Source organism: Streptomyces sp. 351MFTsu5.1 (assembly GCF_000383655.1).
Classification (GTDB): Bacteria; Actinomycetota; Actinomycetes; order Streptomycetales; family Streptomycetaceae; genus Streptomyces; species Streptomyces griseorubiginosus.
Genome location: NZ_KB911800.1, coordinates 1 through 56,638, shown reverse-complemented (window position 1 = coordinate 56,638; position 56,638 = coordinate 1). Strand labels below are relative to the sequence as shown.

Here is a 56,638-nt window from a genome sequence, read left to right as displayed (position 1 = left end):
GTGCGGAGCCGCGCCTCGCGGGCACGCCGTTCTTCTACTGGTACCAGCTCGCCTGGGTGCCGGGGTGCGGCCTGTGCCTGCTCGCCGCCTACGCGCTGACGGAACGACGTCGCCGCTGAGCCGTTCTGATCCTGCACGTCTGATCCTGCACGTCTGATCTTGCACCGTTCCTGGTGAGGAGCCGCCATGCCCGAAACCGTCCTTCAGCCTGCCATCGAGGCGCCTGAAAAATCACGAATGTCACTTCGATCGATCCTCCTGTGGGCCGTCGTCGCGCTGCTCGGCGCGGTCGCCTGGGGCGTGCTCGCGCTGGCCAGGGGCGAGGAGATCTCCGCGGTCTGGCTGGTGGTCGCAGCGCTCGGCTCGTACGCGATCGCCTACCGCTTCTACTCGCGCTTCCTCGCCCGCCGCGTCCTGAGGCCGGACGACCGCCGCGCGACTCCGGCCGAACGCCTGGAGGACGGCGTCGACTTCCACCCCACCGACAAGCGGGTCCTGCTCGGCCACCACTTCGCGGCGATCGCGGGCGCCGGACCGCTGGTGGGCCCGGTACTGGCGGCCCAGATGGGCTACCTGCCCGGCACCCTGTGGATCGTCGCCGGAGTGATCTTCGCGGGCGCGGTCCAGGACATGGTGGTCCTCTTCCTGTCCATGCGGCGGGACGGCAAGTCGCTCGGCCAGATGGCCCGCGACGAGATCGGCCGGGCCGGTGGCGCGGCGGCCCTGATCGCGGTGTTCGCCATCATGATCATCCTGCTGGGGGTGCTCGCCCTGGTCGTGGTCAACGCCCTCGCGCACTCCCCGTGGGGCACCTTCTCCGTCGCGATGACCATCCCGATCGCCCTGTTCATGGGCTTCTGGCTGCACCGCATCCGTCCCGGCCGGGTCGTGGAGACCAGCTTCATCGGCGTCGCGCTGCTGCTCCTCGCGATCATGGGCGGCAGTTGGGTCCAGAACTCCTCGCTGGCCTCGGCCTTCACCCTCAGCCCCACGACCCTGGTCTTCTGCCTCGTCGGCTACGGCTTCGTCGCCTCCGTTCTCCCGGTCTGGATGCTCCTCGCCCCGCGCGACTACCTCTCCACCTTCATGAAGATCGGCACGATCGCGCTGCTCGCGGTGGGGGTCGTGGTCGCGGCTCCGGTGCTGCGCGCGGAGGCGGTGACGGACTTCGCCTCGTCGGGCGCGGGCCCGGTCTTCGCGGGCTCCCTCTTCCCCTTCCTCTTCATCACGATCGCCTGCGGTGCGCTGTCCGGCTTCCACGCGCTGGTCTCGTCCGGTACGACACCGAAGCTGATCCAGAAGGAGTCGCAGGTCCGGCTCATCGGTTACGGGGCGATGCTGATGGAGTCCTTCGTCGCGACCATGGCGCTGATCGCGGCGGCGACCCTGGAGCCCGGCCTGTACTACGCGATGAACGCCCCGGCCGGACTGCTGGGCGCCACGGCGGAATCGGCGTCCCACGCGGTGGCCGGCCTCGGCTTCACCATCACCCCCGACCAGCTGAACCACGCCGCCAGGGCGGTCGAGGAACAGACCCTGATCGCCCGCTCCGGCGGCGCCCCGACCCTCGCGGTCGGGATGTCGGAGATCTTCTCCGGGGTTTTCGGCGGGACCGCGATGAAGGCCTTCTGGTACCACTTCGCGATCATGTTCGAGGCGCTGTTCATCCTGACCACGGTGGACGCGGGCACCCGGGTCGGCCGCTTCATGCTCCAGGAAATGCTCGGCAACGTCTGGAAGCCGGTCGGCCGGGTCAACTGGAAGCCCGGCATCTGGCTGTGCAGCGGCCTGGTCGTGGCGGCCTGGGGCTACTTCCTCCACTCCGGCGCCACCGACCCGCTCGGCGGGATCAACCAGCTCTTCCCGCTCTTCGGCATCGCGAACCAACTGCTGGCGGCGATCGCGCTGGCCGTGTGCACGACGGTCCTCGTCAAGTCCGGCAGGCTGCGGTGGGCCTGGGTGACCGGGGTCCCGCTCGCCTGGGTGGTCGCGATCACCTTCACCGCGGGCTGGCAGAAGATCTTCTCCGACGACCCCCGGGTCGGGTTCTTCGCCCAGCGGACCAAGTACGCGGACGGCATCGACGCGGGCCAGGTGCTCGCACCGGCCAAGTCGCTCGACGACATGCACACAGTGGTCACCAACTCGACCGTGGACGGCGTACTGATCGCTCTGTTCCTGCTCCTGGTCGCGGTGGTGATCGTCAACGCGGCCGTGGTCTGCGTACGGGCCGTCCGGGTGCCGGAAACCCTGCCGACTTCTGAGGCGCCGTACGTCGAGTCGCGGATCGGCGTCCCCGGGCAGAGCGCCGAGGGGTTCGTGGAGGTGTCGGGGGCCCGCTCGTGACAGGGAGCGGGCGGCCGAGGAGTGCGACCGGGCTTCTGGGGACAGCGTCGGGGCGGCTGGGAGCGGCGGTCGTGCTGCTCGGGGGAGCATCCGCGCGGCTGGGGTCAGCGACCGTCCGGCCGGGGGCGGCGTCCCTGCGGCTCGGGGCGGCGTCCGTGCGGCTTGTGGCAGCGTGCGCGCGACGGTGGGTGAGGGCCGTGCGGTGGTATCTGCGGGAGCTGACCGGGGAGGCGGAGTACGACCGCTACCGCGAGCGGCACCTGCGCCACCACCCGCTCGCGCCGGAACCTACGCGACGGGAGTACCAGGTGCTGCGCGCGCGGCACCGGGACGCCCACCCGCAGGGGCGCTGCTGCTGACACTCCGCCGCCGTCCTTGCCGTGGACCGCGGGGCGGGCGTACGGCCCGCCCCCGCGCCCCTTTCACGACTCACCCCGGAACCGAGATGCTCAGACGCCGCCAAGCCCTGCTGGTCCGCCCCGCCCTCGACGACGACGCGCTGCACGCCACGCTGACCGAGCTGCGCCCCACGCTCCAGTCGCACGGCCTCGGCGCGGGGTCCGGCCGACCGCCCTGGCAACCGGTCGCCGAACTGCTGAGGGAGACGGGGAGGGACTGGGACCGTCGGTGGCACCGGATGTCCGTCCTCGCGGGAGGGACCCCGGCCTCGGTGAGCGAGCGGTGGCTCGGCGAACGCCCGGGGGACGGGGACGCGTTGGTGTTGAGGGCGTGCGTCCGAGCTGTTCGAGGAGGCCAGGGCGGCGGTGGTGTGGGGCGGGCACTGACTTCACCGGAGGGGCGGGACGCCGAGCGGGCCTGTCTTCGTGCCGCCGAGGCGTGTCCCGAGGACCCCACTCCCTGGCTGGCCCTCCTCGACCTCATGTACTCCGTCGCCGTACCGCCCAGGGAGGCCGTGCCCGTGTGGACCGAGGCCGTCACCCGCGCCCCGTGGCACCGGGGCGCCTACCACCGGCTGCTGAGCCATCTGTCCCCGCGCGGACACGGCTCGGCCGAGATGACGGACTTCGCCCGGCAAGGTGCCGCCCGCGCCCCGCACGGCTCACCGCTCGCCCTGCTCCCGCTGGCGGCCCGCGTCGAACTGGTCGCCCACCGGCGGCGGCAGATGCCGTTCGGGGCGGACGGCCACTGGAACGAACCCGGGGCCGACGCCGAGATCGAGGCGGCCCTGAGCGGCTGGTTCCGCACCGCCGCCGTACCGCACGCCGAGGCCGTCGCCGACCTCAACCTCCTGGCCTTCGCCCTGGTCCGCACCCACCGCCCGGAGGACGCGGCACCGGTGTTCCGGCGGATCGGCCGCCATATGACCCCGTACCCGTGGGAACTGCTGCCGGAGCCGGAGCGCACGTTCCGGTACTGGCGAGACCGCGCGGGACGGTGAGGGCTGCGGGCCGAGTCCGCTGACGGATCAACGGGCGGCGTGCCGAGCCCGACGATGGATCGCACGGGCCGACGGATCACATGGGCTGCGCGTCGAATCCCCCGGCGGATCACACCGCGGCCGGCTCGGCCTCCTCGGCGTTCTCCCGCTCCGCCTTCTCCCGGCGGTCGCGCAGCTCGCGCCGGACCAGGATCACCCAGCCGATCGGCACGCCGACCGAGAACAGCCACCACTGGATCGCGTAGGCGTAGTTCAGCGCGGCGTCCTCACTGCCGGGGTTGCCGCCGATCAGCTCGGGGGTGTCGCCCTTCGGCTCCGGCGAGATCTGCGCGATGTAGCCGCCGAGGACCTGCTTGCCGAGCCGCCGGGCCTCCTGCTCGCTGTTGATCAGCATGACCTGCCGGTCCGGGAGCCCCTTGAGGTTCTTGATGCCGCTCGCCGCGGTCGTCTCGTCAGGCATCAGCCGCCCGGTGACGGTGATCTCTCCGGCGGGGGGCGCGGGGATCTCCGGGAACGCGGTCTGGCTCGGGCCGTTGGAAGGGATCCAGCCCCGGTTGACCAGGAGCACCTTGCCGTCGTCGAGGACGAAGGGGGTCAGGACGTGGTAGCCGACCTCGTCGTCGGAGTTGGTGCGGCGCCGGACGACCTCCTCGGCGGCGGTGTCGAAGCGCCCCTTGGCGGTGACCTTGCGGTACCGGTCGTGCGTGGTGACCGTGTGCCCCGGGGAGGTCATCTTCTCCACCGGCACCGGGTCGGCGTTCAGCGCCTCGGTCACCAGGTTGTTGCGGGCGGTGCGCTCCTCGTAGCGGTGCATCTGCCAGATGCCCAGCCGGATCATCGTGGGGATGAGGAGCAGGGCGACCAGCGTGAGGATCACCCACTGCCGGGACAACAGGAAGCGGTACACCCCACGACGGTACCTCCCGGGTCGTGGGGTGCCTTGGGCAGGGGGTGCCCTCCTGCCGGGCAGGGGTGGGTCAGACCCGGTCCACGATGCCGGCCTTCCCTTCCGCGCGGGCGCAGTGCGCACCGCAGAACCAGTGGCCCTCGACCTCCACACCCTGCCCGATGATCTGCACACGACAGTGCTCGCAGATCGGTGCCATCCGGTGGATCGCACAGGAGAAGCAGTCGAAGACATGCACCGCGCCCTGGGCGTGCACCTCGAAGGTCATTCCGTAGTTGTTGCCGCAAACTTCGCAAGTCGCCATGCGCCACAGGGTGAGCGGTGACCGCCGCGGGGGCGAGCCGATGCCGGGCGAGTCGTACGACAATCACCCGTCCGTCGGCAGCCGCGCGGCCCGGCGGACGCCGGTCACCCTTTACCTGCGGTCACCCCTCCGACGCCGGTTCCACGTCCCGGAGGAGTTGCCCGAAGGCCGCCTCGTCGACGACGGGTGTGCCGAACTGCCGGGCCTTGACCACCTTCGAGGTGCCCGAGTCCGGGTCGTTGGTGACGAGGAGACTGGTCAGCCGGGAGATGCTGGTGGCCACATGCAGTCCCGCCTCGACCGCCCGGTCCTCCAGGAGGTCCCGCTCGGTCGAGGTGTCCCCGGAGAACGCGATCCGCATGCCCTGCTTGAGCGGTCTGCCGTCCACATACCGCCCCGGGTTGGGGTAGGGGCACGCGGGCCGCTTGCGCGCGGGCCGCCAACTGGTCGGGCGATAGCTGCCGTAGCCCGACGACTGCCGGGGCACGGCCCGGTCCGTCCACTCGGTCAGCGGCCGGCACTCGTGCAGCGGCAGCCGCACACTGCGCGCGGCCGCGGCCCGCAGACTCGGCCGGAACGCCTCCGCGAGCACGCGGGCGTCGTCGAGGGCATGGTGCGCCCGCCGCTGCACGACGCCGAAGTGGGCCGCCAGCGTCTCCAGTTTGTGGTTGGGCAGCGGCAGCCCGAGCTCCTTGGACAGGACGATGGTGCACAGCCGCTGACTCACCGGAGCGACCCGCCCCGCGCGCGCGTACTCGCGGGCGATCATCTGCCAGTCGAAGACGGCGTTGTGCGCGACGAGGACACGCCCGTCGAGACGGGCCGAGAACTCCTCGGCGATGTCCTGGAAGAGGGGCGCGCCTTCGAGGGTGTCGCTCGTCAGCCCGTGGATCCACACCGGGCCGGGATCGCGCTCCGGATTGACCAGCGTGTACCAGTGGTCCTCGACCTCACCGCGGGCGTCCAGCCGGTAGACGGCCGCCGAGATGATCCGGTCGTCCCGGGCCAGGCCGGTGGTCTCCACGTCGACGACCGCGTATCCCTGCGGATACGCGGCCGGCCACGCTGTGGGGGAGGACGCTGCGGTCGTCTGGTCTTCGAGCATGGTCCCTGAGGATACGGGCCGCGACTGACAGTCCCTCACGGCGGCGTCGGTACCGGGCTCCTGGGGACAGGAGTGCGATCCTCCGGGAATGACCGAACCGACGCATGGCGAGGCCCACGGCGCCCTCGGGGCCCGCCTCAACTGGCTGCGCGCGGCCGTCCTCGGCGCGAACGACGGCATCGTCTCCACCGCGGGACTGGTCGTCGGCGTGGCGGGGGCGACGAGCGACCGTTCCGCGTTGCTGACGGCGGGTCTGGCCGGGTTGCTGGCCGGCTCGCTGTCCATGGCGGCCGGGGAGTACGTGTCCGTGTCGACCCAGCGGGACTCCGAGAAGGCGGCGCTGGCCCAGGAGAAGCGGGAACTCCGCGAGCAACCGGAGGCGGAGCTGGAGGAGTTGACGGAACTCCTGGAGCAGCGCGGCCTCTCGCGGGACGTGGCCATGGAGGCGGCTCAGCAGCTGACGGAACGTGACGCCCTGCGGGCCCACGCGCGCGTGGAACTCGGGATCGACCCGGACGAACTGACCAACCCCTGGCACGCGGCCTGGGCGAGCTTCCTGGCGTTCACGGCGGGCGCGTTGCTTCCCCTGCTGGCCATCGTCCTGCCCCCGTCGGGATGGCGGGTGCCGGTGACGGTGGTGTCGGTGGTGGGCGCGCTGGTGCTCACCGGCTGGAGCAGCGCGAGGCTGGGGTCGGCGGCACCGGGGCGGGCGGTGCTGCGGAACGTGGGGGGCGGGCTGCTGGCGATGGGGGTCACCTATGGCGTGGGGGTGTTGTTGGGGGCGGCGGGGGTCTAGCCGGCATCCCTTGGCGGAGATCACCAAGAAGCAAGCGCGTACCGCCGCGAATACTTGTCGGTAACAACGTCTAGCCGGGCCCGAGCTGCGGTTCTACGGTGCACGCATGCCGAACCTCCCCGATGTCGTGGCCTGGTCCATACCCGCCTTCGTGCTGCTCACCGTCGTCGAGGTGATCAGCGTCCGCATCCATCCCGACGAGGACGCGGAGGGCTACGAGGCGAAGGACGCCGCCACCAGCATCGGCATGGGACTCGGCAGCCTCCTCTTCGACTTCCTCTGGAAGATCCCGATCGTCGCCGTCTACACGGCCCTGTACGAACTCACCCCGCTGCGCGTCCCCGTCCTGTGGTGGACGATCCCCCTGATGCTGCTCGCGCAGGACTTCTTCTACTACTGGTCCCACCGCGGCCACCACGTCGTCCGCATCCTGTGGGCCTGTCACGTCGTCCACCACTCCAGCCGGAAGTTCAACCTCACCACGGCGCTGCGCCAGCCCTGGACGAGCCTGACCGTCTGGCCGTTCTACGTCCCCCTCGTCGCCGCCGGTGTCCACCCGGCCGCGCTCGCCTTCTGCTCCTCCGCGAACCTCGTCTACCAGTTCTGGATCCACACCGAACGCATCGACAAGATGCCCCGCTGGTTCGAGTTCGTGTTCAACACCCCGTCCCACCACCGGGTCCACCACGCCTCCCAGGGCGGCTACCTGGACCGCAACTTCGGCGGGATCCTCATCGTCTGGGACCGGCTCTTCGGCTCGTTCGTCGCCGAGACCGAACGGCCTGTCTACGGGTTGACGAAGAACATCAACACGTTCAACCCGATCAAGGTGGCCACCCATGAATACGTGGCGATCGTCAAGGACATCAAGAACGCGCGGAGTTGGCGCGAGCGGGCCGGCCGGGTCTTCCGAGGACCGGGCTGGGGGCCGGCCCCCGCTGCGGAGACCGCCGAGGAAACCGTGCCCGCGTGAGAACTCCGCGCATCTCCGAGAACAGCTGCCGCGTCCTCCTCGCCGCCTTCGCCCTCGTCGCCGCCCTCGACCTCGCCTCCCTGGCCTTCGGCTTCCACGGCGGTCACGTCGTCGCCAAGCCCCTCCTCATGCCGCTCCTCGCCGCGTGGGCGGCCGCCCGGGGCGCACCGCGCCTGCTCGTCGCCGCGCTCCTGTGCGGCTGGGGCGGCGACGTCCTCCTGTTGTCCGACGCCGACCCCGCCTTCCTCGCGGGCATGACCTGCTTCGCCGCGGGACACGTCTGCTACCTCGCCCTGTTCACACGCGACGGCACGCCCCGCGCGCGTACCGCCCTTCTCGCCCCCGGCTACCTCGTGGCCCTCGTCATCACGGTCACCCTGCTGTGGCCCGACCTGCCGGCCGGCCTCCGCGTCCCCGTCGCCGGCTACAGCACCCTGCTCGTGGCCATGGCCTGCGTCGCCGCCGTCCGGCTCGGCCCCCTCGCCGGACTCGGCGGCGCGCTCTTCCTGCTCTCCGACACCCTCATCGCGACCGGCGTCGCCGACTGGCCCCAGCCGCCCCGCCCCGACCTGTGGATCATGCTCACGTACCTCGCCGCCCAGTTCCTGCTGGCCGCGGGCACCCTGCGAGCCCTCGAAGCGCGCCCGGGACCGATGGCGACGTACGGTGAGGTGCGCTCGACCACCCCCTGAACGCCGCCACACCCTCGCACGAGAAGGATCCTCGACATGCGCGCCACCACCATCCACGCCCCCTACGACATGCGCGTGGAGGACGTCCCCGAGCCGGTGGTGCAACTGCCCACCGACGCCGTGCTGCGGGTGCTGCGCGCCTGCATCTGCGGCAGCGACCTGTGGGCCTACCGCGGTGAGGCGGCCCGGCAGCCGGGGCAGCGCATCGGGCACGAGTTCCTCGGCGTGGTCGAGGAGACCGGCTCCGAGGTCGGCACGGTCAGGCGCGGTGACCTCGTCGTCGCGCCCTTCATGTGGTCCGACGGCGTCTGCGACTACTGCCGCGAGGGCCTGACCACCTCCTGCGAACACGGCGGCTTCTGGGGCTCCGTCGGCTACGACGGCGGCCAGGGCGAGGCCGTACGCGTCCCCTTCGCCGACGGCACGCTCGTACGGCTGCCGAAGGAGGCGGCCTCCGACAGCCGTCTGCTGTCCTCCCTGCTGACGCTCTCCGACGTCCTGGGCACCGGTCATCACGCGGCCCTCGGGGCGGGCGTCCGCCCCGGCGCCACGGTCGCCGTCGTCGGTGACGGAGCGGTCGGCCTGTGCGCGGTGCTCGCCGCCAAACGGCTCGGCGCGGAACGGATCATCGCCCTGGGACGCCACCAGGTCCGTACCGACATCGCACGCCGCTTCGGCGCCACCGACGTCGTCGCCGAGCGCGGGCCCGCCGCCGTCGAGGCAGTACGCGAACTCACCCGCGGCCAGGGCGCCCACGCCGTCGTCGAGGCCGTCGGCACCGAGCAGTCCATGCGTACGGCGGTCGACATCACCCGCGACGGCGGCGCCATCGGCTTCGTCGGCGTGCCGCACGGCAGCGGCACCGGCCTCGACCTCGGTGTCCTGTTCGACCGGAACATCGCCCTGCGCGGTGGCGTGGCGCCGGTCCGCGCCTACATCCCCGAGCTGCTGCCCGACGTCCTGGACGGCACCGTCGACGCCTCACCCGTCTTCGACATGACCGTCGGCATCGAGGGGATCCCCGACGGCTACAAGGCCATGGACGAGCGCACTGCCCTCAAGGTCCTCGTGACCAACTAGAGGTCCTTGGGACCAACTGGTCGCGGGGCCACGCCGAACAGGGCCGGCGCTCACCAGCGGATCGGCAGCGGCAGCGCCGTCAGCAGCCCCGACACCACGACCACCAGACCCAGCGCGACGACCTCCGCGCGCGCCGGGACACAGGCGGCCAATGGGTCGGGGGCGCGGCGCAGCCGCAGCCGGGCGCACAGCGCGAGCACGGCGACCACCGCGACGAGGAGCACCTTGGCCAGCAGGGTGCGCCCGTAGGAGGTGTCCGTCAGCTGCGTCAGGATCGTGCCGGACGGCATCCGGCGCAGCGAACTCCACACCCCGGTCGCGGTCACAGTGGCGAGCAGCAGAGCCGCCACGCGCGCGTAGCGGCCGAGCAGCGCGGCGCCCTGCTCGGCCGGCCCCCAACGGCGCAGGGTTCGCAGCACATGCAGCAGTCCGCCCGCCCACAGCGCCGCGCACGTCAGATGCACCGCCGTCAGCCCGGATCCCACCATGGGCGTGTGCTCGGCCGGAGGATGCGCGCGCAGGGCCTCCGCCACGACCACGGCGCCCAGGGGCCACACCTGGACGGAGGACCGGTAGGTGCGTGCGCACAGTCCGGCCACCAGGAACGCGTTGATCTCCAGCAGGGCCAGCTTGCCGTCGCGTGACGCGTACAGGCCGCCGAAGTCGATCTGGGAGAGGCGGTGCGGCACGTGGTTCCCGGTCGCGACGACCGCGGCGAGCCCCAGTGCGGCGACGGCACCGACGGCAGCCGCCCAAGGTGCCCAGGAACGCGGGCCGGCCGGGGGAGCGCCGGGTACCGAGCGGGCCAGGCGGTGTACGGACAGCTCGCCCAGCGGCACGCACAGCGCGGCGAACAGCATCGCCCGCAGGAGGGCCACCCCGCCCGCACCGGGCGCGGCGGCCTCCCCGGTGCCGTGCAAGGCGGCGGACGGCCCGAGCAGCGGTGTCGCCGCGGCCAGTGTCACCAGCACGAGGACGGTGGCTGCCCGGCTGATGCCGGGGTGCCGCACGGGTCCGCTCGCGTCAGCCGTCTCGGCGGTGGGTCTGGTCGAGGCCACCCGACGATACTTGCCGTACCGGACAGAACGGGCAACCTTCGGCAACCAACTGGGAGTACGGCATTTCGTCCACCGGCGGGTCCCAGGTCCCGCCATGGGGCAACGCGGGCTCAGCCCCAGCGGGCCGCGTCCGTGCCCCACGGCACCGGCGGCCGGTCCCAGTCCACCGGCCCGCCCTCGAAGGAGACCGGCGACCGTGCGTACCGCAGCCGTCCCAGCGCGCTGTCCGTCTCGGAGAGCCAGCGCTGGGGACCGTCGTGGGGTGCGCTCCCGGCGTCGTCCGCCGCCGTCTCGCTCGGCCCCGCCGTCCAGCTGTTCTCCTCCGTCAGCCAGAGGGCCGTCCGTGCCAGCGCCAGCCGCACGGACCGGCTCCCGCCCTCCCACGCCTGCTCGCTCAGCGCCCGCAGGACGGCCGCCGCCAGCAGATAGCCCGTCCCGTGGTCGAGGGCCTGCGCGGGCAGCGCACCCGGGCCTTCCGCCGAACCCTCCAGGACGGCGATCCCCGTGGCCGCCTGCACCAGGCTGTCGAAGCCCCGGCGCCCGGCCCACGGCCCGTACGCGCCCCACGCCGACAACTGCGCCACGACGACACCGGGCCGCCGCTCCGCCAGTGCCTCGGAGGACAGCCCGAACCGGTCCAGGGCGCCCGGCCGGTACCCGGCGACGACCACGTCCGCCTCCGCCAGCAGCTCCTCGAAGGTCCGCCGGTCGGTGGTCAGGTCCAGGGTCGCCGACCACTTCCCGAAGCCCGTGTCGGCGTGCTGGTCCGGCAGTTCGGGAAGGTGCGGCGCGTCCAGGCGCAGGACGTCCGCGCCGAGCAGGGCGAGCGTGCGGGTGGCGACCGGCCCCGCGAGGACCCGCGTCAGGTCGAGGACCCGCAGACCTGCGGCCGGCAGCAGAGGGGAGACGCCGATCGGGGCGAACACGCGCGCGGGTGCCCCGTCCAGCCGTCCCCGCTCGACCAGCGGTCGCTTCGCCACCTCGGCCGCCTGGGGGTGGGCCGTCCACTCCTCGGGGGACCGCAGGGCGACGGCGAGCCCTCCGGCCGCGTACACGGTTTCCTCGATGTCCAGGGCGGACCGCTCGGCGAGCGCCGCCTCAACGGCCGCCGGGTCGTCCGGCACCCCGAGCGCGGCCAGGAGCCGTGCGCGGTGATGCGGGTAGTTGGCGTGCGTGCGCACCCAGCCGTCCGCCGTCCGCCAGAACCGTGACAGCGGTGCGAAGGTGACCGGCGCGCGACCGTCGATCAACAGATGGCGCTCGCTCAGGAAGGCGGCGGCGACCGCCCCGTCGTCCACCCGCGCGGTCGGCACCTGGGGCAACCCGGCTCGCAGTGCCCCCAGTTCGGCGGCGGCCTGTGCGCACTCGCCGACGCAGGCGCGTGCCAATTGCCGGACGGGAAGGCGCCCCTGAAGGACGCCTTCCCGCACCACAAACTTGATTCCAGTCATGACTGCACTATGCAGTGTTGACTGAATCAATATATGACGTCTACTTCGTCACCGCGTCCAGCGCGTCCACCGTGCCCCAGCCGTAGAAGCCGTTGCGGTTCTTCGACCCCTCGCACACCGCGTCGACCTTGCCGTCACCGTTGATGTCGTACGGCTTCGTGCACGGCGTGGCGTCGGCCTCGGCGTACAGCAGCGCCTTCACCAGGGACGGCGGGGCGTACGGGTGCGTCGACTTGATGAGGGCGGCCACGGCGGCGACGTGCGGCGACGCCATCGACGTACCGGCCATGTAGCCCCACTTGCCGCCGGGCAGCGTGCCCAGGATCAGACCGCTGGTCGCGGGCGGCGCGGGCGTCTGGTAGGCCGTCGAGTCACCGCCGGGCGCGGCCACGTCGATGACCCCCAGGCCGTAGTTGGAGAACGACGACTTGATGCCCTTCGCTCCGGTCGCCGCGACCGTCACGACACCCGGCAGCTGCGTCGGTATGTCGAAGCACTCCGAGGGGTCGATCACCCGGTCCGAAGGCGTGCCGTCGTTCGGCGAGACCGGGTCGGTGATCTCGTCGGCCGCCAGGTCGTAGTTCTCGTTGCCGGCCGCGGCCACGTTCACCACGCCCCGCTTCTCCGCGTACCGCGAGGCCCGGGTGACCGCGTCCACGAGCGCCTTCTGGTCCGGGTCGTCGGTGCAGTTGAAGTACCACGGGTCGGTGTAATAGCTGTTGTTGGTGACGTCGACACCATGGGTGGCCGCCCACATGAAGCCGCACACCACGGCCTCGGTGTAGAAGTAGCCGTCGGTGGTCGACACCTTGATGCCCGCCACCTTCACCCCGGGCGCGACACCGGTCATGCCGACGCCGTTCTTGGCGGCCGCGATCTCACCGGCCACGTGCGTGCCGTGCGGGCTCTCCGCCGCGCTAGGCCGCCACGCCCCGTCGGTCGTGTCGGGCTTGCCCGTCACGCAGTTGACCGACGCGGCCCGGTCGAAGTTCGGCGCGAGGTCCGGGTGGGTGTCGTCCACGCCGGTGTCGATCACGGCGACGGTCACCTTGCTGCTGCCGAGCGACTTCTCGTGCGCCTTGTCCGCCTTGATGGCCGGCAGGTCCCACTGCAACGACTCCAGCGGGTCCTGGCCGGCGTCGGCGGCGGCCTGCGCGGCGGCCATCTGGGCCGAGCTGAGCGCCTTCGGCGTGCCCTCGTCGGTCGTCGACTGCGCGGGCAGCGGCGCGTTGCGGGTGTTGCCCGCCGACTCGACCCCGCGGACCTTGCGGACCGTCTTCGCGAAGTCGGGGTTCGACGAGTGGACGACGATCACGCCGATCTGGTCGTACGACGTGACGATCGTGCCGCCGGCCTGGGCGATGGCCTTCTTCACCTGAGCGGAAGGACCGTGCCCGGCACGGACGTTGACGACATAGCTGAGCGCCGTCCCGTCCGCGTCGGCGGCGAGGAGGTCGGCGGCGGTGCCGGCACCGGCCGTGGCGCCCGGCACGCCGCTGGCGGTGCCGGGCAGGCCGGCCGCGGACGCCGTGGCCCCCGGGAGGAACGCCATCGCCGTCGCCATGGCCATGCCGAGCGGGAGCGCGAGCGCGCGCCGTCGGCGCGGGTGGAGCCCTGTCATGATGAAAGCCTCTCCAGTTCGTTCTCGGGACAAGCGGTCCATGCGGGTGGTGCCGTGGGTCCGGATCGGCGCGTCACTTGACCGCGCGCAGCGCGTCGACGATCCCGAAGCCGTAGAACCCGTTGACCCGGGTGCCGCCCTCGCAGACCGCGTCCTGCGTACCGTCGCCGTCCTGGTCGTAGGAGGCCGGGCAGCTCGTGGCGTTCGCCTGCACCTTGAGCAGCGCCTGGAGCTGGGCCGGGCTCGCCTTGGGATGCGTCGACTTCAGCAGCGCGGCGACGCCCGCGGCGTGCGGCGAGGCCATCGAGGTGCCCTGGAGGAAGCCGTACGCGCCGTTGGGCAGGGTGGACAGGATGCGGCCGTTCTTCGACGGCGTGTCCGGGATCTGGTAGAGCCGGTCGCCGCCGGGCGCCGCGACGTCGATGACGCCCTTGCCGTACGAGGAGTAGTACGACTTCAGGTTCTGGACACCCGTCGCGCTCACCGTGACGACGCCCGGGAGCTGCGTCGGCACGTCGAAGCACTCGTGCGGGTCGACGGTCCGCTCCACGGCTGTCGAGTCGTCGGGGCTGGAGTCGTCGACGATCGCGTCGGAGTCCAGGTCGTCGTTGGAGTTGCCCGCCGACGCCAGGCTGAGCGTGCCCTTCTTCTGCGCGTACTGCTGCGCCCTGTTGACCGAGTCGACAATGGCCCGCTGATCTGGATCGTCCATGCAGTTGTACAGCCATGGATCAACGTAGTAGCTGTTGTTCGTGATCTCGACGCCGTGGTCGGCCGCGAACACGAAGGCGCACACGACGCTCTCGGGATAGAAGAGGCCGTTGCTCCGGTCGGTCACATTGATGGCGGAGACCTTCACGCCGGGCGCGACCCCGGCCACGCCGATGCCGTTGCGCGCGGCGGCGATCTCACCGGCCACGTGGGTGCCGTGGTAGTCGTCCGCGGTGTACGGCCGCCAGGCGCCCGGCGTGGTGTTCGGGACACCGCCGTCGCAGTTGGCGGACTGGGCGGCGGAGAAGTTCGGCGCGATGTCGGGGTGGGTGTCGTCGACGCCGGTGTCGATCACGGCGACGGTCACCTTGCGGCTGCCCGGATTGATCCTGGCGGCCTGGTCGGCGCCTATCGCGCGCAGGTCCCACTGGTCGGCCTCGAGGGGCTCGCTGTCCGGCGTGGCCGCCGAGGTCTTCGCGACCTTCGCGGCCTGCTCCGCCGACAGCACCTGGACCGCGCCCTCGTCCGTCGTGCCCGCCGGGGTCAGCGCCGAGGTGCGGGTGGCGCCGGCCGACTGCACCCCGCGCACCTGGCGGATCTTCTGCGCGAAGTCCGGGGCGGAGGAGTGGACGACGATCACGCCGATCTTCTCGTAGGCGATCACGACGGTGCCGCCGGCCACCGGTATCGCCTTCTTCACCGCCGCGATCGTGCGGTGGTCGAGCCTGGTGTTGACGACGTACGACAGGTTCGTCGCGTCCGCGGCCCGCGCCGTGGAGTCCGCTGCGGGTGCGGCCGAGGCGGCCGACGGCAGGAAGCCGAGCGAGGCCGTGAGGGACAGCGCGACCGGAACGGCGAGCGCGAGGCTGCGTCTCGAACGTCGGGAACGCGGCTGGGACATGGGGTCTCCACATCATCCGGAAACGAAACCGGCCCGAGACACAGGGTGGTGCTCGGGCAGGTACATGACGGGTGGTGCAGCCCGAAGCTATCTCCCGATGTCGCTGGCCAGCAATGACTTCCCCAAGGCGAGTTCGGAAAGAAGCAAAGTGAGTTGAACCGGTCCCAGCGCGGCGCCGTGACCTTGAACAGGGAACGCGAGGACACTCGCCCCCGATCCCCGTCACCACCGCACCCGCAACGCGAGGAGACCCCGTGGCCACCGACGCACCGCCACCCTCGAAAGAGACCCACCAACTCCCCACCACTGCGGAGTTCACCGAGGTTCAGGAGAGCGCGGAGTTCGGTGAACTGCGCCGCTCCTACCGCTCCTTCGCCTTTCCGCTGACCGTCGGCTTCATCGCCTGGTACCTGCTGTACGTCCTGCTGTCCAACTACGCGGGCGACTTCATGGGCACTAAGCTCTTCGGCAACATCAACGTCGCCCTGGTCCTCGGTCTCGCCCAGTTCCTGACCACGTTCCTCATCGCCTGGTGGTACTCGCGCGTCGCCGCTGCCAAGTTCGACCCCAAGGCCGATGCCATCAAGTCCCGGATGGAGGGCGGAGCATGAGCCCCGCGATCACCCTTGCCGCAGGCGAGGCCAGCGAGCACCGGCCGCTGATCATCAGCCTGTTCGCGGTCTTCGTCGTCGCGACCCTCGTCATCACGGTCTGGGCCGGACGCCAGACCAAGGACGCCTCCGACTTCTACGCGGGCGGACGGCAGTTCACCGGCTTCCAGAACGGCCTCGCCGTCTCCGGCGACTACATGTCCGCCGCGTCCTTCCTCGGCATCGCGGGCGCCATCGCCCTGTTCGGCTACGACGGCTTCCTCTACTCCGTGGGCTTCCTGGTCGCCTGGCTCGTCGCCCTGCTCCTGGTCGCCGAACCGCTGCGCAACTCCGGCCGCTACACGATGGGTGACGTCCTCGCGTACCGGATGCGCCAGCGCCCGGTCCGCACCGCGGCCGGCACCTCCACCATCGTCGTCTCGATCTTCTACCTGCTGGCCCAGATGGCGGGCGCGGGCGTCCTGGTCTCGCTGCTGCTCGGCATCACCAGCGACGCCGGCAAGATCGGCGTCGTCGCCCTGGTCGGCGTCCTGATGATCGTGTACGTCACCATCGGCGGCATGAAGGGCACCACCTGGGTCCAGATGGTCAAGGCCGTCCTGCTGATCGCGGGCGCCCTGCTGCTGACCTTCCTGGTGCTGCTCAAGTTCGACTTCAACGTCTCCGACCTGCTCGGCTCCGCCGCCGACAACAGCGGCAAGGGCGCCGCCTTCCTGGAGCCGGGCCTGAAGTACGGCGCCACCGGCACCACCAAGCTGGACTTCATCTCGCTCGGCATCGCCCTGGTCCTCGGCACCGCCGGTCTGCCGCACATCCTGATCCGCTTCTACACGGTGCCCACCGCCAAGGCCGCCCGGAAGTCGGTCATCTGGGCCATCGGCCTCATCGGTGCCTTCTACCTGATGACCCTCGCCCTCGGCTTCGGCGCCGCGGCCCTCATCAAGCCGGACGAGATCATCGCCTCCAACAAGGCGGGCAACACGGCGGCACCCCTGCTGGCCCTGCATCTGGGCGGCGTCGACTCCAACTGGGGCGCGATCCTGCTGGCCACCATCTCGGCGGTCGCATTCGCCACCATCCTCGCGGTCGTCGCCGGGCTCACCCTGGCCTCGTCCTCGTCGTTCGCGCACGACATCTACGCGAACGTCATCAAGCGCGGCCAGGCCACCGAGAAGCAGGAGATGAGCGCGGCCCGCTGGGCCACCGTCGGCATCGGCGCGGTCTCCATCCTGCTGGGCGCCCTCGCCCGCGACCTCAACGTCGCCGGCCTCGTCGCCCTCGCCTTCGCGGTCGCCGCCTCGGCGAACCTGCCGACGATCATCTACAGCCTCTTCTGGAAGCGGTTCACCACCTCCGGCGCCCTGTGGTCGATCTACGGCGGCCTCGTTACGGCGGTCGGCCTGGTGCTGTTCTCGCCGGTCGTCTCCGGCAAGCCCACCTCGATGTTCCCCGACGTCGACTTCCACTGGTTCCCGCTGGAGAACCCGGGCATCATCTCGATCCCGGTCGGCTTCCTGCTCGGCATCCTCGGCACCTACCTCTCCAAGGAGGAGCCGGACAAGGGCAAGTACGCGGAGCTGGAGGTCCGGTCCCTGACCGGCACCGGCGCCCACTGAGCCAGTCCCCGAGCGGCCGTGTCGTAGGTCTCTACGACACGGCCGCTTCGTACGTCGTGGGATCGGGCACTGTCGTTGTCAGTGACGTCACGTAGGCTCGCAAGTGACGGAAAGAGAAGACTGCCGACTGATCCGCCACGAGGGAGGGGGCCCACGTGCTCATCGACACCTTTGGCCGGCAGGCCACCGACCTGCGGGTCTCGCTGACCGACCGCTGCAACCTGCGCTGCACGTACTGCATGCCCGAAGAAGGCCTGCAGTGGCTGGCCAAGCCGGATCTGCTCACCGACGACGAGATCGTCCGCCTGATCGACATCGCCGTCACCTCCCTCGGCATCGAGGAGGTCCGCTTCACCGGCGGGGAGCCCCTGCTGCGCCCCGGCCTGGTCGGCATCGTCGAGCGCGTCGCGGCCCTGGAGCCGCGCCCCCAGATGTCCCTGACCACCAACGGCATCGGCCTCAAGCGCACCGCGGCGGCCCTGAAGGCGGCCGGCCTGGACCGGGTCAACGTCTCCCTGGACACCCTGCGCCCCGACGTCTTCAAGACCCTGACCCGCCGGGACCGCCACAAGGACGTCCTGGAGGGCATGCGGGCCGCCCGTGAGGCGGGCCTGAGCCCGGTCAAGGTCAACTCCGTCCTGATGCCGGGGCTGAACGACGACGAGGCACCCGACCTCCTGGCCTGGGCCGTGGAGAACGACTACGAACTGCGCTTCATCGAGCAGATGCCCCTGGACGCCCAGCACGGCTGGAAGCGCGACGGCATGATCACCGCCGGGGACATCCTGACCTCCCTGCGCACCCGCTTCGAGCTGACGGAGGAGGGCTCCGAGGAGCGCGGTTCGGCTCCCGCGGAGCGCTGGATCGTCGACGGCGGGCCGCACCGGGTGGGCGTCATAGCCTCCGTCACCCGGCCGTTCTGCGCGGCCTGCGACCGCACCCGACTGACGGCCGACGGCCAGGTGCGCACCTGTCTGTTCGCCCGCGAGGAGACCGACCTCCGAGCGGCCCTGCGCTCCGATGCCCCGGACGAGGAGATAGCCCGCATCTGGCGCGAGGCGATGTGGGGCAAGAAGGCGGGCGCGGGCCTGGACGACCCGACGTTCGTCCAGCCGGACCGCCCGATGTCGGCGATCGGCGGCTAGGCCCCTTCGGGCGCCTGCCACTCCTCGAACGCCACGACATCCTTGAGAAAGCCCCGCACCCCGAGGAACTGCGACAGATGCTCCCGATGCTCCTCGCACGCGAGCCATGTCTTGCGCCGCTCGGGCGTGTGGATCTTGGGATTGTTCCACGCGAGCACCCAGACGGCGTCGGCACGGCAGCCCTTCGCGGAGCACACGGGGGAGCCGGGTTCGGAGCCGGACATGTTCAGAGCCACACCGACGACCCTAACCGAGCCCGGCGTCACACATTCCGTGCCGGAGTCCGCCGCCCGGACACCAGCACTTCAACGACCTGGCGAAGGATTCCCATCGCCCGGAATGCACTCGCATGACGTGAGGTCGGCAGCACCAGCACGGCCAGCCCGAGCACGAGCAAGGTCAGACATACGAAAGCCAGGGGGACGAGCACGGTGACAGCGGTGACAAACCTGACATTTTGCCAGATCGCGAGCATACGAACCCTCCTGGCGCATGAGCAGTGGGGGATGCGGAGGTGCGGCCAGGCGTGACGGTCAGCCGGAAACCATCAGCCTGAAAAGGCGACGCCGAGCAGCCACGGGGGGAGCTGCCCGGCGTCGGTCCGTCGCTCCGACGGGGGATGCGGAGCGCGTACGAAGTATGTCACGGGTAACCCTTGGCCCGGCACTGGAACAACATGATTGATCTGAGCTTTTCTTGAGCTTGGTGCGGAGCGGACTCGTCATGTCCGTTCGCGCGGTTCACCCCGTACGCCCGCCGTAGGCTCGGCCCCGCCGTCCTCCGCCGCGCGTTCCGCGAAGCCCTCGTCCGCACGCGGCGGCATGATCATCGGCCGGGTCGGAGCGGTCACGAACGTCGACGGCAGAGAGGGCGCGTTCTCCCGCCCCGCGTTGGCGATGACGACGGCGATGTAGGGCAGTACCGCCCCGAGCACCAGCGCCACGATCGCGACGTGCCGTTCGACGTTCCAGAGCGTGGCCGCGAGCACCACGGAAATCGTACGGACGGTCATCGAGATGACGTACCGCCGCTGACGTCCGCGCACATCCTCCTGGAGACTCGTCCGGGCGCCGGTGATCCGGAACACCTGGGCGCTGCCGCCGCCATGCTGCTTCCGCATCAGATTCCACCATCCGCCCGCATCGGACTCCCGCCGCCCGTAGCCGCTCCGTACCCGGTGGAGGTACCGGGCCAGGACACACTCCACGGTACGCCGCACCTGCGCCGCCTACGAGACCGGGGCACCTCTCGCCGGGCCGGACAAGCTCACTTCCGCGCGTACGGCCGTACCCGACATGCGGCGTAGCGCGAACGGGCCGACACTGGCCGTAATGCTCACGTCGAGCCGTACGAGGAGGCAGCCATGGGCTGGTTGTGGGCGATCATCGTGGGATTCGTGCTGGGTCTGATCGCGAAGGCGATCATCCCCGGCAAGCAGCACAGCCCCCTCTGGCTGACCACCATCTTCGGCATGCTGGGCGCCATCGCCGGAAACGCCATGGCGCGCGGGTTCGGCGTGGAGGAGACCCCCGGCATCGACTGGAGCCGCCATGTCTTCCAGCTGATCGCCGCGATCATCATCGTCGCCGTGGGCGACATGGCCTACATGGCGACGTTCGGCAAGCGCAAACACCGGACCTGAGAGCCGCCGTACGACGAAGGGGGCACCCTCCGCGAGGAGAGCGCCCCCTTCCGGCGTGCCCGAAACCTACGCGGACGTGACCTCGACCGCCGCCAGGTTCTTCTTGCCCCGGCGCAGCACCAGCCAGCGACCGTGCAGCAGGTCCTCCGCGGCCGGGACGGCGTCCTCGGCGGTGACCTTGACGTTGTTCACGTAGGCCCCGCCCTCCTTCACGGTCCGGCGCGCGGCCGACTTGCTCGCCACAAGACCGACCTCGGCGAACAGGTCCACGACCTGGCCGAGCTCGGCCACCTGGATGTGCGGGACCTCGGACAGCGCCGCGGTCAGCGTCTTCTCGTCGAGCTCCGCCAGCTCACCCTGCCCGAAGAGCGCCTTCGAAGCTGCGATCACGGCGGCCGTCTGCTCGGCGCCGTGCACCAGCGTCGTCAGCTCCTCCGCGAGTGCGCGCTGCGCGGCCCGGGCCTGCGGACGCTCCTCGGTCTGCCGCTCCAGCTCCTCCAGCTCCTCGCGGGACCGGAAGGACAGGATGCGCATGTAGGTCGAGATGTCCCGGTCGTCCACGTTCAGCCAGAACTGGTAGAACGCGTACGGCGTCGTCATCTCCGGGTCGAGCCAGACGGCGCCGCCCTCGGTCTTGCCGAACTTGGTGCCGTCCGCCTTGACCATCAGCGGCGTCGCCAGACAGTGCACCGAGGCGTCGGGCTCCAGGCGGTGGATCAGGTCCAGGCCCGCCGTGAGGTTGCCCCACTGGTCGCTGCCGCCCTGCTGGAGCGTGCAGCCGTAGCGCCGGTACAGCTCCAGGAAGTCCATGCCCTGGAGCAGCTGGTAGCTGAACTCCGTGTAGCTGATGCCTTCCTGCGACTCCAGCCGGCGCGCGACCGAGTCCTTGGTCAGCATCTTGTTGACCCGGAAGTGCTTGCCGATGTCCCGCAGGAACTCGATGGCCGACAGGCCGGCCGTCCAGTCCAGGTTGTTCACCATCGTGGCGGCGTTCTCGCCCTCGAAGGACAGGAACGGCTCGATCTGCGCGCGCAGCCGGTTCACCCAGTTCGCGACCGTCTCCGGGTCGTTCAGCGTGCGCTCCGCCGTGGGGCGCGGGTCGCCGATCTGGCCGGTCGCCCCGCCCACCAGGGCCAGCGGACGCAGGCCCGCAAGCTGGAGCCGGCGCATGGTGAGGACCTGCACCAGGTGGCCGACGTGGAGGGAGGCCGCGGTCGGGTCGAAACCGCAATAGAACGTGACGGGACCGTCCGCGAGCGCCTTGCGCAAAGCGTCCTCGTCAGTGGACAGGGCCCACAGCCCCCGCCACTTCAGCTCGTCGACGATGTCCGTCACGGTTCTCGTATCTCCTAGAAAGGTCCTCGGGCAGTCGAGTGACTGCCGGCTACGAGGTTATACGCCCTGACTGACAGAACTCATATTGAAATCCGGCACCCGCAGCGCGGGCATCGCGGCCCTGGTGAAGTAGTCGCTCCACTCCCGCGGCAGCGTCTTCTCGGTCCGCCCCGCCTCTGTCGCCCGCCCCAGCAGCCCGACCGGTGACTCGTTGAACCGGAAGTTGTTCACCTCGCCGGTCACCTCGCCGTTCTCCACGAGGTACACACCGTCCCGGGTCAGCCCGGTCAGCAGCAGCGTGGCCGGGTCGACCTCGCGGATGTACCACAGGCAGGTCAGCAGCAGCCCGCGCGTGGTGTTCGCGACCATGTCCTCGAGGGACAGGTCCGAGCCGCCGTCGAGGACGAGGTTGCCGGCCCCGGGCGCGACGGGCAGCCCGGTCAGGCCCGCGCCGTGCCGGGTGTTCACCAGGTGCGCCAGCTCGCCCGCGCGGACCCAGTCGGTGGCCGCGATCGGCAGGCCGTTGTCGAACACCGACTGGTCACCCCCGGAGGAGTGCGCGACCACGAAGGGCGCCGACTCCAGGCCCGGCTCGTTCGGGTCGCTGCGCAGGGTCAGCGGCAGCTCGGTCAGCCTCTCGCCGACCCGGGTGCCGCCGCCCGGCTTGGAGAACACCGTCCGCCCCTCGACCGCGTCCCGCCCGGACGCCGACCACTGCTGGTAGATCAGCAGGTCGGCGACGGCGGTCGGCGGCAGCAGCGTCTCGTACCGCCCGGCGGGCAGCGGGACGCGCCGCTCGGCCCATCCGAGGCGTACGGCGAGCTCGGCGTCCAGCGCCGCCGGGTCGACGTCCTTGAAGTCGCGCGTGGAGCGTCCCGCCCATGCCGAGCGGGTGCGGTCCGGCGACTTGGCGTTGAGCTCCAGCGTGCCGTTGGGCTGGTCGTGGCGCAGCCGCAGCCCGGTGGACGTGCCCAGGTAGGTCGACACCAGCTCGTGGTTGGCGAAGCCGTACAGCTCGCGGCCGCCCGCACGCGCGCGTGCGAAGGACTCGCCGAGCGCCGGCGCGAAGTCGGCGAAGACGGCCGAGGAGGTCTCGGCGGGCCCGTCCGTGAAGTCGGGGGACTCCGGCACACCGGTGACCAGCGGCTGGGCGTCCTCGGCGGGCCCGGCACCACGTGCGGCGGCCTCCGCGGCCCGTACCAGCGGCTCCAGCTCGTCGGCGGTCACCGCGGACCGGGAGACGACCCCGGAGGCGGTGCCCTCCTTGCCGTCGACGGTCGCGACGACGGTGAGCGTGCGCCCGCGCGTGACGCCGTTCGTGGTGAGTGCGTTTCCGGCCCAGCGCAGGTTGGCGGTCGACTGCTCGTCGGCGATCACGACACAGCCGTCGGCCCGGGACAGGGCGAGGGCCCGCTCGACGATCTCGTGCGGCTTGGTGGTGCGCGGGCTCATCGACCGGCCTCCTGCGTGGTGTTCAGAATGTTGACGCCCTTGAAGAGGGCCGAAGGGCAGCCGTGCGACACGGCCGCCACCTGGCCCGGCTGGGCCTTGCCGCAGTTGAAGGCGCCGCCGAGGACGTAGGTCTGCGGGCCGCCCACCGCGGCCATGGAGCCCCAGAAGTCGGTGGTGGTGGCCTGGTAGGCCACGTCCCGCAGCTGACCGGTGATCCGCCCGTTCTCGATCCGGAAGAAGCGCTGGCCGGTGAACTGGAAGTTGTAACGCTGCATGTCGATCGACCAGGACCGGTCCCCGACGACGTAGATCCCGCGGTCCACGCTGCCGATGAGGTCCTCCGTGGACATGCCCGCCGGGTCCGGCTGGAGCGACACATTGGCCATGCGCTGCACCGGGACATGCCCGGGGGAGTCGGCGTAGGCGCATCCGTTGGAGCGCTCGAACCCGGTCAGCCTGGCGATCCGCCGGTCCAGCTGGTAGCCGACGAGCGTGCCGTCCTTCACCAGGTCCCAGGACTGGCCCGCGACGCCCTCGTCGTCGTAGCCGATGGTCGCGAGGCCGTGCTCGGCGGTGCGGTCACCGGTGACGTTCATCAGGTCCGAGCCGTAGCGCAGCTTGCCGAGCTGGTCGAAGGTGGCGAAGGAGGTGCCCGCGTAGGCCGCCTCGTAACCGAGCGCGCGGTCCAGCTCGGTGGCGTGGCCGATGGACTCGTGGATGGTCAGCCACAGGTTGGACGGGTCGACCACGAGGTCGTACAGGCCCGACTCCACGCTCGGCGCCCGCATCTTCTCGGCGAGCAGCTCCGGGATCTGCTCCAGCTCGCTCTCCCAGTCCCAGCCGGTGCCCGTGAGGTACTCCCAGCCGCGCCCGACCGGCGGTGCGATGGTCCGCATGGAGTCGAACTCGCCGCTGGACTCGTCGACCGAAACGGCCGTGAGCGACGGATGCAGGCGCACCCGCTGCTGGGTGGTGACCGTGCCCGCGGTGTCGGCGTAGAACTTGTTCTCGTGCACGGTGAGCAGCGAGGCGTCGACGTGGTTGACGCCGCTCGCCCCCAGCAGCCGTGCGCTCCAGTCCGCGAGCAGCGCCGCCTTCTCCTCGTCGGGCACCGAGAACGGATCGATCTCGTACGACGAGACCCACGTACGGTCGGCGTGCACGGGCTCGTCGGCGAGCTCCACCCGCTCGTCCGATCCGGCGGCCCGGATGACCTGCGCGGACAGCTTCGCCATGGCCACGGCCTGGGAGGCGACCTTGGCGGCTGCGTCCAGCGTCAGGTCCACACCCGACGCGAAGCCCCAGGTGCCGCCGTGCACGACCCGCACCGCGTACCCGAGGTCGGTGGTGTCCGAGGACCCGGCGGGCTTGGCGTCCCGCAGCCGCCAGGACGCACTGCGCACCCGCTCGAACCGGAAGTCCGCGTGCTCGGCCCCGAGCGCACGCGCGCGTGCCAGCGCGGCGTCGGCGAGGGCGCGTAGGGGCAGTGCGAGAAACGTCGCGTCAATCTCATGGGGCACGGTGGCCCTCCTCCTCTTCGACCCCGTTGGGCAGGCACGCCGTCGCCGAAGCGGGCGCACCGAAGTGCAATGATGCGCCACGTCGGCGGATGACCGCGTCCGTTTCCCGATCGGCCGGTGATCTCGCCCTTTCTGGCGCGCGTCAGTCATGTCTGATGCGCGGTTGCCTCACGGACTGTCAGATGCGCATGGCAATATCTGGGCATGGAGGGGTGGGGACTTGAGTTCCGCACATGGTCGTTGTCCCTGGACGACGTCCGCATGCGGCGATTACTGACGCGACACGTGTGCCTGCGCCAGCGACGGTGCGTGCACGGAAGGACCTCGGGGGCGGGGCAACCCGTCACCCGTCAGGAGGCCCAGTCGGCGCGCGTGTGGCTGACCAAGGCACGGGAATCCCGGCTGACTGACATCGCACAGTGTGCGCTGGTCACAGCAGCCAGGGCACTGCGGACGGAGTACGGCTTCCCTGAAGGGGTGGTGGCCGAGCCGTCCGAGGATCAACTGGTCATGATGCTGACCGTGCTCGAGCCGGAGTTCGCACACTGCGTCGTGCTCGCCCTGTCGAATCCGGTGTTCGAGAACATGCCTGCCGCCGCTCTCGTCACGCGCCGACCGCAGGCGTATCTCAGGGCGGCCGACAGAGAGCCTCCGCCCGGCGCCCGGGACATCGGTCCCGCACTGCGCGTTCCTGCCCCGCCCGCCGAGTCCGACCAGAAAGCGGAAGCCGCCACGATGACGTCGCCAGAGCAGCAGGACTCCCGGATGCCGGACGACGAGCAGTTGCGGGAGCTGAGGACCTCCACCGCTCAACTGCGCTCCCTCGGTGCCGAGTTGGCGCGAGCGCTGCAGGAGACGGCCCAACTGATGAGCGAGGGGCGCGACCTGTCGACGCAGGCGTGGACGGCAGATGCGGTCGCCGACTGGCGGCAGCGGCGCACGCTGCTGGCAGGGAGCGTGGCCGAGACGGGCGGGACCTGGGGCTCGGACTCAGGATATGAGGAGCTGGAGGCCGAGTTCACCCGTCTGCAGGCCGAGGCCTCGCAGGCGCGCCGGCGTCGGCTGGAGGAGTTGCGTCAGCGAGAGGCCCAGCTGCAGACGATGGTTGCCGTGTCGGACGTCGCTGTCGCCGCGCATCTGGAGCAGGCACTTGAGCAACTCGCCGTACAGATCGCCGACTTGGAGAGCAGCCGGGGCGAGCGGATTGCCTCGGAGGCGGAGGCGGAGGCGGCTGGCGGGGAGGCCGAACCCCACTCCGTGACGGAACGGGACACGTCGGCGGACGCAGTCCGTAACGTGAGTCCCTCCCAGATCCCCGCGGTGGACGGGCATGGCGTTCCGTCTGTTGAATCCGGTGAGGCGCCCCACGACGAAGCCGTGGCCGAGGAGCCCGATGTCCCCGGTCCGGACGAGGTGACCGTTGCCGGGGAGACCGACATGGGTGGCCTCGGCGCCGGGGAGACCGATGCGGGCGTGACCGTCACCGACGGGACCACCACGGATGTGGCCGTCATCGAGGAGACTGCCGAGCCGGCCAACGCGAGCCTGGCCGTCGCCGTTGAGCCCACGGCCACACCGGAGGCCGTACCGGAGGACACTTCCGCGCAGCCGTCTACAGCGCCCGAGGCCGACCCGTCGACGGCTGCGGACGCGGCCCCGCCCAGGCCGCAGATCGCGGATGCGCCGTGGCCGGCCGGCATGGACTACGCGGACTGGGACCCTGCCGCTCCCTGGGAGACCAGCCAGGACCCGCCGGTCGCGCGGTTGATCGGTGCGGGGCAGTTGCCCCACGCGTACTGGATGACGGCCGCGTCCCAGGAGCCGGAACCGCGCGCCCAGGCGCTGGCATTCGCCGCCGCGGCCTTCGGCTGTGTCGGTAGCGACGAGGCCACCCAGGTGCAGATCGACCACGACATCACGCCGGAGCGTGTCGCCGAAGACAGGGAGGCGGCGATCGTCGTCACGGTCGCCGCGCTGAGGGCCGGCCTCACCGCGGGCTGGCCGCACGTCCTGGTCAGCGACTTCGCCACGCCCTCCGGACTGTCCGAGCCCTGGCAGCAGCTGCTCACCGTGCTGGTCACGGCGGTGCGGGACTGCCGGACCTTCGCCCCCGGTGCCATCGGTGACCTGGCGGACCCGGGAGACACCGTGACGCTGGGCGACCTCGGTGAGGAGGCACGGGTTCTGCTGGAAGACCTGCCCCGCCGCAAGATCAAGTACCAGAGGGCCTCCCGGGTGCTGCAGTACCTGACCGGCCCGTCGGGCGCGCTCCACAAGGCGCTCAAGGCGGTGGCCGACTGGGCCCAGGGCGGCGACGCGGCTCCGCTGGCGGTACTGAGCGAGAACATGCGGCGACCGGAGTACGTGGACCGGCTCATCGAGGAGGCCGACAGTCGCTTCCGTACGCCGAAGCAGTCGAAGGAGGCCATCCACTCCGGGGCCCTGCGCCAGCTGCACGCCGCCGTGCGGTCCGTGAGCGAACTGCTGACCAAGGCCGACGCGGTGGCCACAGCGATCCGCAGTCGTGGCGCAGCGCACGGGAGCGACCTGCCCCAGCTGGCGACCGCCGTCAACCAGTTGGAATCGTACGGTCCGCCTCCCGGCGTGGGCGGAGCCGCGCTGGGCCTGCTGCGGGACTGGCTCGTCGGTCAGTACATCGCTGACACCTGGGCGTCGGCGGAACGCACCCCGTCCCACCGTGCCCCGTCGGCGGACTGTCTGCTGCTCGCCCCGGACCTGCCGAGGGACATCGACGGACGGCCCGACCTCGCAGACCCGCGCACCCCGCGAGCGATGGCCGCGCTGCTCACGCCCGCGTCACCTGACGCCGCCTTGAGCACCTACCTGGAAACCGGAGACCTGCACCTCGCCAAGGGGCTGATCGCGTGGGTCGAGCGCAACCCGTCCTTCCTGGCGTCCTTGCCGGAGGACTGGGCCGATGAGGCGACCCGTCGCTGCCGTGAGGCGGAAAAGGGCTGGCGCGACCGCACCGCCGACTACCACCGCCAGGCCGCCGGACACCTTGCCCAGATTCGCACGCTCAACCTGATGGCACCGGACGTAGAACGCGACCTGACCGGTCGGCTTCAGGAGTTCGCCGACGGGGACGAGGCCGGACGCTACCGGTACGCACGCGAGCAGTTGGCCCGGTTGGTGCAGGAACTCGCGGGTCTGGTCAAGGACTCGACCGGGCGGCTGCGCCAGGACCTGGAGCGCCTGCGCCTCGATCCGGAGCGGGTTCTGACGGAGAACGACCACGACCGCATCCGGGCGCTCATCGACGAGGGGGACACGGTCACCGCCCAGGAGTTCCTGGCCCTGGCGAACGGCGGGCACAGCCTCCCGGACCGTCCTGAGCACGATGCGACAGAACTCGTCGAGTTCGTGTCGGGGCTCACCGGCCCCGGCATGCCCCGGCCAGGCGGCGAGGGCGTGCATGCCTCGTGGTGGGTCCACAACTACGATTCGGGCGAGCGGCTCACATCCGCGGCGGAGCAGGCACTCGAGTCCTGGCAGGCGCTGTGCACCAAGAAGGGCCGCAGCAGTGAGTGGCAGCAGCACATCCCGCGCGTAGTGCGCCTGCTCGGTCTGGAACCCGTCGGGCAGCTCCACTCCGACCGCCCCGGCCAGGGCGTCCGCCGGCTCAAGATCCGCGCGACCGTCGCTGAGGACGCCGGTTACGTCGCGGCCCTCGGATCCCGTGCCACGTCGTACACCATCCTGCTCGTGTGGGAGGAGCAGCGCGCGGGCGGCCCGCTGACGCACTTGGAGGACGCCGACGTCGACGCGAACATCGTGCTGTACCTCCACCCGCTGGGCCTGGCCGGCCGGCAGGCGCTCGTCGAGGCGGCCTCGGGACGTGCGCAGCAGGCACTGGTCATCGACCCGGCAGTCTTCGGCTGGATGGTGGCCCGGGCTCCCCGCTCGTTCCGATCCCTGCAGCGGATCACCCTGCCGTGGACGTCGTTCAACCCGTACACCCCCTTCGTCGCCGGGTTGGTGCCGCCGGAGGTCTTCTACGGGCGCGACGACGAGCTCCGGGAGGTCATGGACCCCAATGGGGGGCTCTTTCTCTACGGTGGGCGGCAGTTGGGCAAGTCCGCACTGCTCCAGCGGGTGGCCGAGCTGTTCCCCAGCCGGTCGGAGGCCAATGTCGCCGTCTACCTCGATCTGCTCAAGGCCGAGATCGGCCAGGCCGAGCCGCCCGAGCAGATCTGGTCGCTGCTGGCCGAGGGGCTCAAGCGGCGTGGGGTCTTCGACGCGAAGATGTCCGAGCGCGGCGGCCCCGACATTGTCGCCAAGCGGATCCGGGACTGGCTGGACGCGGACGAGTCCCGACGACTGCTGATCCTCGCGGACGAGGCGGACGCCTTCCTCACCGCCGACTCGCGCCGTGTCTTCCGCAGCGGCGGCGAGTCGACGTTCCAGAACGTCAAGCGGTTCCAGCAGCTCATGGAACAGACCAACCGGCGTCTGAAAGTGGTGTTCGCCGGTCTCCACCAGGTGCAGCGTTTCGGCGACCTGTCGAACGTGTCCACCGCCCACGGTGGCCCCGACGTCCTGGTGGGGCCGCTGAAGCCGCACGCCGCAGTCAGGCTGGTGACCGAGCCGATGGCCGCCCTCGGCTTCGTGTTCGACCGGCCCGAGCTGGTGTGGCGGATCCTCGCCATCACCAACTACCAGGCCAACCTGGTGCAGATCTTCTGCAGCGAGCTCATCCGGACCCTTCAGGGGCGCACGCACCCGGAGCCCGAGCGGCCCATGCGGATCACGGAGGAGGACGTCCAGGGCGTTGCCGCTTCCGAGACGGTCCGACGGCGTTTGGCGGAACGGCTGCGCTTCACCATCAACCTGGAGGACCGCTACCGGGTCCTCACCCTGGTGATCGCGCTGCGCAGCCTCGCCGACAAGTACCGGGGCGACTACACCGCCGAGCAACTGCTCGACCTGGCCCGGGAGGCCTGGCCGCAGGGCTTTGACGGACTGGGAGTGAAGAGGGTCGAGATCTACCTCACCGAAATGGTGGGTCTGGGGCTGCTCGTCCAACTCGGCGACCGGTCCAGGTTCGCGGTGCGCAGTCCCAACGTGGTGAACATGCTGGGCACCCGCGAGGAACTGGAACTGGAGCTCAAGGAGACGGAGTTCAGCCTTCCCTACGACTACGACCCGCGCGCCGCGCGCCGGCTCCTGGGACGGGACCCCAAGGAGCGTATCCAGCGGTACAGCCCTCTCACCGAGGGGCAACTGCACGAGGCGGCGCAGCCTGGCGTGACCCTCATCGGAGTGACCGAGTCCTATCGGCCTCCTCTGATGATCCGGGCGGCCGAGGCCTTCGCCGAGGCGCGCGGAGTGGAGGTGCGCAAGGTCAAGGCACCCGGCGACCTGCGCGCGGCGCTCCGGGATGCCGCACGGCTGCGACGCAACTACGTTCTCGTGGCCGACCTGTCCAGCCTGGGCAAACAGGAACTGGCCACCGCAGTTCACCTTTGCGCCGAACACGCCGGGCCCGCGGCCGACGTCCGGGTGCGCTCCGCCGTCCGCAAGCACACGGGCAACCGCTCGGTGTTCCTTCTGGGTGACGCGCTCGCGGCGGGCGCACTGGCGGAGGAGGCCCGCGAGGGGACGCGACTTCCGGTGCGGTTCCTGCACCCCGAGCGGTGGACCGTGGACAGCCTGCGCGCCTGGCCCGAATGTCCGTTCGTGTCAAGCACCGAGCGCAGGAGTCTGATCGGGGTGACCGGCGGATGGGCTCCCTGGGTGGAGCTGGCCATCACCGAGGTATCGGTCAACGGCGCGACCCTGGACAGCTCGCTGGACGCCGTGCGCCATGCCATCGGGAAACCGGGGAACCTCGCCGCGCACTGGAAGCAGACCGGACTCGACGCTCGCGACGAGCAACTTCTCAGCATGTGGACGTCGTACGTCGACGAGGGACAAGGGGTGCCCTTGGACGACGTGGCGGCGGCGATCGAACGGCCCTTGGAGGAGGCCAGGCTCTGGCTGGGCCGTCTCGATCTGCTCGGGGTGCTGGACTCCCTGCCCGGGGGACACGCCGTGGACGCCGTCACCTTCCGCGCGGCACGCGCTCGTACGGCCGGAGGGTGACGCGTGGAACTCAGCGCCCAAGCGCTGTCCGAACTGCCTGGTGTGCGACGTCAGATCAGCAGGATTGCGGCTGATCTGGCGGCAGGCATCCATTGCCTCTGGCTGCTCCCGGACGATTTGGTCGAGGGAGGCTACGCCGAGGAACTGCATCATGTGGCGCTCTGCTCCGCACCCGACCGCCTCGACATACCGGCACGTTCCGAGTCGGAGACGTCTTCGGTCCCGCCCTTGGGAGCTGTACCCGAGCAGACAGGCTGGGCCCTGGATGATCTGCCCCTCCTGGAGGACTACGACGACGGGTTCGATCTCGGACGTGAGTCGGTCTTCCCGCGCCAGCGCAGCGTGCCGCGACTCACCGACGCACCGGAAGCGCCGGAGCCCGGGCTCTTCGCCCGGCTGGCCAAGGAACTGTCCGTGCCTCCGGGGGAGGCAGTCGACGCCCTCGTGCACCCCGACCGGCGATGGCGGCCGGTGATCGGTGTCCGGGCCTGGGAGGAGTCGACAGCAAGCGCGGCCTCCGGTGATCCGGAGCAGGAGCGTGGCCGGGCGGTGGTCCGTCTCATCCGCTCGCTCAACGCGGCGGCGAAACAGGCGGGTCTGCCGCCCGAAAACCGTCCCCGGGTACTGGTGACGGCCCGAGTCGACGACCTTCCGCCCCGGTTTCCCGACGAACTCGAACTCGACCTGGCCACCTCGGCCGTGCACTGGTGGTGGGGGACCGTCGATCGGCTCGACAGCGCGACCGTCGTCTCGGCCGTGGCCGCCGACGCCTCCCGCAACACCCGCCGACGCGGCGAAATACCGCGCGACCGCATCCTGCGGGCCGTTCGCGACGAGGTGGTGAGTGAGGTGTGCGGGCCCGATCTCGTGCTCGGCTGGCGACTGGCTCGGCGGTGGGACGGCAGCCAAGGCACGCTGGAGGACAGCCTGCGGGCGTGCCTGGACGGCGTGCGGACGGTGCCGCCGGAGGAGCCCGTGACCGTTCTCTCGGGCGTCGGATCCGGGCACCGGCCGGCGACCGGGCTGCGCCCTGCCTGGGCGCGCGGGCTGCTGCAGGCGTGGGACGGCCGCTCACGCGTCCACCCGGTGGTGTGGTGCGGCGACCGGAGCCGCGCGGACCACTTGAAGATCCTGGTCAGCCAGGCCCAGGCGCGGGTGCTGCTGCCCTGGATCGAGGAGGCTCGCCAGCGCGTGGCACTGCGCGCCCTCTCGGCGGCGACCAGACCCGTGGCCGAGCTGATCGACCGCTATGTCGAGCGTCCTCCGGCCGGATACCGCACCCGCGTGCAGGAGGTGTTCCGCACCATCGAGGTCGGACCCTTGCTCCGTGCCTGCCGCCAGGGTCACCTCAATCTCCCCGTCGAGGACCGACGGCTGCTGGAGCAGCTCGTCCTGGCCCGGAACGTGCTGTCCCACCGGGGGGTGTTGTTCGACCGCACTCTGCACATCCTGTGCGACGAACTGGCCCGGGCGGATCAGCGCTGGTCCGGGGACATATGAGAAACCGGTGGCACCGCGTTCACCCGTCGTCGCTCACGGCGGGCCTGTAGGGATCCCACAGCCATGGCTGTCTCCCACTGTCGCTGCCCGAATGTCCTCGGCAGGGGACGGACCGATAGGTTTTCGGAGAAGCCGCCTGTCATCCAGGTTTTCGGGCGGGTGTGTCAGACCCCTATGGAAAGGGTGATCCGTTGAGCCGCTCGGTTCTCGTCACCGGAGGCAACCGGGGCATCGGCCTCGCCATCGCCCGCGCTTTCGCCGACGCCGGCGACAAGGTCGCCATCACGTACCGCTCGGGTGAGCCGCCGGCCGGCTTCCTCGCGGTCAAGTGCGACATCACCGACTCCGAGCAGGTGGAGCAGGCCTACAAGGAGATCGAGGCCGAGCACGGTCCCGTCGAGGTCCTGATCGCCAACGCCGGCATCACCAAGGACCAGCTCCTGATGCGCATGTCCGAGGAGGACTTCACCTCGGTCATCGACACCAACCTCACCGGCACCTTCCGCGTGGTCAAGCGCGCCAACCGCGCCATGCTGCGCGCCAAGAAGGGCCGCGTCGTCCTGATCTCCTCGGTCGTCGGCCTCTACGGCGGCCCCGGCCAGGCCAACTACGCCGCCTCCAAGGCCGCGCTGGTCGGCTTCGCGCGGTCCCTCGCCCGTGAGCTGGGGTCGCGCAACCTCACCTTCAACGTCGTCGCGCCCGGCTTCGTCGACACCGACATGACCAAGGCCCTCAGCGACGAGCAGCGCGAGGCCATCGTCAAGCAGGTGCCCCTCGGCCGGTACGCCCAGCCGGAGGAGGTCGCCGCGACGGTGCGGTTCCTCGCCTCCGACGACGCCTCGTACATCACTGGAGCCGTCATTCCCGTTGACGGCGGACTGGGAATGGGTCACTGATCACCATGAGCGGAATCCTCGAGGGCAAGCGCGTCCTGATCACCGGTGTGCTGATGGAGTCCTCCATCGCCTTCCACGCCGCCAAGCTGGCCCAGGAGCAGGGCGCCGAGATCATCCTGACGGCGTTCCCGCGGCCCACGCTGACCGAGCGCATCGCCAAGAAGCTCCCGAAGCCCACCAAGGTCATCGAGCTGGACGTCACCAACGACGAGCACATGGGCCGCCTGGCCGACGTGGTCGGCGAGGAGCTCGGCGGCCTCGACGGTGTCGTGCACTCCATCGGCTTCGCGCCGCAGGACGCGCTCGGCGGCAACTTCCTGAACACGCCGTTCGAGTCCGTGGCGACCGCCATGCACGTCTCGGCGTACTCCCTGAAGTCGCTCACCATGGCCTGCCTGCCGCTGATGCAGAACGGCGGCTCGGTCGTCGGCCTCACCTTCGACGCGCAGTACGCCTGGCCGCAGTACGACTGGATGGGCCCGGCCAAGGCCGCCCTGGAGGCCACCAGCCGCTACGTCGCCCGCGACCTGGGCAAGCAGAACATCCGCTGCAACCTCATCTCCGCGGGCCCACTCGCCTCCATGGCCGCCAAGTCCATCCCGGGCTTCAGCGACCTGGCCGCCGTGTGGGACAACCGCTCGCCGCTGGAGTGGGACCTCAAGGACCCGGAGCCGGCCGGCAAGGGCATCGTCGCCCTGCTGAGCGACTGGTTCCCGAAGACCACGGGCGAGATCATCCACGTGGACGGCGGCCTGCACGCCATCGGCGCCTGATCTCCGGTACGTCCTCGACGCCCCGTTCCCTCTGGGAGCGGGGCGTCCCCCGTTCGGCCTACCCGGCCGGGCGCGTACGGCCCACAACTGCGCACCCTGGATTACGCGTTCACCCGCGCTTCCCTCCCCAGCACGGCCGAGGAGGTCCCCTTGTGCGCCTGTCCCGCAGTCTGGCCTCAGTGACCGCAGCCGTCTGTCTCGTGATGTCCCCGCCGTACGACGCGATGCCGCACACGCGCGTGGCGGCGCGTGAAGCCGCACCGCCGGAGCCCTTCGGGGCGTCCTGCCGCAGCCAGGTCACCGGTTCCCGGGTGACCGCCTACTGCCACAACCCGTATCCCCGCACCGACGGCGTCCGCCTGCACATCGAGTGCGCCCGCTGGTGGGACCTGGACACCGACGGCGCCGAGGTCGGGGCGGGACCCGCGCAGACCGTACGGCTGACCGGCCGGTGCTGGAAGGAGGTCCGGTCGGTGTGGGTCAGCCACCGGAAGCTGGCGCTGTGAACCGTCCCGGACGGCACAGGAAGGGATAGCCGGCCGCCTCCCGCGCGGCGGCACCGGCGTCACCCGCGCGGATCGCGTCGACGAGCCGGGCGTGGTCCATGTGCATCTCGGGCGTCAGCTCCTCGCCGACGTCCTCGCGCAGCCAGTCCCGCAGCACCGCGCCGAGATCCGCGTACATCTCGGTCATCACGTCGTTGTGCGAGGCGGCCACCACGGCCAGGTGGAAGGTGGTGTCCGCGGTCACGAACGCCTCCGCGTCCCCCGACGCCCATGCCTCCTCACGACGCACCAGGAGCGTGTCGAGCTGCTTGAGGTCCTTCTCGGTGCGCCGCTCGGCGGCCAGCCGCGCCGCGGACGACTCCAGAGTGGAGCGCAGCTCGGCGACGTGCCGGGGGTCGGCGTCGGCGAACCTGCGGTGCATCACGCCCGCCAGCTCGCTGGTCGCCACGACGTACGTCCCCGAGCCCTGGCGGATGTCCAGCAGCCCGTTGTGCGCGAGGGCGCGGACGGCCTCACGGACGGTGTTGCGCGCGACCCCGAGCTGGTCGACCAGCTCCGGCTCGGTCGGGATCCGGGAGCCGACCGGCCACTCGCCCGAGGAGATCTGGTTGCGCAGTGCGGCGATGACCTGCTCGGACAGCGCCGAGCGACGGGGATGGCTCAGGGGCATGGCACACCTTCGCACGGCCGGGGCGACCGAGGCCGCCCCGGGGATGGACAACCAATCATCCCATGATTCTATGATGGGTGTCATGGCAAGCGAGGAAACCCGGGCAGTGAAGCCCACGGCAGCACGCGTCCCACCGGCAGAAGGGCCCCTTCCGCCCGCCCCGCGCGCGTGGGCGGTGCGGCTGGTCGTCGTCGGCATCGTGCTGTCCGCGTTCAACCTCCGCCCCGCCATCACCAGCCTCGGCGCCCTCCTCGAAGAAGTCCGCGACGGACTCGGCATGAGCGGCAGCGTGGCCGGGCTGCTCACCTCGGTGCCCCCGCTGTGCTTCGCGGTCTTCGGCGTCACGGCTCCCCGCCTGGCCCGCCGCTTCGGCGCGGGCGCGGTGGTGTGCGCGGGCATGGTCGCCATCACCACCGGCCTGCTCATACGGCCGTACACGGGCTCCACGCCGGGCTTCCTGGCCGCCAGTGCCCTCGCCCTCATGGGCATCGCCGTCAGCAACGTCCTGATGCCGGTCATCGTCAAGCGCTGGTTCCCGGACCGGGTCGGCTCCATGACCGGCCTGTACTCGATGGCCCTGGCTCTCGGCACCTCGGCCGCGGCTGCCGTGACCGTGCCGCTGACCGACGCGCTCGGCGGCAGCTGGCAGTCCGGGCTCGCGGTCTGGGCCGCTCTCGCCGGGGCTGCCGTCCTGCCGTGGATCCCGCTCGTACGGGACAAGGGCCCCGGGTCCGCCGCGGGCAGCGTGCACGCGCGTGTGGAGGGTGCCGGGCCGGTCCAGCACGTGCACGCGCGTGTGGAGGGCGCCGGACCGGTCCAGCACGTGCACCCGCGCGTGGAGCCGCCCGCGCTGCGGATCACCCGCAGCCGGACCGCCTGGGCGCTCGCCGTCTTCTTCGGGCTCCAGGCCACCGCCGCCTACATCACCATGGGCTGGATGGCGCAGATCTTCCGGGACGCGGGCGTGCCCGCGGGCACCGCCGGGCTGCTGCTCGCCGTCACCATGGTGATGGGCGTCCCCCTGGCCTTCGTCATCCCGCGCGTGGCCACCCGGCTGCCGCACCAGGGCCCGATCGTGCTCGCCCTCGGCGTGTGCGGCCTAGCCGGCTACGCGGGCCTCTACCTCGCGCCCGCCGCCGGCGCCTGGGCCTGGGCCGTTCTGCTCGGCGTCTCGAACTGCGCCTTCCCGCTGGCCCTCACCATGGTCGGGATGCGCGCCAGGACCGGCGCGGGCGTGGCCCAGCTGTCCGCCTTCGCGCAGAGCACCGGCTATCTGATCTCCATCCCCGGCCCGCTCCTGGTCGGCGTGCTCTACCAGCACAGCGGCGGCTGGGGCCTGCCGATCGCGCTCATGATCGGCCTGATGATCCCGCAGATGGCCGTCGGAGTGCTCGCGGGCCGTGACCGTACGGTCGAGGACGAGGCGGCCGCGGCGGCACCCTGACCGGCCGGGTAAGAGACCGGAGTGCGACACTGGCCGCATGCTCGACCCGAACCCCCAGAACGGCCAGAAGAAGATGCTGCTGGTCTTCGGCTCGTTCCTCGCCATCTTCGTCGTCATCGCGATCATCGCCACGATCGCCTCACCTTGATCCGAACCTTGATCCGATGATCCCCGGACCTTGGTCCGATGACCCCCGACCCTTGATCGGATGACCTGCTCCCCGGGGCGGCGGTGGGGTTAACCCCCCTGTCCCCTAGGGGGCGAGTGTCAGGGTCAACTGGGTGGATCACCGGATGGGTTGAGGCCCGCCGGGTCCGTACCTTCGAGATGTGACCGCGAACAGCGGATCACCGGAACTCGAAGACCGGAGGCACTCATGTCGGCCCCTGCGCACACCCCGCCCCACCCGGCGTCCCGGGGCGGCGTCGACATCCGGCTGCCCTGGTGGGCCCTGGCCCTGCCGACGCTGGCCTTCGTCGTGCTCCTGGCCCTCATCCTCAACCCCTCGGACGCGCACGCGGCCTCCGGCGACCCCGCCGTCACCCACTTCCTGGAGCGCGTCCAGCAGCTCCTGGCGCGCTGAGCACCCGCGAAGCCGCCCGTCAACTCCCTGCGCCCCGTGGCCTGTTTCATGCGAAGCTGGATCCTATGAGCGTCGCAGAACCCCGCAGGATTGTCCTTTTCCGGCATGCGAAAGCCGACTGGCCACAGGTCACCGACCATGAGCGGCCGCTCGCCGACCGGGGCCGAAAAGATGCAGCGGAGGCCGGACGGCGGCTGACCGACTCTGGCATCCCCCTCGACCTCGCCCTCTGCTCCACGGCGACCCGGACCCGGGAGACCTGGAAGCTCGCGGTGCAGGAGTTCCCGCACCGGCCGAAAACGGTCTACGAGGAGCGGATCTACGAGGCCTCTCCCGGCGAGCTGATCGCCGTGCTCAACGAGACCCCGGACGACGTGCAGAACGCGGTCCTGATCGGCCACAACCCCGGAGTGCAGGGTCTGGCCGACATCCTCGCCGGCGCCGCCGAGGGAGACGCCCGCCGCCGGATGAGCGAGCGCGGCTTCCCGGCCGCCGCCTTCGCCGTCCTGTCCTTCAGCGGCCCCTGGAAGACCCTGGAGCCCGGGGTGGCCACCCTCGTCGACTACTGGGCACCGTCCGACTGAGACCCCGACCCGCACGCGAGACGCGACACGACAGGGCCCGGCACCGAGATGGTGCCGGGCCCTGTCATGCACGCCGTGCCGATTTCCGCCCCGGACGCCGAGGGGCGGCACGGCTTGCGCGCCGCACGCTGACGGGCGGGTCGCCTTCACTCCGCACGCTGACGGGCGGGTCGCCCTCACTCCGCACATCGCCAGCCGGGCCGTCCTCCACCCGCCCGCTGACGGGGCCGGCCGGTCTCCGCCCCGTGCGCCGGTTCAGTCCTCCTCGTGCGCGTCCGCCGCCTCGACCTCTTCGCGGGTGACGCCCAGCAGGTACAGCACCGTGTCCAGGAACGGCACGTTCACCGCGGTGTGCGCGGCCTCCCGCACCACCGGCTTGGCGTTGAAGGCGACCCCGAGCCCGGCCGCGTTCAGCATGTCCAGGTCGTTCGCGCCGTCCCCGATCGCCACCGTCTGGGACAGCGGCACCCCCGCCTCGGCGGCGAACCGCCGCAGCAGCCGCGCCTTGCCCGCGCGGTCCACGATCTCCCCGGTGACCTTGCCGGTCAGCTTCCCGCCGACGATCTCCAGCGTGTTCGCCTGGGCGAAGTCCAGCCCGAGCCGCTCCTTGAGGTCGTCGGTCACCTGGGTGAACCCGCCCGAGACGACCCCCACTTGGAAGCCGAGCCGCTTCAGCGTCCGGATGAGCGTGCGCGCGCCCGGCGTCAGCCGCACCTCGCTGCGCACCTTGTCCACGACCGAGGCGTCCAGCCCCTCCAGCAGGGCCACGCGCGCGTGCAGCGACTGCTCGAAGTCGAGCTCGCCGCGCATCGCGGCCGCGGTCACCTCGGCGACCTGGTCCTCGCAGCCGGCGTGTGCGGCGAAGAGCTCGATCACCTCGTCCTGGATGAGCGTCGAGTCCACGTCCATGACGACCAGCCGCTGGGCCCGGCGGAGCAGACCGGCGGCGACGACGGCCACGTCCACGCCGAGCTTGCCGGCGTCCGTCACCAGGGCGGTGCGCAGCGGCTCCGTCTCGACGCCGGACACCGCGAACTCGACGGCCGTGACCGGGTACTTGGCCAGCCGGAAGATACGGTCGATGTTGCCGCCGGCCTGGGCGATCTTGGCCGCGATGGCGGCGGTGGCCTCCGCGGTGAGCGGGTGACCGAGCACGGTGACCAGGGAACGCCCCAGGCCACGCGGCCGGTTGTCACCGAGACCGGAGATGATCTCCGCCTGCATCTTGATCGAATCGGCCCAGCTGTGGACGGTCGCCCGCAGATCGCCCTCCTGCGGGCGCGGCGGCGCGGTCACGAGCGCGCACAGCACCATCCGGCCACGGGTGACGACCTGCTCGATGTCGACCACGTCGACCGAGTAGGCGGCGAGGGTGTCGAAGAGGCCGGCCGTGATGCCCGGCCTGTCCTTCCCGAAGATCTTGACGAGAAGGGTGGGGACGTCGGGAGACGAGGTCTGCGAAGCGCTCATGGTGTTCCCACCGTATCCGGCACCCAGTGCCTTCTGCTCCCGCGGTCCGTCTGACGGACAGGGAACAGTCGGTGTCGGACGGGTGACGCGGGCCTTGCGAGCCGACCACGTCCGCGCGCGTCAGCGCCGCCCCTTCGGCTTCCCCGGTGGTGGCGGGGGAGGAGGCGGCGGTGGAGGCGGGGACTGCCGTCCTTCCTCGGGCGAACGAGGCGGCGGGTCGACCGGACCGGCCACGGTGGGAGCGCCGTAGACGGTGCCGGGCTGCCCGGGCGAGTCACCCTGGCGCCGTGGCTGGTCCGAGGGCAGCGAGCCGTCCTCAGGCCGCCGCAACTCCTCCGGCACCCGCAGATACGGGTTCGTCGCCGCGTTCGGAGGCCGATAGGAAGCACCGGGCACGTACGGGCCGGCCTCACCTTCGTACGGCTGGAACCCGCCACCATGGGCCGCGGATCCCCCGGGCCGCGGATCCGGCTCGCTGCCGTACGTCCCCGCCCCGCCGCCCCCGTACAGCCTCGCCGCACGGTCGTCATAGGGCCCGGACCCGCCCTCGTGCTCGTACCGAGGATCCCCGCCCACCCCCGCTCCCGTCCCTCCCGCAGACCAGGTCCCGGCTCCCGCCCCCGCTGCCACCCCCGTCACCTCACGCAGTGACAGCCCCGAGGCCCGCGACCCCGCCGCGCCCGTGGCCCGCGCCAGCAGCGCCCCCGCCGCTCCCGCCGCCGCGCCCCACACCGCCCCGAGCAGCGCCGCCATCCCGAACTGCCCCCGCAGCTCCACGCCCGCCCCGAACGCGTCGAACCCCAGCACCGACAGCGAGGCGTTCACCGACACCTCCGTCAGCCAGGCGAGCAGGGGCAACGCCAAGGCGGTCGCGACTCCAAGCCGCACCGCACACCGCCCGGCGAAACCAAGGGCTCCCGAGTCCGGTACGGCCCTCACGTCGTCGCCGTACGCCCGCCCCGCCCGCACCCCCGCCCGCACCCCCACCGGCGTCCGCACAGCCGTGAGCACCCCCGCCAACAGCATCATCAGTCCCGCGCCCACCCCCAGCAGCCACACCCGCCCGTCCAGGTCCGCCAGCTTCCCCAGCGTCACCGTGTGGTCGGAGCCCGAGCCGAGGAGCCGGTCCAGGGGGTCGGGGAGGAAGTTCGTCAGGACGCCGGTCGCGCGGCCGTCGAAGGGGACGAACAGGCCCAGGGGGATGCCCAGCCAGACCCCGTTCGGCGTCCCGAGCAGCGCCGCGCCCGCGATCCGCTTCGGGTGGTCGTCGCCGATCGCTGCGAACGCCGCCGCGGAGAGCCCCGCGACCACCGCGACCAGCAGTACCGTCACCAGCGCGGACACCGCAGGCCGTACGACCCGGTGCACGGCCTCCCAGCCACGCGGCAACGGCGTTCGTCGGGACGCCAGCAGCGCGACCAGCAGGATCCCGACCGACCAGCCCAGGCCGCCGAGCAGCGTCGGCGCGGTGTCCACCGTGAAGCCGACGGCGGCCTTCGCGTCGACGAGGTCGCCGATTTTGTCGGGCAGCAGCCCGCCGATGTCGCCGACGTCGCCCAGCCCGGGGATGTCCAGACCGCCGCCCCCGCCCGCCCCGGGCAGCTTGTCGAGCCCCAGCGCGCCCCCGTCGATCGTGATGACGTCGTGCCCCGCCCAGGCCAGCCCGCCCAGCATCGCCACGAACAGCGCGATCACCGAACCCGCGCGCGCCATCAGCTCGGAGGGCGCGATCACCGCTCCGGCCGCCCGCAGGGACCGTAGGAAGAACCATGACAAAAGCACCGCACCGACCAGGCTGACGCCCAGTGGCGTGATCTCGATGGCGGTCGCGGCCTGCGCCCCTGTCAACCCGAAGGCGGAACCGTCCCCGGAGGGTGTCACCGAACCCCCCGCCGCGAGGGTCACCACCGCCGCGGTCATCGGGCCGAGCGAGGCCACCGAATCGGCCTCCAGCAGGTGCAGTCCGAGCGCGGCCGTCCCCGCCATCCCGATCAACGCCCAGCTCACGGACGCCACCGCGGACAGCACGATGTCCCCCCACGGCAGCCGGACGCCGTGCGGCGCGTTCCCGACGCTCCTGGACGCACTCATGGCAGACCCCCCGATCCGCGGCACGGCCGAGACCGCGCTCATCCCCCTCGCGTGGATTACCCACTCTCCGGGTCGGTTTCAACCCCGTCAACGGAACCGGCCGAAGCGTGCGAACGTGCTCTTCTCGGGGCTCGTGTTTCGGTCAGTCACCGGAGCCTGAAATAGTTCCCGACGTTGTTCGACATCCCTACACTCCCTGTGACGGGGGCAGTTCGGGGACTACTCAGTGGGGCGTGGCGTGCCGGAACTCGTACTGGAAGCGAATGGACGTACCTGGACGCTCGATCCGTCCCGGGCGTACCGCCTTGGGCGTGATCCGCAGGCTGACATCGTGTTCGACGACGCCAGGGTGTCCTGGCGGCACGCCACGATCAGCCGGAGCGGGCGCGACTGGGTCATCGAGGACCACAGCAGCACCAACGGGACGTTCCTGCACGGGCAGCGGATCCACGAGTCGGAGCTCGGCCCGGGCGCGGCGCTCCGCCTCGGCAACGCGAACGACGGCCCGCTGCTCAGCTTCACCGGCACCGCGGCCCCGGCCGCCGAGCCCCAGCAGCAGCGGTACGCCGCGCAGAGCGCGAACCCGGCCTGGGCCCGGCAGGCGCCCCAGGAGCCGGCCTCCCGGCAGACTCCGCACCAGGCGTCCCACGAGGCCCCGCAGCAGACCCCGCCGCAGGCCTCCCACCAGGTCCCGCAGGCCGCCAAGTCCGGCTGGCCGGAGCCCCAGCGGCCGCACCCGTCGCACCAGCCCCAGCGGATCCCGGAACAGCAGGGCCCCGGCGGGGGAGTGGGCGCCGGCCCGACGCCCGTCTACGGCGACCGCAGCCCGACCACGTTCCACCAGTTCACCATCGGCCGCATCATGCGCATCGGCCGTGCCCTGGAGAACGACCTGGTGGTCTCCGACCTCCAGGTCTCCCGCCACCACGCCGAGTTCCACTCGATGCCCGACGGCCGCATGGAGATCCGCGACCTGGGCTCGCACAACGGCACGTACGTCAACGGCCAGCCGATTCCCAAGGGCGGCTCGCTGCTGCTCGGCGCCGCGGACATCGTCGGCGTCGGCCACTCCACCTTCCGGATCGTCGGCGACCGCCTGGAGGAGTTCGTCGACACCGGCGAGGTCTCCTTCTCCGCCCGCCACCTCACCGTCACGGTCGACGGCGGCAAGCAGATCCTCAAGGACGTCTCCTTCGGCGTCCCGGAGAAGTCCCTGATCGCGGTCATCGGACCGTCCGGTTCCGGCAAGTCGACCCTGCTCAAGGCACTCACCGGCTACCGGCCCGCCAACCAGGGCGACGTCCTCTACGACAACCGCAACCTCTACAAGCAGTTCGCCGAGCTGCGCCAGCGCATCGGTCTGGTCCCGCAGGACGACATCCTGCACAAGGAGCTGACCGTCAAGAAGGCCCTCAAGTACGCGGCCAAGCTCCGCTTCCCCGCCGACACCACCGGCGAGGAGCGCGAGCACCGCATCGACGAGGTGCTGCGCGAGCTGAAGCTCGACATCCACCGCGAGAAGAAGGTCACCGCCCTGTCCGGCGGCCAGCGCAAGCGCGTCTCGGTGGCCCTGGAACTGCTCACCAAGCCGTCGCTGATCTTCCTCGACGAGCCGACCTCCGGCCTCGACCCGGGCATGGACCGCGATGTCATGCAGCTGCTGCGCGGCCTCGCCGACGACGGCCGCACGGTCCTCGTCGTCACGCACTCCGTCGCCGAGCTCGCCCTGTGCGACAAGCTCCTGGTGATGGCCCCGGGCGGCGCCGTCGCCTACTTCGGCCCGCCCGAGGAGGCCCTGAACTTCTTCGGCTACGACACCTGGGCCGACGTCTTCTCCGCCTTCGAGAACTACCGCGACTACGACTGGGCCGGGCGCTGGAAGGGCTCGCAGCACTACCAGATGTACGCCGCGGACATAGACGCCGTGGCGCCGCAGTCCGTACAGACGCCTCCGATGCACGGCATGAAGCCGCCGAAGCCGCAGGGCTGGACGGGCCAGTTCACGACACTCGTGCGCCGCTATGTCTCGGTGATCGCGTCCGACAAGGGCTTCCTGGCCCTGATGGTGATCCTGCCGGCCGTCCTCGGCGCGGTGAGCCTGCTGATCGACTTCGGCGACGCCCTGCTGCCCAAGCCCGTCGACCCGAGGACCAAGCTCCCGGAGCCGAACAGCACGGCCACCACCGTCCTGCTGATCCTCGCGGTCGGCGCCTGTTTCGCCGGGGCCGCCAACTCGGTCCGTGAACTGATCAAGGAACGGGTCATCTACGAACGGGAGCGCGCCACCGGCCTGTCCCGCTCGGCGTACCTGATGTCCAAGGTCTTCGTGCTCGGGGTGATCACCGTGCTCCAGGGCCTGCTGGTCGGTGTCATCGGCTTCTCCACCCGCGGCATCCCGAAGGAGGGCCTGGTTCTCGGCCACGCCACCCTCGCGGAGCTCTGCCTGCCGATCATGGGTCTCGGGTTCACGTCGATGATGTTCGGCCTGATCATCTCCGCGCTGGTGAAGACGTCCGAGAAGACCATGCCGCTGCTGGTCATGTTCGCGATCGTCCAGGTGGTCTTCACCGGCTGCCTGTTCACCCTGAACGGCGCGGTCGGCGTCAACGAGTTCTCGTACCTCATGCCGTCCCGCTGGGCGGTCGCCGCCGCGGGCGCCACCCTGGACTTCAACCAGGTCAACCCGCCCAAGCCGGGTGGTGCGACCGACCCGCTGTGGAACCACACGGTCAGCGCCTGGGGCCTCGACATGATCGCCCTCGTCGCCCTCGGCGTGGTCTGCGGCTTCCTCGTGGCCCGCTTCCTGCGCCGCCACGAGCCCGAGGTCATGCGCAAGTGATCACTGCCGTACGACGGTGAAGGGCGGCACCCCGACCGGGTGCCGCCCTTTCCGCGTACGAGAGGTCCGCGCGGCCTCAGTACGCGCTGTTGACGTTGTCGATCGAGCCGTACCGGTGGAAGGCGTAGTTCGCGGACGCGGTGATGTTGGCGACCGGGTCGTACTGGCTCCAGGCCGTACCGGGGACGTGGTAGGCGTTGAAGGTCGGCTTGATGATCTGGAGCAGACCGATCGACGGCACGCCGTTGATCGCGTTGATGTCCCAGTTGTTGATCGCGTTCGGGTTGCCCGAGGACTCCCGGATGATGTTGCGGTACAGGCCGTTGTACGTGCCCGGGATGCCCTTGGCCTTCATGATGTCCAGGGACTCCTTGATCCAGCCGTCCAGGTTGTTGGCGTAGGACTTGCGCACGGCGGCCTTCAGCTTGGCGCGGTGCGCGGCCCGGCTCGCGGCCTTCGCCTTGCGGGCCTTCTCGGCCTTCTTCTTCGCGACGGCCTTCTTCTTGGCGGCGGCAGCGGCGGCGGCCTTCTTCTTCGCGGCCGCGGCGGCCTTGACCTTCGCCTCGGCCTTGGCCTTGGCCTCGGCGGCCTGGCCCTGGAGGCTCCTGGCGGCGAGCTGCTCGCTGACGTCCGACTGGAGGCCCTTGAACTGCTCGGAGGAGTACTTCACCGGGGCCGAGGAGACGGCGGCCTCGGAGGTGGTCGTCTCGGCGTTGCCGGGTACCGCACTGAACGCCACGGCCGCGGCGCCGAGCGTGGCGACACCGGCTACGGCGATCTTGTGACGCTTGGTGAGAGCAGGGCGATGAGCACGAGTGAAGGTGTACTTGGGCATGCGGAATGGACCTCTTCGGATAGCGCGGAGGTCGCTCGCTGTCCGGTGGGGACACGGGTGCTTCCGGCACAAACGCCGCGGTGGGAGTCCGCGGCGCTGAGCGACGAGAGCCATTCTTAGCGGCCGCAAAATGCCCGGGCAAAGGTGTGACGTACGATCCCCGATAGTGGGCCGGGGGAGGGCAAATCGGGACAGACTAGAACGTCTGCCCCGATCACACCGGAGGCCTTTGTCTCCTATTTCGCTTCGTACGTGATCTGGGCCCTATGTGCGGGCTCACACCGGCTTCACAGCGTTCTCACGAGCAGTTGCTGACGCAATGCTCTGCGTGAGGGCCCTCCGGGGGCAGCAGGAGATGCACGTCCCCGAACTCGTGCCACAGGTAGCGCCCGCGCAGCGCCTCCTCGTACCCGCGGTCGATCGCGGCCCGCCCGGCGACCGCCTCCAGCATCAGCAGATGCGAGGCCTCGGGCTCGTGCAGCCCGGTCAGCAGCCCGTCCACCACCCGCACCCCGCGCTCCGGGGTCACGACGAGGTCCGTCCACCCCGCACGCGCGCGTACGACCCCGTCGGCCCCGGCCGCCGACTCCACGGCCCGCACGACGGTCGTCCCCACGGCGAGGACCCGGCCGTCCCCGGCCTTCACCGCGTTGATCAACCGCGCGGAGGTCTCCGGCACCGCGAACCGCTCCGCATACGGCGGCTCGTGCGCCTCCGCCGAGGCCACCCCGGCGTGCAGCCGCACGGGCGCGAACCGCACCCCCCGGCTCACCAGCTCCGCCACCGTCCGCCCGGTGAAGGGCCGCGCCGCACTGGGCATCTCCGCACTGCCCGACCCGTCGGACGACGGAAGCGCGAACACCGTCCGGTAGACGGACAGCGGCTGGTCCCGCTCCGTGTAGGAGTACCGAACGGGCCGCCCGTGCTCCCGCAGCAGCCCGAACACCTCCCCGCCGGACACCCGCGCCCACCACAGCCGCTCGCTCACGGCCCCCTCCAGCACCAGGCGCAGGCCCCCGGGCAGCCGCACCTCCGTCCCCGCAGGCCCGCCCGCACGCGCACGCGTGGTGCCCCTTCCGTCCGGATCCCGCAGCTCGACCGTCCACCGGCCGTCGTCCCCGCGCGTGGAGAAGTGCACCACCACACGCGCGTGCCCGATCCGCCCGTCGACGGCCGCTGCCAGCGTGGGCGAGGTGTTCACGACGAGCAGGTCCCCGGCCCGCAGCAGCCGCGGCAGCTCCGCGAAGGAGTGGTGCGACACCTCGGTGCCCCGCGACACCAGCAGCCGTACGGCGTCCCGGTCCAGCCCGGGCCCGCGCTGCTCGGCCGGCACCCGCGCCGACAGTTCCTCCGGCACCCGGTACCCCCGTCGGCCGAACGCCGGTACCCCCGTCGCCGTGGTCACCGCCCCTCCAGCAGCGCCGGAGCCCCGTACCGCCCACTCGCCGGCCGCTCGTCCAGCAACCACAGGAAACCCGGCACGACACCGGCCGGCCGCGGCCGCGGCTCCCTGTCCTCCGGTACGGCCGCCGCGTACAGGTCCGTCGCCATGTCCCCTGGATCCACGGCCCACACCCGCAGCCCGGGCTCCTCCTCGCCCAGCACCGCCGCGAGGTGGTCCAGGGCGGCCTTGGACGCCCCGTACCCGCCCCACGTCTCGTACGCCTCGGCGGCCGCGTCCGAACTGACCGCGATCACCGTGCCCGCCTCCGACGCCCGCAGCAGCGGCAGCGCCTCCTGGACCAGGCCCAGCGCGGCCACGACGTTCACCTCCAGCGCGCGGCGGAACCCGTCCAGCGGCAGCCCGTCGAGGCGGGTCAGCGGCTCGGCGCCCAGCGCGCTCGCGTTGTTCACCAGCAGATCGACACCGCCGAGCTTCCAGGCCGCGGCCACCAGCTCGGAGCGGTGCACCGGGTCCGTGACGTCCCCTGGCAGGGCCGTCACCCGGGTCCCGTGCGCGGCGAGCGCGGCCGCCGCCTCCGCCAGCACCTGGGGCGTCCTGGCGTCGAGCACCAGGTCCCAGCCCCGCGCGGCCAACGCCTCGGCGAGCGCCCGCCCAAGACCCTTCGAGGCCCCCGTGATGATCGCGACCGGCATGACATCCGTCCCCTCGTCCTCCACGCCTCCGGATCGGCGTGCCCCCACCGTAGGAACGCGTCCTGGCCGGCCGCCTCGGACGCGGGCCGCAGAGCGGTGCGGCCCTTCGCCCTAGGTCGCTCGCCCTAGTGGGGCGCGGTCACAGGTCCGATCCGCACTGTCACAGCCCGCCCGTACGCTGAGGGCATGAGTCACGGTCCACGGTCCGGCCTCGCCGCGGTGAGCACCGCGCTGCTGGCCATGAGCAGGCATCTCGAGGTGCGCGACGTCCTCAAGACGATCGTCGCCTCGGCCCGCGAGCTGCTCGACGCCCAGTACGCCGCCCTCGGCGTCCCGGACGACCACGGCGGCTTCGCCCAGTTCGTCGTGGACGGCGTCAGCGACGAGCAGTGGAAGGCCATCGGCCCGCTCCCGCGCCAGCACGGCATCCTCGCCGCGATGCTGCACGAGGCCACCCCCGAGCGCCTCGCCGATGTCCGCAAGGACCCCCGCTTCGAGGGCTGGCCGTCGGCCCACCCCGACATGTCCGACTTCCTCGGCCTGCCGATCCGCGACGGCGACGAGGTCATCGGCGCGCTGTTCCTCGCCAACAAGAACTGTGAGAAGCCCGAGGGCGGCTGCGGCTTCACCGAGGAGGACGAGGAACTCCTCTCGATCCTCGCCCAGCACGCCGCGATCGCCCTCACCAACGCCCGCCTCTACGAACGCAGCCGCGAACTGACGATCGCCGAGGAGCGCTCCCGGCTCGCCCACGAACTGCACGACGCGGTCAGCCAGAAACTCTTCTCCCTGCGCCTGACCGCCCAGGCCGCGGCAGCCCTCGTCGACCGCGACCCGTCCCGCGCCAAGGGTGAGCTGCACCAGGTGGCGGTGCTGGCCGCCGAGGCCGCCGACGAACTCAGGGCCGCCGTGGTCGAACTGCGCCCCGCCGCTCTGGACGAGGACGGCCTGACCGCCACCCTGCGCACCCACGTCCAGGTCCTCGACCGCGCCCACACCGCCCGGGTGGCCTTCACCGCCCGCAGCTTCCGCGCACTGCCCGCCGCCCAGGAGGAGGCCATGCTCCGCGTCGCCCAGGAGGCCCTGCACAACGCGCTGCGGCACTCGGGCGCCGAGCATGTCGACGTGACGCTGGACCGGCGCGGCAGCGGAGCCGTCCTGCGGGTCACGGATGACGGAAACGGCTTCGAACCGACGGCGACCCGCCGCGCGGGACGTCACCTGGGCCTCGTCTCCATGCGGGACCGCACCAGCGGGGTCGGCGGCACATTGACCGTTGAATCGGCGCCCGGCAAGGGCACCACGATCGAGATGGAGGTCCCCGGTGGCTGACGCGATCAAGGTCCTGCTCGTCGACGACCACCAGGTCGTCCGCCGGGGCCTGCGCACGTTCCTCGAAGTACAGGACGACATAGAGGTCGTGGGCGAGGCCGCCGACGGCGCCGAGGGAGTCCAGCGCGCCGAGGAACTGAGGCCCGACGTCGTCCTCATGGACGTCAAGATGCCGGGCACGGACGGCATCGACGCCCTGCGCCGGCTCCGCGAACTGGACAACCCCGCGCGCGTGCTGATCGTCACCAGCTTCACCGAACAGCGCACCGTGGTCCCGGCCCTGCGCGCGGGAGCCGCCGGATACGTCTACAAGGACGTCGACCCCGACGCCCTGGCCGGCGCCATCCGCTCCGTCCACGCCGGCCACATCCTGCTCCAGCCCGAGGTGGCAGGCGCCCTGCTCTCCCAGGAGGAGAACAACTCCGGCCAGGGCAGGGGCGGTTCGCTCACGGAGCGGGAGCGCGAGGTGCTCGGGCTGATCGCGGACGGCCGCTCCAACCGGGAGATCGCCCGCGCCCTGGTCCTCTCCGAGAAGACCGTGAAGACCCACGTCTCGAACATCCTGATGAAGCTCGACCTGGCGGATCGAACCCAGGCGGCGCTCTGGGCGGTTCGTCATGGTGTGGCCTGATAGGACTTCATACTGTCGTGGGAATGTCCCCCGGACGGCGCAACCCCGATGGATCTCCACCGTTCTCCAGTGCGTGCTGCGGCGACTGCCGCGGCAATCGTTAGGGAGGGCTCAGCAGTGAAGAACCTGAAGAAGGCAGCGGCCGTGACGATGGTGGCCGGCGGGCTGATCGCCGCCGGTGCCGGCATGGCCTCCGCCACCGACGGGGCGCACGCCGACGGCGCGGCCGTGGGCTCGCCGGGCGTCGTCTCGGGCAACCTGGTCCAGGCCCCGGTCCACGTCCCGGTGAACGCCGTGGGCAACAGCGTGAACGTCATCGGTGTGCTGAACCCGGCCTTCGGCAACCTCGGCATCAACCACTGATTCCCCGCCCCCGGCGGGCAGTGGCCCCGGCCTCCCGGACGTGTCACGCGTCCGGGAGGCCGGTCCGTTTGTCGGCCGAATGAGCCGAACGGTGAATCCTGCGGGGATATCCGTGCCGCCCGGGACTGCGAGCGCGTTGATCAGCGCACGACCCGCGGCCGGGTCGGATACGCGAACGCAGGAGGAACGCTTCCCATGAACATCGCCAAGAAGGCCGCCGTGGCCATCACCGTCGCCGGTATCGCCACGGGTGCCGCCGCCGGTGCCGCTGTCGCCGACGCGGGTGCCGACGGCGCGGCCGTGGGCTCGCCGGGCGTCGTCTCGGGCAACCTGGTCCAGGTCCCGGTCCACGTCCCGGTGAACGTAGTCGGCGACAGCGTGAACGTCATCGGCCTGCTGAACCCGGCGTTCGGCAACACGGGCGTGAACGGCTGACGCCTGGTCTGAACCGAGGGGCCCCTCAAGTCAACGACGACTTGAGGGGCCCTTGGCGTTGGCGGCCGTGGGGGAGGGGCGGTCGTTCGGCTGCGCGACCAGCCACAACGCACCCGCACGACCACAGAACCCGGCACCCCCCTAGGCGCAGCTCACCGCACCCCCCGCTCCCGCTCCTCCACATACGCGTTGTACGCAGCCACCTGCGCCCTACGAGACGTCCGCTCCACCGGCCGCAACGCCTCCCCCCGAGCCCGCATCTCCGCAGAACTCACCGCACCCCCATGCCCGTTCTCATACGCCAGCGACACCAGCAACCCCACCCGCTGAGCAAGCTCCAACACCCGCACCGCGCGCGGCGGATACCCCGGCGCCAGAACCTCCCGCCCCCGCTCCGCCCGAGCCCGGTACGCCCCGATCGCCGCCTCCGCCACCGGCCCCGACCCGGCCACGTCCAGCCGCGACAGCACCTCCGTCGCCTCCCGCAGGGCCTCCGCGAGTTCCCGCTCCGCCTCGCCCAGCGACGGCACGTCCGCCGGCGGAGCCTCCCGCACCGGCAGCACGTGCCACACCACCTCCACATGCACATCACCCGAGGGCCCGGCCTCGTACACCTCGGGCACCAGGCCCAGCGCGGCGCCGTGACAGACGACCGCCTCCTCCGCCTCCAACGCCCGTGCGTTGAACTCCGGCGGCCCGCTCAGCCCCAGCGGATGCCCGGGCGCGGGCAGCGCGACCCGCAGGCCGGTGACCCCGAGCGACCTCAGCCGCCCGAGCGCCAGGGTGAGACCGACCACCGCCGTCTCCCCGGGCAGTCCCTCCACCCGGTGCACGGCATCGTCACCGACGATCGCCAGTACGGCGTCGTCGGGCGAGACAAGTCCGGCCAAAAGGCCGTTTCCCCAAGCGGCAAGGCGTCCAGAGCGCGGTTCCGAGAGCATGCCCCCAGCCTAAGGACCGGACCTATGGACCGGACCGCGCGGCTGGTGGCGTAGATTTCATCGAGGGCTGCGCCCAAAAGCGCGCACGCGACAGCCGAGACGTCGACACCGTCACACTGCAAGGGGAGACAACGCGCTCATGAGCGATGTTCTGGAGCTTCAGGACGTATCCGTGGTCCGTGAGGACCGGGCTCTGGTGGACCAGGTCTCCTGGTCGGTCAAGGAGGGCGAGCGCTGGGTCATCCTCGGCCCCAACGGCGCCGGCAAGACCACGCTCCTGAACCTCGCGTCGAGCTACCTCTACCCCAGCAAGGGCACCGCCACCATCCTCGGCGAGACCCTCGGCAAGCCCGGCACCGACGTCTTCGAGCTGCGCCCCCGCATCGGCATGGCCGGCATCGCCATGGCCGACAAGCTCCCCAAGCGCCAGACCGTCCTGGAGACCGTGCTGACGGCCGCGTACGGCATGACCGCGGGCTGGCAGGAGGAGTACGAGGACATCGACGAGCAGCGCGCGCGTGCCTTCCTCGACCGCCTCGGCATGAGCGACTACCTGGACCGCAAGTTCGGCACCCTCTCCGAGGGCGAGCGCAAGCGCACCCTCATCGCCCGCGCCCTGATGACCGACCCCGAACTGCTCCTCCTCGACGAGCCCGCCGCCGGTCTCGACCTCGGCGGCCGCGAGGACCTGGTCCGCCGCCTCGGCCGGCTCGCCCGCGACCCGATCGCCCCCTCGATGCTGATGGTCACCCACCACGTCGAGGAGATCGCCCCCGGCTTCACCCACGTCCTCATGATCCGTCAGGGCAAGGTGCTCGCCGCCGGTCCCCTGGAACTCGAACTCACCTCCCGCAACCTCTCCCTCTGCTTCGGCCTCCCGCTCGTCGTCGAGCAGGTCGGCGAACGCTGGACCGCTCAGGGCCTTCCGCTGTCGTGATCAAGTGAAGTCCCCGCAAAAACACGGGTAAGAAGCCCCTCCCGGCGCCATCGCGCCCTGTCGGAGGCGGTACTCCCGGACCTACCATTGACCATGTGAACGACATCGACGCATGGGTGTGGTGGCTCGTCGGCGCGGCAGCGCTCGGAATCCCGCTCGTGGTGACCGCGATGCCGGAGTTCGGCATGCTCGCGGTCGGCGCCGTCGCGGCAGCGGTCTCGGCCGGGCTCGGTGGTGACGTCGTCGTGCAGGTGCTCGTCTTCGTCGTCGTCTCGGTGGCCCTCATCGCCGTCGTACGGCCGATCGCGGCCCGGCATTCCTCGCAGCGACCCCAACTCGTCACGGGGGTCGACGCCTTGAAGGGCAGGCAGGCCGTCGTCCTGGAGCGCGTCGACAGCTCGGGCGGCCGGATCAAGCTCGCCGGAGAGGTCTGGTCGGCCCGTGCCCTCGACACCGGCCGAGCCTACGAAGTGGGCCAGGAGGTCGATGTCGTGGACATCGAGGGAGCGACCGCGATCGTCATGTGACCTCGCAGGATGCAACTGAACCGAACGCACCACGAGTTGTACGACGGTCTGTCAGACTCGACCAGCAAGATCTTCAACAACCATAAGATCTTCCGAAAACGCCGAGGCGGAGAAGGGCACGGGGAGCACGATGGAACCGGTCATCATCGTCTTGATCATTCTGGTGGTGTTGGTCTTCATCGCCCTGATCAAGACGATCCAGGTCATCCCGCAGGCGAGCGCCGCCATTGTCGAGCGCTTCGGCCGCTACACGCGGACACTCAACGCGGGCCTCAACATCGTGGTGCCGTTCATAGACACCATCCGCAACCGCATCGACCTGCGTGAACAGGTCGTGCCGTTCCCGCCGCAGCCGGTGATCACCCAGGACAACCTGGTCGTCAACATCGACACGGTCATCTACTACCAGGTCACCGACGCCCGCGCCGCGACCTACGAGGTCGCCAGCTACATCCAGGCGATCGAGCAGCTCACCGTCACCACGCTGCGCAACATCATCGGCGGCATGGACCTGGAGCGGACCCTGACCTCCCGCGAGGAGATCAACGCGGCCCTGCGCGGAGTCCTCGACGAGGCCACCGGCAAGTGGGGCATCCGCGTCAACCGCGTGGAGCTGAAGGCGATCGAGCCCCCGACCTCCATCCAGGACTCGATGGAGAAGCAGATGCGCGCCGACCGCGACAAGCGCGCCGCGATCCTCACCGCGGAAGGTACCCGCCAGGCCGCGATCCTCACCGCCGAGGGTGAGAAGCAGTCCCAGATCCTGCGCGCCGAGGGTGAGGCCAAGGCCGCGGCCCTGCGCGCCGAGGGAGAGGCCCAGGCGGTCCGCACGGTCTTCGAGGCCATCCACGCCGGCGACCCGGACCAGAAGCTCCTCTCCTACCAGTACCTCCAGATGCTCCCCAAGATCGCCGAGGGCGACGCCAACAAGCTCTGGATCGTCCCCAGCGAAATCGGCGACGCCCTCAAGGGCCTTTCCGGCGCCATGGGCAACTTCGGCAACATCGGCGGCGGTTCGAGCGGAGGCAACGGCGGCACGGAACGCCGGGAGACCCCGAAGATCGACTGATGTGCACACGGAGATGGGGCTCACCTCGTCCGAGGTGAGCCCCATCTCCGTCTTCGGCTACGGCCTAGGCGGCCTCTCCGGCCAACCACTCCGGCAGCGCCGAGAAGTCCTCGTGGCCCAGCGACAACAGCATCGCGTCCGCCGGAGTCGGCTCGAACGGCTCCCGCAGCAACGGCATCCCCGCCTCCGCCGGAGTCCGGTTCGCCTTACGGTGGTTGTCCTCCGCGCAGGAGGCCACCGTGTTCAGCCAGGTGTCCTGACCACCCTGCGACCGCGGCACCACGTGGTCCACGGTCGTCGCCCGCCGCCCGCAGTACGCGCACCTGTGCCGGTCACGCACCAGAACACCCCGCCGAGACCACGGAGCTTGTCTTCGGAAGGGCACCCGCACGTACCGGCACAACCTGATCACCCGGGGCGCCGGTATGTCGACCGCGGCTCCGCGCATGCGCAGTTCGGGGTGGGACTGCTCGACGACGGCCTTGTCCTGAAGCACCAGAACGACGGCTCGATTCAACGTCACCGTCGACAGCGGCTCAAAGCTCGCGTTCAGTACCAGCGTCTCCCGCATGACCAGCCCACCTCCCGTTGCGTACCGGCCCACCCCTGGCGGGCTTGGGCTTGGATCAACTCTGGCCGGGCACGCCGAGATGGACAACGCAATAAAAAGTGCCCGCCCCTGATCAATTCCAAGACCAGAGGCGGGCAAACGCTCGTTGAACGTCAGTCTTCGGCGGGCACCTCGTACTCACCGATCAACTGGGCACGCGCGATCGCGTGGAACCGCAGGTTGAACCCCACAACGGCAGGCGACGCGTCGGAATCCGGCCCGAGCTTCTCCTGATCCACCGCGTACACCGTGAAGACATACCGGTGCGGCCCGTCCCCGGCCGGTGGCGCGGCCCCACCGAAGTCCTTCGACCCGTAGTCGTTCCGCGCCTGTACGGCACCCTCCGGCAGCCCCTCGAACTTCCCGCTGCCCGCGCCCACCGGCAGCTCGGTCACCGAGGCCGGGATGTCGAACACGACCCAGTGCCAGAACCCGCTGCCCGTGGGGGCGTCGGGGTCGTAGCAGGTCACGGCGAAGCTCCTGGTCTCCGGCGGGAAACCCTCCCAGCGCAGCTGCGGAGAGGTGTTGCCGGCCGCGTAGACCTGAGCGTCCTTCAGCGTCGCCCCCTCGGAGACGTCCTCGCTCGTCACCGTGAACGACGGCACGGGCGGGTGGAAGTCATGGGGGAGAGGCCGCCGCTTGAGCTCGGTCACCTCGGTACCTCCTGGTCTGTCGGCGGAATCAACAGTTCCGAGCCTAGAACCAGTTGCGCCTGCTGCCGACCTCGGACAGCCACTGGTTGAGGTACCCGGCCCAGTCGGTGCCCTGGTAGTCGTGCAGACCCACCTGGAAGGAACGGAAGGTGTCACTGCCCTCGCTGAACAGACCCGGCTTCTTGTCCATCTCCAGCACCACGTCCATCGCGTTACCGTCCGCGACGAAGCTCAACTCGACCTGGTTCAGCCCCCGGTACTGCTGCGGCGGGAAGAACTCGATCTCCTGGTAGAACGGCAGGTGCTGCCGCGTCCCACGGATGTGCCCGCGCTCCAGGTCCGCGTTCTTGAAGCGGAAGCCCAGCTGGAGGAACGCGTCCAGGATCGCCTTCTGCGCCGGCAGCGGGTGCACGTTGATCGGGTCGAGGTCACCGGAGTCCACGGCACGCGCGATGGCCAGCTCGGTGGTCACACCGACGTTCATCCCGCGCAGCGCCTGCCCGTCGATCATGGTGATCGGCGTCTCCCAGGGGATCTCGAGACCGAACGGCACCGCGTGCACCGCGTTGGCCCGGAGCGTGAAGGCACCACCGAGCGAGACCTTCGTGAACTCGATGTCCTGCTTGTACTCCTGGTCGCCGCTCTCGACCTCGACCCTGGCCTGAAGCCCGACCGACAGCCCCTCGATCTCCTGGTCGACGGACCCGCCCTGGATCCGCACCTCGCCCTGGACGACACCACCCGGGACGACGTTGACCTCGGTCAGCACCGTCTCCACCGAAGCCCCGCCGGCCCCCAGGCTCGCGAGCAGCTTCTTGAACGCCATGTCTCTCCTCTTAGAACGCGCGGATTCCTGATCCCTACAAACGCGATCCGGCCGTGGTCGGTTCCGCGCCCTCACCCTGGCAAGGGGACGAACCCTTGACCACCCCTTGGCACACACCCGTCTGGACTACGCTCGTACGCCATGATCACGCCCCCGGACCGTACGCCACTGCCACGAGACTTCTTCGACCGCCCTGTACTGGAGGTCGCCCCCGATCTCCTCGGTCGTCTCCTCGTCCGTACGACACCGGACGGTCCGATCGTGCTCCGCATCACGGAGGTCGAGGCCTACGACGGCCAGAACGACCCCGGCTCCCACGCCTATCGCGGCCGCACGGCCCGCAACGACGTGATGTTCGGTCCGCCCGGACATGTGTACGTCTACTTCACCTATGGCATGTGGTTCTGCATGAACCTCGTCTGCGGTGAGGAGGGCCGGGCGAGCGCCGTCCTGCTCCGCGCCGGAGAGGTCCTCGAAGGCACGGAACTGGCTCGCAAACGTCGACTCTCGGCCCGAAACGACAAAGAACTGGCCAAAGGACCGGCCCGCCTGGCCACCGCCCTGGGCGTGGACCGGGCCCTGGACGGCACGGACGCCTGTGCCTCGGGCGAGACCCCGCTGAGGGTGCTCACCGGCACCCCGGTCCCCTCCGACCAGGTACTCAACGGTCCGCGCACCGGAGTGGCCGGCGAAGGCGGCGTGCACCCCTGGCGGTTCTGGGTCGCCAACGATCCGACGGTGAGCCCCTATCGGGCCCATGTGCCGAGGCGCCGCTCAAGTTGACTCGCTCTTGGAAGATGCGTAACGTAGCCCGAGCCGCTTGACCCGGTTACGGCGATCGCCAGCAGCCGAGAGCGGCCAAACCACTACCTACGACATCCCCTCAGCGGGGACGATTTCGGCGTGCCCGTATGCCCGAATTCGAACTCGCGGAACTCGATTATGAGTTGCCGAGGGAATGGGCTAACGTAGTGAATGTCGAAAGGCCCCGCCGACAGGGAATCAGGCCCGAAAGGATCTGATAGAGTCGGAAACGCAAGACCGAAGGGAAAAGCCCGGAGGAAAGCCCGAGAGGGTGAGTACAAAGGAAGCGTCCGTTCCTTGAGAACTCAACAGCGTGCCAAAAATCAACGCCAGATATGTTGATACCCCGTCTCCGGCCATCATGGCTGGGACGAGGTTCCTTTGAAGAAAAACACAGCGAGGACGCTGTGAGCGACCGCCTTATTCCGGTGGTCGCTCCGCTCTCGTGATGT

General features: G+C 70.8%; 53 protein-coding genes (1 of these 53 cut by a window edge). 30 read left to right on the top strand and 23 right to left on the bottom strand.

The window, feature by feature from the left end; genetic code table 11:
* The 4 genes from H295_RS0138765 to H295_RS0138750 all read left to right on the top strand — a co-directional run.
* A protein-coding gene (locus H295_RS0138765) for a DUF3311 domain-containing protein (protein ID WP_020140742.1) crosses the window boundary here: on the top strand, window positions 1-119 show its 3' portion. It extends 97 nt beyond the left edge of the window; the window shows 119 of its 216 coding nt (coding positions 98-216); its start codon lies off the left edge, out of view; the stop codon is at window positions 117-119.
* Between the two features lie 118 nt (window positions 120-237).
* On the top strand, window positions 238-2,346 hold the full coding sequence (locus H295_RS0138760; RefSeq protein ID WP_020140741.1) for a carbon starvation CstA family protein: 2,109 nt from the start codon (window positions 238-240) through the stop codon (window positions 2,344-2,346).
* Window positions 2,347-2,510: 164 nt separating this feature from the next.
* Complete coding sequence (locus H295_RS0138755) at window positions 2,511-2,705, top strand: YbdD/YjiX family protein (RefSeq protein WP_028810151.1); 195 nt, start codon at window positions 2,511-2,513, stop codon at window positions 2,703-2,705.
* Between the two features lie 86 nt (window positions 2,706-2,791).
* Window positions 2,792-3,745, top strand: coding sequence for a hypothetical protein (locus tag H295_RS0138750; RefSeq protein WP_028810150.1), 954 nt, complete (start codon window positions 2,792-2,794; stop codon window positions 3,743-3,745).
* A 109-nt stretch (window positions 3,746-3,854) separates the two neighbouring features.
* Here the strand turns inward: H295_RS0138750 and H295_RS0138745 are convergent, their stop codons facing one another.
* The 3 genes from H295_RS0138745 to H295_RS0138735 form a co-directional block, all read right to left on the bottom strand.
* Window positions 3,855-4,652, bottom strand: coding sequence for an SURF1 family protein (locus tag H295_RS0138745; protein WP_020140739.1), 798 nt, complete (start codon window positions 4,650-4,652; stop codon window positions 3,855-3,857).
* 70 nt (window positions 4,653-4,722) lie between these two features.
* Complete coding sequence (locus tag H295_RS0138740; RefSeq protein WP_078616881.1) at window positions 4,723-4,956, bottom strand: hypothetical protein; 234 nt, start codon at window positions 4,954-4,956, stop codon at window positions 4,723-4,725.
* 121 nt (window positions 4,957-5,077) lie between these two features.
* Window positions 5,078-6,061 (bottom strand): DEDDh family exonuclease, encoded by a 984-nt coding sequence (locus tag H295_RS0138735; protein ID WP_020140737.1) that lies wholly within the window; start codon window positions 6,059-6,061, stop codon window positions 5,078-5,080.
* Window positions 6,062-6,149: 88 nt separating this feature from the next.
* On the opposite strand from H295_RS0138735, the gene H295_RS0138730 reads away from it, so the two are divergent.
* From H295_RS0138730 to H295_RS0138715, 4 genes are all read left to right on the top strand, one after another.
* A complete protein-coding gene (locus H295_RS0138730; RefSeq protein ID WP_020140736.1) occupies window positions 6,150-6,857 on the top strand; it encodes a VIT1/CCC1 transporter family protein in 708 nt (235 codons plus the stop codon).
* A gap of 106 nt (window positions 6,858-6,963) precedes the next feature.
* The gene (locus H295_RS0138725; RefSeq protein WP_020140735.1) at window positions 6,964-7,830 is read left to right on the top strand and encodes a sterol desaturase family protein; all 867 of its coding nucleotides are present in this window, start codon (window positions 6,964-6,966) and stop codon (window positions 7,828-7,830) included.
* On the top strand, window positions 7,827-8,522 hold the full coding sequence (locus H295_RS0138720; RefSeq protein ID WP_020140734.1) for a lysoplasmalogenase: 696 nt from the start codon (window positions 7,827-7,829) through the stop codon (window positions 8,520-8,522). The genes H295_RS0138725 and H295_RS0138720 overlap by 4 nt, the downstream gene beginning before the upstream one ends.
* Window positions 8,523-8,558: 36 nt before the next feature.
* On the top strand, window positions 8,559-9,602 hold the full coding sequence (locus tag H295_RS0138715; protein ID WP_020140733.1) for a zinc-dependent alcohol dehydrogenase family protein: 1,044 nt from the start codon (window positions 8,559-8,561) through the stop codon (window positions 9,600-9,602).
* A 50-nt stretch (window positions 9,603-9,652) separates the two neighbouring features.
* Here the strand turns inward: H295_RS0138715 and H295_RS0138710 are convergent, their stop codons facing one another.
* From H295_RS0138710 to H295_RS0138695, 4 genes are all read right to left on the bottom strand, one after another.
* Window positions 9,653-10,660, bottom strand: a complete 1,008-nt coding sequence (locus tag H295_RS0138710) for a CopD family protein (protein ID WP_020140732.1) — start codon at window positions 10,658-10,660, stop codon at window positions 9,653-9,655.
* 110 nt (window positions 10,661-10,770) lie between these two features.
* Window positions 10,771-12,111, bottom strand: a complete 1,341-nt coding sequence (locus tag H295_RS0138705) for a CoA transferase (protein ID WP_043218693.1) — start codon at window positions 12,109-12,111, stop codon at window positions 10,771-10,773.
* Window positions 12,112-12,151: 40 nt separating this feature from the next.
* Window positions 12,152-13,732: a S8 family peptidase gene (locus H295_RS0138700; RefSeq protein ID WP_020140730.1), complete on the bottom strand. Its 1,581-nt coding sequence runs from the start codon at window positions 13,730-13,732 to the stop codon at window positions 12,152-12,154.
* A 73-nt stretch (window positions 13,733-13,805) separates the two neighbouring features.
* Window positions 13,806-15,344: a S8 family peptidase gene (locus H295_RS0138695; protein WP_020140729.1), complete on the bottom strand. Its 1,539-nt coding sequence runs from the start codon at window positions 15,342-15,344 to the stop codon at window positions 13,806-13,808.
* A gap of 254 nt (window positions 15,345-15,598) precedes the next feature.
* Between H295_RS0138695 and H295_RS0138690 the strand changes: the two genes are divergently transcribed.
* The 3 genes from H295_RS0138690 to moaA all read left to right on the top strand — a co-directional run bounded on the left by H295_RS0138690 (window position 15,599) and on the right by moaA (window position 18,716).
* Complete coding sequence (locus tag H295_RS0138690; protein ID WP_020140728.1) at window positions 15,599-15,955, top strand: DUF485 domain-containing protein; 357 nt, start codon at window positions 15,599-15,601, stop codon at window positions 15,953-15,955.
* Window positions 15,952-17,571, top strand: a complete 1,620-nt coding sequence (locus H295_RS0138685) for a cation acetate symporter (RefSeq protein WP_020140727.1) — start codon at window positions 15,952-15,954, stop codon at window positions 17,569-17,571. Before H295_RS0138690 ends, H295_RS0138685 begins: the two co-directional genes overlap by 4 nt.
* A gap of 155 nt (window positions 17,572-17,726) precedes the next feature.
* Window positions 17,727-18,716: a GTP 3',8-cyclase MoaA gene (gene moaA / locus H295_RS0138680; protein WP_020140726.1), complete on the top strand. Its 990-nt coding sequence runs from the start codon at window positions 17,727-17,729 to the stop codon at window positions 18,714-18,716.
* On the opposite strand, the gene H295_RS0138675 is transcribed toward moaA, so the two are convergent.
* From H295_RS0138675 to H295_RS0138665, 3 genes are all read right to left on the bottom strand, one after another.
* Window positions 18,713-18,940 (bottom strand): hypothetical protein, encoded by a 228-nt coding sequence (locus H295_RS0138675; RefSeq protein WP_028810148.1) that lies wholly within the window; start codon window positions 18,938-18,940, stop codon window positions 18,713-18,715. The two genes, moaA and H295_RS0138675, sit on opposite strands and share 4 nt — an antisense overlap.
* Before the next feature lie 38 nt (window positions 18,941-18,978).
* On the bottom strand, window positions 18,979-19,191 hold the full coding sequence (locus H295_RS0138670) for a hypothetical protein (protein WP_020140724.1): 213 nt from the start codon (window positions 19,189-19,191) through the stop codon (window positions 18,979-18,981).
* 246 nt (window positions 19,192-19,437) lie between these two features.
* Window positions 19,438-19,836 carry a DUF3099 domain-containing protein gene (locus H295_RS0138665; RefSeq protein ID WP_028810147.1) on the bottom strand — a complete coding sequence of 133 codons (399 nt, stop codon included), beginning with the start codon at window positions 19,834-19,836 and terminating at the stop codon, window positions 19,438-19,440.
* Window positions 19,837-20,079: 243 nt separating this feature from the next.
* Between H295_RS0138665 and H295_RS0138660 the strand changes: the two genes are divergently transcribed.
* Complete coding sequence (locus H295_RS0138660) at window positions 20,080-20,358, top strand: GlsB/YeaQ/YmgE family stress response membrane protein (protein ID WP_020140722.1); 279 nt, start codon at window positions 20,080-20,082, stop codon at window positions 20,356-20,358.
* 66 nt (window positions 20,359-20,424) lie between these two features.
* On the opposite strand, the gene tyrS is transcribed toward H295_RS0138660, so the two are convergent.
* Genes tyrS through H295_RS0138645 form a run of 3 tightly spaced genes read right to left on the bottom strand, consistent with a single transcriptional unit; the run spans window position 20,425 to window position 24,665 of the window.
* Entirely contained in the window at window positions 20,425-21,693 is a 1,269-nt protein-coding gene (gene tyrS, locus H295_RS0138655; protein ID WP_020140721.1) for a tyrosine--tRNA ligase, read from the bottom strand.
* A 57-nt stretch (window positions 21,694-21,750) separates the two neighbouring features.
* Window positions 21,751-23,145, bottom strand: coding sequence for a metallopeptidase TldD-related protein (locus H295_RS0138650; protein ID WP_020140720.1), 1,395 nt, complete (start codon window positions 23,143-23,145; stop codon window positions 21,751-21,753).
* Window positions 23,142-24,665: a TldD/PmbA family protein gene (locus H295_RS0138645; protein WP_020140719.1), complete on the bottom strand. Its 1,524-nt coding sequence runs from the start codon at window positions 24,663-24,665 to the stop codon at window positions 23,142-23,144. The genes H295_RS0138650 and H295_RS0138645 overlap by 4 nt, the downstream gene beginning before the upstream one ends.
* A gap of 309 nt (window positions 24,666-24,974) precedes the next feature.
* On the opposite strand from H295_RS0138645, the gene H295_RS0138640 reads away from it, so the two are divergent.
* From H295_RS0138640 to H295_RS0138620, 5 genes are all read left to right on the top strand, one after another.
* The gene (locus H295_RS0138640; protein ID WP_158691115.1) at window positions 24,975-30,770 is read left to right on the top strand and encodes a hypothetical protein; all 5,796 of its coding nucleotides are present in this window, start codon (window positions 24,975-24,977) and stop codon (window positions 30,768-30,770) included.
* A gap of 228 nt (window positions 30,771-30,998) precedes the next feature.
* Complete coding sequence (locus tag H295_RS0138635; RefSeq protein WP_158691114.1) at window positions 30,999-32,270, top strand: hypothetical protein; 1,272 nt, start codon at window positions 30,999-31,001, stop codon at window positions 32,268-32,270.
* A gap of 191 nt (window positions 32,271-32,461) precedes the next feature.
* Window positions 32,462-33,166, top strand: coding sequence for a 3-oxoacyl-[acyl-carrier-protein] reductase (fabG, locus tag H295_RS0138630; protein WP_020140716.1), 705 nt, complete (start codon window positions 32,462-32,464; stop codon window positions 33,164-33,166).
* A 5-nt stretch (window positions 33,167-33,171) separates the two neighbouring features.
* Window positions 33,172-33,939, top strand: coding sequence for an enoyl-ACP reductase FabI (gene fabI, locus H295_RS0138625; RefSeq protein ID WP_020140715.1), 768 nt, complete (start codon window positions 33,172-33,174; stop codon window positions 33,937-33,939).
* 152 nt (window positions 33,940-34,091) lie between these two features.
* Window positions 34,092-34,445 carry a hypothetical protein gene (locus H295_RS0138620; RefSeq protein ID WP_020140714.1) on the top strand — a complete coding sequence of 118 codons (354 nt, stop codon included), beginning with the start codon at window positions 34,092-34,094 and terminating at the stop codon, window positions 34,443-34,445.
* Here H295_RS0138620 and H295_RS0138615 read toward each other — a convergent pair.
* Window positions 34,420-35,115: a FadR/GntR family transcriptional regulator gene (locus H295_RS0138615; RefSeq protein WP_020140713.1), complete on the bottom strand. Its 696-nt coding sequence runs from the start codon at window positions 35,113-35,115 to the stop codon at window positions 34,420-34,422. The two genes, H295_RS0138620 and H295_RS0138615, sit on opposite strands and share 26 nt — an antisense overlap.
* 82 nt (window positions 35,116-35,197) lie before the next feature.
* Between H295_RS0138615 and H295_RS0138610 the strand changes: the two genes are divergently transcribed.
* From H295_RS0138610 to H295_RS0138595, 4 genes are all read left to right on the top strand, one after another.
* Window positions 35,198-36,559, top strand: a complete 1,362-nt coding sequence (locus H295_RS0138610) for a CynX/NimT family MFS transporter (RefSeq protein ID WP_420706290.1) — start codon at window positions 35,198-35,200, stop codon at window positions 36,557-36,559.
* Window positions 36,560-36,596: 37 nt separating this feature from the next.
* Window positions 36,597-36,707, top strand: a complete 111-nt coding sequence (locus tag H295_RS48505; RefSeq protein WP_020140711.1) for an SGM_5486 family transporter-associated protein — start codon at window positions 36,597-36,599, stop codon at window positions 36,705-36,707.
* 228 nt (window positions 36,708-36,935) lie between these two features.
* On the top strand, window positions 36,936-37,142 hold the full coding sequence (locus H295_RS0138600) for a hypothetical protein (protein ID WP_020140710.1): 207 nt from the start codon (window positions 36,936-36,938) through the stop codon (window positions 37,140-37,142).
* 65 nt (window positions 37,143-37,207) lie between these two features.
* Entirely contained in the window at window positions 37,208-37,726 is a 519-nt protein-coding gene (locus H295_RS0138595) for a SixA phosphatase family protein (RefSeq protein ID WP_020140709.1), read from the top strand.
* 255 nt (window positions 37,727-37,981) lie between these two features.
* Here H295_RS0138595 and serB read toward each other — a convergent pair whose 3' ends face one another.
* Both serB and H295_RS0138585 read right to left on the bottom strand, forming a co-directional pair.
* On the bottom strand, window positions 37,982-39,196 hold the full coding sequence (gene serB, locus H295_RS0138590) for a phosphoserine phosphatase SerB (RefSeq protein WP_020140708.1): 1,215 nt from the start codon (window positions 39,194-39,196) through the stop codon (window positions 37,982-37,984).
* A gap of 120 nt (window positions 39,197-39,316) precedes the next feature.
* Complete coding sequence (locus H295_RS0138585; RefSeq protein WP_043218706.1) at window positions 39,317-41,287, bottom strand: streptophobe family protein; 1,971 nt, start codon at window positions 41,285-41,287, stop codon at window positions 39,317-39,319.
* Between the two features lie 238 nt (window positions 41,288-41,525).
* On the opposite strand from H295_RS0138585, the gene H295_RS0138580 reads away from it, so the two are divergent.
* The gene (locus H295_RS0138580; RefSeq protein ID WP_028810145.1) at window positions 41,526-44,126 is read left to right on the top strand and encodes an FHA domain-containing protein; all 2,601 of its coding nucleotides are present in this window, start codon (window positions 41,526-41,528) and stop codon (window positions 44,124-44,126) included.
* A 76-nt stretch (window positions 44,127-44,202) separates the two neighbouring features.
* On the opposite strand, the gene H295_RS0138575 is transcribed toward H295_RS0138580, so the two are convergent.
* The 3 genes from H295_RS0138575 to H295_RS0138565 all read right to left on the bottom strand — a co-directional run bounded on the left by H295_RS0138575 (window position 44,203) and on the right by H295_RS0138565 (window position 47,058).
* Window positions 44,203-44,961: a transglycosylase SLT domain-containing protein gene (locus H295_RS0138575; protein ID WP_020140705.1), complete on the bottom strand. Its 759-nt coding sequence runs from the start codon at window positions 44,959-44,961 to the stop codon at window positions 44,203-44,205.
* A gap of 298 nt (window positions 44,962-45,259) precedes the next feature.
* The gene (locus H295_RS0138570) at window positions 45,260-46,366 is read right to left on the bottom strand and encodes an S-adenosylmethionine:tRNA ribosyltransferase-isomerase (RefSeq protein ID WP_020140704.1); all 1,107 of its coding nucleotides are present in this window, start codon (window positions 46,364-46,366) and stop codon (window positions 45,260-45,262) included.
* The gene (locus tag H295_RS0138565) at window positions 46,363-47,058 is read right to left on the bottom strand and encodes an SDR family NAD(P)-dependent oxidoreductase (RefSeq protein ID WP_028810143.1); all 696 of its coding nucleotides are present in this window, start codon (window positions 47,056-47,058) and stop codon (window positions 46,363-46,365) included. Before H295_RS0138565 ends, H295_RS0138570 begins: the two co-directional genes overlap by 4 nt.
* Window positions 47,059-47,244: 186 nt before the next feature.
* Here H295_RS0138565 and H295_RS0138560 point away from each other — a divergent pair, with 186 nt between their 5' ends.
* From H295_RS0138560 to H295_RS0138545, 4 genes are all read left to right on the top strand, one after another.
* Window positions 47,245-48,390, top strand: coding sequence for a GAF domain-containing sensor histidine kinase (locus H295_RS0138560; RefSeq protein ID WP_028810142.1), 1,146 nt, complete (start codon window positions 47,245-47,247; stop codon window positions 48,388-48,390).
* Window positions 48,383-49,021, top strand: a complete 639-nt coding sequence (locus H295_RS0138555; RefSeq protein WP_020140701.1) for a response regulator — start codon at window positions 48,383-48,385, stop codon at window positions 49,019-49,021. The genes H295_RS0138560 and H295_RS0138555 overlap by 8 nt, the downstream gene beginning before the upstream one ends.
* A 117-nt stretch (window positions 49,022-49,138) precedes the next feature.
* Window positions 49,139-49,384 carry a chaplin ChpE gene (gene chpE, locus H295_RS0138550; protein ID WP_020140700.1) on the top strand — a complete coding sequence of 82 codons (246 nt, stop codon included), beginning with the start codon at window positions 49,139-49,141 and terminating at the stop codon, window positions 49,382-49,384.
* Between the two features lie 195 nt (window positions 49,385-49,579).
* Window positions 49,580-49,819, top strand: coding sequence for a chaplin family protein (locus H295_RS0138545; protein ID WP_020140699.1), 240 nt, complete (start codon window positions 49,580-49,582; stop codon window positions 49,817-49,819).
* Window positions 49,820-49,971: 152 nt separating this feature from the next.
* Here the strand turns inward: H295_RS0138545 and H295_RS0138540 are convergent, their stop codons facing one another.
* Entirely contained in the window at window positions 49,972-50,760 is a 789-nt protein-coding gene (locus tag H295_RS0138540; RefSeq protein WP_078616876.1) for a hypothetical protein, read from the bottom strand.
* Between the two features lie 139 nt (window positions 50,761-50,899).
* On the opposite strand from H295_RS0138540, the gene H295_RS0138535 reads away from it, so the two are divergent.
* The 3 genes from H295_RS0138535 to H295_RS0138525 all read left to right on the top strand — a co-directional run bounded on the left by H295_RS0138535 (window position 50,900) and on the right by H295_RS0138525 (window position 53,293).
* On the top strand, window positions 50,900-51,697 hold the full coding sequence (locus H295_RS0138535; RefSeq protein ID WP_028810141.1) for an ABC transporter ATP-binding protein: 798 nt from the start codon (window positions 50,900-50,902) through the stop codon (window positions 51,695-51,697).
* A 95-nt stretch (window positions 51,698-51,792) separates the two neighbouring features.
* The gene (locus H295_RS0138530) at window positions 51,793-52,224 is read left to right on the top strand and encodes an NfeD family protein (RefSeq protein ID WP_020140696.1); all 432 of its coding nucleotides are present in this window, start codon (window positions 51,793-51,795) and stop codon (window positions 52,222-52,224) included.
* Window positions 52,225-52,354: 130 nt separating this feature from the next.
* Window positions 52,355-53,293 carry an SPFH domain-containing protein gene (locus H295_RS0138525; protein ID WP_020140695.1) on the top strand — a complete coding sequence of 313 codons (939 nt, stop codon included), beginning with the start codon at window positions 52,355-52,357 and terminating at the stop codon, window positions 53,291-53,293.
* A 64-nt stretch (window positions 53,294-53,357) separates the two neighbouring features.
* Here the strand turns inward: H295_RS0138525 and H295_RS0138520 are convergent, their stop codons facing one another.
* The 3 genes from H295_RS0138520 to H295_RS0138510 all read right to left on the bottom strand — a co-directional run bounded on the left by H295_RS0138520 (window position 53,358) and on the right by H295_RS0138510 (window position 55,382).
* Window positions 53,358-53,864, bottom strand: a complete 507-nt coding sequence (locus tag H295_RS0138520; protein WP_020140694.1) for an HNH endonuclease — start codon at window positions 53,862-53,864, stop codon at window positions 53,358-53,360.
* A gap of 152 nt (window positions 53,865-54,016) precedes the next feature.
* Window positions 54,017-54,556: a YbhB/YbcL family Raf kinase inhibitor-like protein gene (locus H295_RS0138515; RefSeq protein WP_020140693.1), complete on the bottom strand. Its 540-nt coding sequence runs from the start codon at window positions 54,554-54,556 to the stop codon at window positions 54,017-54,019.
* 43 nt (window positions 54,557-54,599) lie between these two features.
* Complete coding sequence (locus H295_RS0138510) at window positions 54,600-55,382, bottom strand: sporulation protein (RefSeq protein WP_020140692.1); 783 nt, start codon at window positions 55,380-55,382, stop codon at window positions 54,600-54,602.
* 141 nt (window positions 55,383-55,523) lie between these two features.
* Here H295_RS0138510 and H295_RS0138505 point away from each other — a divergent pair, with 141 nt between their 5' ends.
* Window positions 55,524-56,165, top strand: coding sequence for a DNA-3-methyladenine glycosylase (locus H295_RS0138505; RefSeq protein ID WP_020140691.1), 642 nt, complete (start codon window positions 55,524-55,526; stop codon window positions 56,163-56,165).
* Window positions 56,166-56,638: the final 473 nt, after the last annotated feature.

Excerpts from the sequence above, each read along its gene's own strand:
- H295_RS0138510 (WP_020140692.1), bottom strand. The coding sequence starts at position 55,382 with ATGGCGTTCAAGAAGCTGCTCGCGAGCCTGGGGGCCGGCGGGGCTTCG.
- H295_RS0138670 (WP_020140724.1), bottom strand. The coding sequence starts at position 19,191 with ATGCTCGCGATCTGGCAAAATGTCAGGTTTGTCACCGCTGTCACCGTG.
- H295_RS0138585 (WP_043218706.1), bottom strand. The coding sequence starts at position 41,287 with ATGAGTGCGTCCAGGAGCGTCGGGAACGCGCCGCACGGCGTCCGGCTG.
- H295_RS0138730 (WP_020140736.1), top strand. The coding sequence starts at position 6,150 with ATGACCGAACCGACGCATGGCGAGGCCCACGGCGCCCTCGGGGCCCGC.
- H295_RS48505 (WP_020140711.1), top strand. The coding sequence starts at position 36,597 with ATGCTCGACCCGAACCCCCAGAACGGCCAGAAGAAGATGCTGCTGGTC.
- H295_RS0138750 (WP_028810150.1), top strand. The coding sequence starts at position 2,792 with ATGCTCAGACGCCGCCAAGCCCTGCTGGTCCGCCCCGCCCTCGACGAC.
- H295_RS0138575 (WP_020140705.1), bottom strand. The coding sequence starts at position 44,961 with ATGCCCAAGTACACCTTCACTCGTGCTCATCGCCCTGCTCTCACCAAG.
- H295_RS0138715 (WP_020140733.1), top strand. The coding sequence starts at position 8,559 with ATGCGCGCCACCACCATCCACGCCCCCTACGACATGCGCGTGGAGGAC.
- H295_RS0138525 (WP_020140695.1), top strand. The coding sequence starts at position 52,355 with ATGGAACCGGTCATCATCGTCTTGATCATTCTGGTGGTGTTGGTCTTC.
- serB (WP_020140708.1), bottom strand. The coding sequence starts at position 39,196 with ATGAGCGCTTCGCAGACCTCGTCTCCCGACGTCCCCACCCTTCTCGTC.
- H295_RS0138685 (WP_020140727.1), top strand. The coding sequence starts at position 15,952 with ATGAGCCCCGCGATCACCCTTGCCGCAGGCGAGGCCAGCGAGCACCGG.
- H295_RS0138665 (WP_028810147.1), bottom strand. The coding sequence starts at position 19,836 with ATGCGGAAGCAGCATGGCGGCGGCAGCGCCCAGGTGTTCCGGATCACC.
- H295_RS0138610 (WP_420706290.1), top strand. The coding sequence starts at position 35,198 with ATGGCAAGCGAGGAAACCCGGGCAGTGAAGCCCACGGCAGCACGCGTC.
- H295_RS0138760 (WP_020140741.1), top strand. The coding sequence starts at position 238 with ATGTCACTTCGATCGATCCTCCTGTGGGCCGTCGTCGCGCTGCTCGGC.
- H295_RS0138705 (WP_043218693.1), bottom strand. The coding sequence starts at position 12,111 with ATGACTGGAATCAAGTTTGTGGTGCGGGAAGGCGTCCTTCAGGGGCGC.
- H295_RS0138505 (WP_020140691.1), top strand. The coding sequence starts at position 55,524 with ATGATCACGCCCCCGGACCGTACGCCACTGCCACGAGACTTCTTCGAC.
- H295_RS0138660 (WP_020140722.1), top strand. The coding sequence starts at position 20,080 with ATGGGCTGGTTGTGGGCGATCATCGTGGGATTCGTGCTGGGTCTGATC.
- H295_RS0138535 (WP_028810141.1), top strand. The coding sequence starts at position 50,900 with ATGAGCGATGTTCTGGAGCTTCAGGACGTATCCGTGGTCCGTGAGGAC.
- H295_RS0138540 (WP_078616876.1), bottom strand. The coding sequence starts at position 50,760 with ATGCTCTCGGAACCGCGCTCTGGACGCCTTGCCGCTTGGGGAAACGGC.
- H295_RS0138725 (WP_020140735.1), top strand. The coding sequence starts at position 6,964 with ATGCCGAACCTCCCCGATGTCGTGGCCTGGTCCATACCCGCCTTCGTG.
- H295_RS0138600 (WP_020140710.1), top strand. The coding sequence starts at position 36,936 with ATGTCGGCCCCTGCGCACACCCCGCCCCACCCGGCGTCCCGGGGCGGC.
- H295_RS0138545 (WP_020140699.1), top strand. The coding sequence starts at position 49,580 with ATGAACATCGCCAAGAAGGCCGCCGTGGCCATCACCGTCGCCGGTATC.
- H295_RS0138650 (WP_020140720.1), bottom strand. The coding sequence starts at position 23,145 with ATGAGCCCGCGCACCACCAAGCCGCACGAGATCGTCGAGCGGGCCCTC.
- H295_RS0138565 (WP_028810143.1), bottom strand. The coding sequence starts at position 47,058 with ATGCCGGTCGCGATCATCACGGGGGCCTCGAAGGGTCTTGGGCGGGCG.
- H295_RS0138695 (WP_020140729.1), bottom strand. The coding sequence starts at position 15,344 with ATGTCCCAGCCGCGTTCCCGACGTTCGAGACGCAGCCTCGCGCTCGCC.
- H295_RS0138560 (WP_028810142.1), top strand. The coding sequence starts at position 47,245 with ATGAGTCACGGTCCACGGTCCGGCCTCGCCGCGGTGAGCACCGCGCTG.
- H295_RS0138740 (WP_078616881.1), bottom strand. The coding sequence starts at position 4,956 with ATGGCGACTTGCGAAGTTTGCGGCAACAACTACGGAATGACCTTCGAG.
- H295_RS0138700 (WP_020140730.1), bottom strand. The coding sequence starts at position 13,732 with ATGACAGGGCTCCACCCGCGCCGACGGCGCGCGCTCGCGCTCCCGCTC.
- H295_RS0138735 (WP_020140737.1), bottom strand. The coding sequence starts at position 6,061 with ATGCTCGAAGACCAGACGACCGCAGCGTCCTCCCCCACAGCGTGGCCG.
- H295_RS0138520 (WP_020140694.1), bottom strand. The coding sequence starts at position 53,864 with ATGCGGGAGACGCTGGTACTGAACGCGAGCTTTGAGCCGCTGTCGACG.
- H295_RS0138615 (WP_020140713.1), bottom strand. The coding sequence starts at position 35,115 with ATGCCCCTGAGCCATCCCCGTCGCTCGGCGCTGTCCGAGCAGGTCATC.
- H295_RS0138595 (WP_020140709.1), top strand. The coding sequence starts at position 37,208 with ATGAGCGTCGCAGAACCCCGCAGGATTGTCCTTTTCCGGCATGCGAAA.
- fabI (WP_020140715.1), top strand. The coding sequence starts at position 33,172 with ATGAGCGGAATCCTCGAGGGCAAGCGCGTCCTGATCACCGGTGTGCTG.
- H295_RS0138675 (WP_028810148.1), bottom strand. The coding sequence starts at position 18,940 with ATGTCCGGCTCCGAACCCGGCTCCCCCGTGTGCTCCGCGAAGGGCTGC.